Origin of the sequence: Euryhalocaulis caribicus (assembly GCF_000412185.1) — a bacterium.
GTDB classification, from domain to species: domain Bacteria; phylum Pseudomonadota; class Alphaproteobacteria; order Caulobacterales; family Maricaulaceae; genus Euryhalocaulis; species Euryhalocaulis caribicus.
The window spans coordinates 170,426-225,469 of record NZ_ASJA01000002.1; the positions used below are offsets into that span (position 1 = coordinate 170,426).

Annotated in this window: 57 protein-coding genes and 1 pseudogene (2 of these 58 only partly in view); 26 read left to right on the forward strand and 32 right to left on the reverse strand. The window is 63.8% G+C overall.

All coding sequences use genetic code 11. From position 1 onward, the window contains the following. Positions 1-145, reverse strand: the 5' end (the start) of a protein-coding gene (locus tag L338_RS02540; RefSeq protein WP_022696790.1) for a caspase family protein. It extends 1,544 nt beyond the left edge of the window; the window shows 145 of its 1,689 coding nt (coding positions 1-145); its start codon is at positions 143-145; the stop codon falls past the left edge of the window. A gap of 273 nt (positions 146-418) precedes the next feature. On the opposite strand from L338_RS02540, the gene L338_RS02545 reads away from it, so the two are divergent. From L338_RS02545 to L338_RS02575, 7 genes are all read left to right on the forward strand, one after another. After that, positions 419-1,675: a GTPase-associated system all-helical protein GASH gene (locus tag L338_RS02545; RefSeq protein ID WP_022696791.1), complete on the forward strand. Its 1,257-nt coding sequence runs from the start codon at positions 419-421 to the stop codon at positions 1,673-1,675. Between the two features lie 165 nt (positions 1,676-1,840). Beyond that, entirely contained in the window at positions 1,841-2,635 is a 795-nt protein-coding gene (locus tag L338_RS02550; protein ID WP_022696792.1) for a TRAFAC clade GTPase domain-containing protein, read from the forward strand. Beyond that, entirely contained in the window at positions 2,632-3,453 is an 822-nt protein-coding gene (locus tag L338_RS02555; RefSeq protein ID WP_022696793.1) for a TRAFAC clade GTPase domain-containing protein, read from the forward strand. Before L338_RS02550 ends, L338_RS02555 begins: the two co-directional genes overlap by 4 nt. Continuing rightward, entirely contained in the window at positions 3,450-5,882 is a 2,433-nt protein-coding gene (locus L338_RS02560; protein WP_022696794.1) for a GAP1-N1 domain-containing protein, read from the forward strand. Before L338_RS02555 ends, L338_RS02560 begins: the two co-directional genes overlap by 4 nt. After that, positions 5,879-6,931 (forward strand): caspase family protein, encoded by a 1,053-nt coding sequence (locus tag L338_RS02565; protein WP_022696795.1) that lies wholly within the window; start codon positions 5,879-5,881, stop codon positions 6,929-6,931. Before L338_RS02560 ends, L338_RS02565 begins: the two co-directional genes overlap by 4 nt. Positions 6,932-8,400: 1,469 nt before the next feature. Next, positions 8,401-8,766 carry a hypothetical protein gene (locus L338_RS18185; protein ID WP_422110942.1) on the forward strand — a complete coding sequence of 122 codons (366 nt, stop codon included), beginning with the start codon at positions 8,401-8,403 and terminating at the stop codon, positions 8,764-8,766. A 3-nt stretch (positions 8,767-8,769) separates the two neighbouring features. After that, entirely contained in the window at positions 8,770-9,255 is a 486-nt protein-coding gene (locus tag L338_RS02575; protein ID WP_033310335.1) for a Pycsar system effector family protein, read from the forward strand. Positions 9,256-9,298: 43 nt separating this feature from the next. Here the strand turns inward: L338_RS02575 and L338_RS02580 are convergent, their stop codons facing one another. Then, positions 9,299-10,867 (reverse strand): recombinase family protein, encoded by a 1,569-nt coding sequence (locus tag L338_RS02580; protein WP_022696798.1) that lies wholly within the window; start codon positions 10,865-10,867, stop codon positions 9,299-9,301. 326 nt (positions 10,868-11,193) lie between these two features. On the opposite strand from L338_RS02580, the gene L338_RS02585 reads away from it, so the two are divergent. The 3 genes from L338_RS02585 (at position 11,194) to L338_RS02595 (ending at position 13,653) form a co-directional block, all read left to right on the forward strand. Further along, positions 11,194-12,585 (forward strand): hypothetical protein, encoded by a 1,392-nt coding sequence (locus L338_RS02585; RefSeq protein ID WP_022696800.1) that lies wholly within the window; start codon positions 11,194-11,196, stop codon positions 12,583-12,585. A 235-nt stretch (positions 12,586-12,820) separates the two neighbouring features. Next, positions 12,821-13,156 (forward strand): helix-turn-helix domain-containing protein, encoded by a 336-nt coding sequence (locus L338_RS02590; RefSeq protein WP_161624591.1) that lies wholly within the window; start codon positions 12,821-12,823, stop codon positions 13,154-13,156. After that, positions 13,153-13,653: a RuvC family protein gene (locus L338_RS02595; RefSeq protein ID WP_022696802.1), complete on the forward strand. Its 501-nt coding sequence runs from the start codon at positions 13,153-13,155 to the stop codon at positions 13,651-13,653. The genes L338_RS02590 and L338_RS02595 overlap by 4 nt, the downstream gene beginning before the upstream one ends. 34 nt (positions 13,654-13,687) lie before the next feature. On the opposite strand, the gene L338_RS02600 is transcribed toward L338_RS02595, so the two are convergent. Then, entirely contained in the window at positions 13,688-15,391 is a 1,704-nt protein-coding gene (locus L338_RS02600) for a ParB/RepB/Spo0J family partition protein (RefSeq protein ID WP_022696803.1), read from the reverse strand. A 377-nt stretch (positions 15,392-15,768) separates the two neighbouring features. Here L338_RS02600 and L338_RS02605 point away from each other — a divergent pair, with 377 nt between their 5' ends. Next, positions 15,769-17,265 (forward strand): recombinase family protein, encoded by a 1,497-nt coding sequence (locus L338_RS02605; RefSeq protein ID WP_022696804.1) that lies wholly within the window; start codon positions 15,769-15,771, stop codon positions 17,263-17,265. Here L338_RS02605 and L338_RS02610 read toward each other — a convergent pair. The 3 genes and pseudogenes from L338_RS02610 to L338_RS02620 form a co-directional block, all read right to left on the reverse strand. Continuing rightward, a pseudogene (locus tag L338_RS02610) lies at positions 17,241-18,275 on the reverse strand (YifB family Mg chelatase-like AAA ATPase); the annotation flags it as partial. The gene L338_RS02605 and the pseudogene L338_RS02610 overlap by 25 nt on opposite strands. A 92-nt stretch (positions 18,276-18,367) precedes the next feature. Next, the gene (locus L338_RS02615; protein ID WP_022696806.1) at positions 18,368-18,793 is read right to left on the reverse strand and encodes a VOC family protein; all 426 of its coding nucleotides are present in this window, start codon (positions 18,791-18,793) and stop codon (positions 18,368-18,370) included. Next, complete coding sequence (locus tag L338_RS02620; RefSeq protein ID WP_022696807.1) at positions 18,786-19,985, reverse strand: arylamine N-acetyltransferase family protein; 1,200 nt, start codon at positions 19,983-19,985, stop codon at positions 18,786-18,788. Before L338_RS02620 ends, L338_RS02615 begins: the two co-directional genes overlap by 8 nt. Before the next feature lie 76 nt (positions 19,986-20,061). Here L338_RS02620 and soxR point away from each other — a divergent pair, with 76 nt between their 5' ends. Further along, positions 20,062-20,517 (forward strand): redox-sensitive transcriptional activator SoxR, encoded by a 456-nt coding sequence (gene soxR, locus L338_RS02625; RefSeq protein ID WP_022696808.1) that lies wholly within the window; start codon positions 20,062-20,064, stop codon positions 20,515-20,517. 676 nt (positions 20,518-21,193) lie between these two features. Here the strand turns inward: soxR and gshB are convergent. The 4 genes from gshB to rsmI are packed head-to-tail and all read right to left on the reverse strand — an operon-like array spanning position 21,194 to position 24,044. Next, positions 21,194-22,183 carry a glutathione synthase gene (gene gshB, locus L338_RS02630; RefSeq protein WP_022696809.1) on the reverse strand — a complete coding sequence of 330 codons (990 nt, stop codon included), beginning with the start codon at positions 22,181-22,183 and terminating at the stop codon, positions 21,194-21,196. After that, positions 22,184-22,726, reverse strand: a complete 543-nt coding sequence (locus tag L338_RS02635; protein ID WP_022696810.1) for a BON domain-containing protein — start codon at positions 22,724-22,726, stop codon at positions 22,184-22,186. 26 nt (positions 22,727-22,752) lie between these two features. Then, positions 22,753-23,145, reverse strand: a complete 393-nt coding sequence (locus tag L338_RS02640; RefSeq protein WP_022696811.1) for a YraN family protein — start codon at positions 23,143-23,145, stop codon at positions 22,753-22,755. Next, a complete protein-coding gene (gene rsmI, locus L338_RS02645; RefSeq protein ID WP_081639436.1) occupies positions 23,142-24,044 on the reverse strand; it encodes a 16S rRNA (cytidine(1402)-2'-O)-methyltransferase in 903 nt (300 codons plus the stop codon). Before rsmI ends, L338_RS02640 begins: the two co-directional genes overlap by 4 nt. Here rsmI and L338_RS02650 point away from each other — a divergent pair. Next, positions 24,043-25,332 (forward strand): penicillin-binding protein activator, encoded by a 1,290-nt coding sequence (locus tag L338_RS02650; RefSeq protein WP_161624592.1) that lies wholly within the window; start codon positions 24,043-24,045, stop codon positions 25,330-25,332. The genes rsmI and L338_RS02650 overlap by 2 nt on opposite strands. Here L338_RS02650 and hemW read toward each other — a convergent pair. From hemW to rdgB, 3 genes are read right to left on the reverse strand one after another with little or no spacing between them, the layout of a single operon-like run. Further along, positions 25,329-26,474, reverse strand: a complete 1,146-nt coding sequence (gene hemW / locus L338_RS02655) for a radical SAM family heme chaperone HemW (RefSeq protein ID WP_027068219.1) — start codon at positions 26,472-26,474, stop codon at positions 25,329-25,331. The two genes, L338_RS02650 and hemW, sit on opposite strands and share 4 nt — an antisense overlap. After that, positions 26,471-27,202: a subclass B1 metallo-beta-lactamase gene (bla, locus tag L338_RS02660; RefSeq protein ID WP_022696813.1), complete on the reverse strand. Its 732-nt coding sequence runs from the start codon at positions 27,200-27,202 to the stop codon at positions 26,471-26,473. The genes hemW and bla overlap by 4 nt, the downstream gene beginning before the upstream one ends. Next, positions 27,199-27,810 (reverse strand): RdgB/HAM1 family non-canonical purine NTP pyrophosphatase, encoded by a 612-nt coding sequence (gene rdgB, locus L338_RS02665; RefSeq protein WP_022696814.1) that lies wholly within the window; start codon positions 27,808-27,810, stop codon positions 27,199-27,201. Before rdgB ends, bla begins: the two co-directional genes overlap by 4 nt. 106 nt (positions 27,811-27,916) lie before the next feature. Between rdgB and L338_RS02670 the strand changes: the two genes are divergently transcribed. Both L338_RS02670 and L338_RS02675 read left to right on the forward strand, forming a co-directional pair. Then, a complete protein-coding gene (locus L338_RS02670; RefSeq protein ID WP_022696815.1) occupies positions 27,917-28,444 on the forward strand; it encodes a DUF2975 domain-containing protein in 528 nt (175 codons plus the stop codon). Positions 28,445-28,456: 12 nt separating this feature from the next. After that, the gene (locus tag L338_RS02675) at positions 28,457-28,717 is read left to right on the forward strand and encodes a helix-turn-helix domain-containing protein (RefSeq protein WP_022696816.1); all 261 of its coding nucleotides are present in this window, start codon (positions 28,457-28,459) and stop codon (positions 28,715-28,717) included. Between the two features lie 3 nt (positions 28,718-28,720). Here the strand turns inward: L338_RS02675 and rph are convergent, their stop codons facing one another. Further along, positions 28,721-29,434: a ribonuclease PH gene (gene rph, locus L338_RS02680; protein ID WP_022696817.1), complete on the reverse strand. Its 714-nt coding sequence runs from the start codon at positions 29,432-29,434 to the stop codon at positions 28,721-28,723. A gap of 125 nt (positions 29,435-29,559) precedes the next feature. Between rph and hrcA the strand changes: the two genes are divergently transcribed. After that, complete coding sequence (hrcA, locus tag L338_RS02685) at positions 29,560-30,624, forward strand: heat-inducible transcriptional repressor HrcA (protein WP_022696818.1); 1,065 nt, start codon at positions 29,560-29,562, stop codon at positions 30,622-30,624. Next, positions 30,617-31,273: a nucleotide exchange factor GrpE gene (gene grpE, locus L338_RS02690; protein WP_033310336.1), complete on the forward strand. Its 657-nt coding sequence runs from the start codon at positions 30,617-30,619 to the stop codon at positions 31,271-31,273. The genes hrcA and grpE overlap by 8 nt, the downstream gene beginning before the upstream one ends. Here the strand turns inward: grpE and L338_RS02695 are convergent. The 6 genes from L338_RS02695 to L338_RS02720 form a co-directional block, all read right to left on the reverse strand. Then, a complete protein-coding gene (locus L338_RS02695; RefSeq protein WP_206740778.1) occupies positions 31,270-31,506 on the reverse strand; it encodes a DUF2061 domain-containing protein in 237 nt (78 codons plus the stop codon). The two genes, grpE and L338_RS02695, sit on opposite strands and share 4 nt — an antisense overlap. A gap of 111 nt (positions 31,507-31,617) precedes the next feature. Further along, a complete protein-coding gene (locus L338_RS02700) occupies positions 31,618-31,968 on the reverse strand; it encodes a YMGG-like glycine zipper-containing protein (protein ID WP_022696819.1) in 351 nt (116 codons plus the stop codon). 147 nt (positions 31,969-32,115) lie between these two features. Beyond that, complete coding sequence (locus tag L338_RS02705; protein WP_022696820.1) at positions 32,116-32,736, reverse strand: alpha-ketoglutarate-dependent dioxygenase AlkB family protein; 621 nt, start codon at positions 32,734-32,736, stop codon at positions 32,116-32,118. A 9-nt stretch (positions 32,737-32,745) separates the two neighbouring features. Further along, positions 32,746-33,783, reverse strand: a complete 1,038-nt coding sequence (locus L338_RS02710; protein ID WP_022696821.1) for a hypothetical protein — start codon at positions 33,781-33,783, stop codon at positions 32,746-32,748. A 5-nt stretch (positions 33,784-33,788) separates the two neighbouring features. Continuing rightward, positions 33,789-34,835 (reverse strand): hypothetical protein, encoded by a 1,047-nt coding sequence (locus L338_RS02715; RefSeq protein WP_022696822.1) that lies wholly within the window; start codon positions 34,833-34,835, stop codon positions 33,789-33,791. An 11-nt stretch (positions 34,836-34,846) separates the two neighbouring features. Further along, positions 34,847-36,415 carry an MBOAT family O-acyltransferase gene (locus L338_RS02720; RefSeq protein WP_022696823.1) on the reverse strand — a complete coding sequence of 523 codons (1,569 nt, stop codon included), beginning with the start codon at positions 36,413-36,415 and terminating at the stop codon, positions 34,847-34,849. Between the two features lie 326 nt (positions 36,416-36,741). Between L338_RS02720 and dnaK the strand changes: the two genes are divergently transcribed. The 6 genes from dnaK to L338_RS02750 all read left to right on the forward strand — a co-directional run bounded on the left by dnaK (position 36,742) and on the right by L338_RS02750 (position 45,079). Then, the gene (gene dnaK / locus L338_RS02725) at positions 36,742-38,664 is read left to right on the forward strand and encodes a molecular chaperone DnaK (protein WP_022696824.1); all 1,923 of its coding nucleotides are present in this window, start codon (positions 36,742-36,744) and stop codon (positions 38,662-38,664) included. Positions 38,665-38,749: 85 nt separating this feature from the next. Next, a complete protein-coding gene (gene dnaJ, locus L338_RS02730; protein WP_022696825.1) occupies positions 38,750-39,925 on the forward strand; it encodes a molecular chaperone DnaJ in 1,176 nt (391 codons plus the stop codon). A 108-nt stretch (positions 39,926-40,033) separates the two neighbouring features. After that, complete coding sequence (locus L338_RS02735) at positions 40,034-42,793, forward strand: DUF2339 domain-containing protein (protein ID WP_022696826.1); 2,760 nt, start codon at positions 40,034-40,036, stop codon at positions 42,791-42,793. Positions 42,794-42,797: 4 nt separating this feature from the next. Beyond that, positions 42,798-43,835 (forward strand): hypothetical protein, encoded by a 1,038-nt coding sequence (locus L338_RS02740; RefSeq protein WP_022696827.1) that lies wholly within the window; start codon positions 42,798-42,800, stop codon positions 43,833-43,835. A 33-nt stretch (positions 43,836-43,868) separates the two neighbouring features. Continuing rightward, a complete protein-coding gene (dapB, locus tag L338_RS02745) occupies positions 43,869-44,672 on the forward strand; it encodes a 4-hydroxy-tetrahydrodipicolinate reductase (protein WP_022696828.1) in 804 nt (267 codons plus the stop codon). Continuing rightward, the gene (locus L338_RS02750; RefSeq protein ID WP_022696829.1) at positions 44,669-45,079 is read left to right on the forward strand and encodes a GFA family protein; all 411 of its coding nucleotides are present in this window, start codon (positions 44,669-44,671) and stop codon (positions 45,077-45,079) included. Before dapB ends, L338_RS02750 begins: the two co-directional genes overlap by 4 nt. A gap of 11 nt (positions 45,080-45,090) precedes the next feature. On the opposite strand, the gene L338_RS02755 is transcribed toward L338_RS02750, so the two are convergent. The 4 genes from L338_RS02755 to L338_RS02770 form a co-directional block, all read right to left on the reverse strand. Further along, positions 45,091-45,555 (reverse strand): VOC family protein, encoded by a 465-nt coding sequence (locus tag L338_RS02755; RefSeq protein ID WP_022696830.1) that lies wholly within the window; start codon positions 45,553-45,555, stop codon positions 45,091-45,093. A gap of 2 nt (positions 45,556-45,557) precedes the next feature. Further along, positions 45,558-46,049, reverse strand: a complete 492-nt coding sequence (locus L338_RS02760) for a hypothetical protein (protein ID WP_022696831.1) — start codon at positions 46,047-46,049, stop codon at positions 45,558-45,560. Then, a complete protein-coding gene (locus L338_RS02765) occupies positions 46,046-46,921 on the reverse strand; it encodes a methylated-DNA--[protein]-cysteine S-methyltransferase (protein WP_022696832.1) in 876 nt (291 codons plus the stop codon). Before L338_RS02765 ends, L338_RS02760 begins: the two co-directional genes overlap by 4 nt. A gap of 107 nt (positions 46,922-47,028) precedes the next feature. Continuing rightward, entirely contained in the window at positions 47,029-47,553 is a 525-nt protein-coding gene (locus tag L338_RS02770; RefSeq protein ID WP_033310338.1) for a DUF2244 domain-containing protein, read from the reverse strand. A 37-nt stretch (positions 47,554-47,590) separates the two neighbouring features. On the opposite strand from L338_RS02770, the gene nth reads away from it, so the two are divergent. Beyond that, entirely contained in the window at positions 47,591-48,253 is a 663-nt protein-coding gene (nth, locus tag L338_RS02775; protein ID WP_051122687.1) for an endonuclease III, read from the forward strand. A gap of 4 nt (positions 48,254-48,257) precedes the next feature. On the opposite strand, the gene L338_RS02780 is transcribed toward nth, so the two are convergent. Together L338_RS02780 and L338_RS02785 are read right to left on the reverse strand one after the other, a co-directional pair. Continuing rightward, positions 48,258-48,731 carry a DUF6438 domain-containing protein gene (locus L338_RS02780; protein WP_022696835.1) on the reverse strand — a complete coding sequence of 158 codons (474 nt, stop codon included), beginning with the start codon at positions 48,729-48,731 and terminating at the stop codon, positions 48,258-48,260. Between the two features lie 60 nt (positions 48,732-48,791). After that, positions 48,792-49,685 carry an ATP-grasp domain-containing protein gene (locus L338_RS02785; protein WP_022696836.1) on the reverse strand — a complete coding sequence of 298 codons (894 nt, stop codon included), beginning with the start codon at positions 49,683-49,685 and terminating at the stop codon, positions 48,792-48,794. A 126-nt stretch (positions 49,686-49,811) separates the two neighbouring features. Between L338_RS02785 and L338_RS02790 the strand changes: the two genes are divergently transcribed. Continuing rightward, positions 49,812-50,807, forward strand: coding sequence for an adenosine kinase (locus L338_RS02790; protein WP_022696837.1), 996 nt, complete (start codon positions 49,812-49,814; stop codon positions 50,805-50,807). On the opposite strand, the gene L338_RS02795 is transcribed toward L338_RS02790, so the two are convergent. From L338_RS02795 to L338_RS02805, 4 genes are read right to left on the reverse strand one after another with little or no spacing between them, the layout of a single operon-like run. Further along, positions 50,804-51,325 carry a Smr/MutS family protein gene (locus L338_RS02795; RefSeq protein WP_022696838.1) on the reverse strand — a complete coding sequence of 174 codons (522 nt, stop codon included), beginning with the start codon at positions 51,323-51,325 and terminating at the stop codon, positions 50,804-50,806. The two genes, L338_RS02790 and L338_RS02795, sit on opposite strands and share 4 nt — an antisense overlap. Beyond that, complete coding sequence (locus L338_RS16255; RefSeq protein WP_051122688.1) at positions 51,322-51,684, reverse strand: 3D domain-containing protein; 363 nt, start codon at positions 51,682-51,684, stop codon at positions 51,322-51,324. The genes L338_RS02795 and L338_RS16255 overlap by 4 nt, the downstream gene beginning before the upstream one ends. Continuing rightward, the gene (locus tag L338_RS02800; protein ID WP_051122689.1) at positions 51,653-52,561 is read right to left on the reverse strand and encodes an MltA domain-containing protein; all 909 of its coding nucleotides are present in this window, start codon (positions 52,559-52,561) and stop codon (positions 51,653-51,655) included. Before L338_RS02800 ends, L338_RS16255 begins: the two co-directional genes overlap by 32 nt. A gap of 47 nt (positions 52,562-52,608) precedes the next feature. Beyond that, positions 52,609-53,232 carry a Tim44/TimA family putative adaptor protein gene (locus L338_RS02805; RefSeq protein WP_022696839.1) on the reverse strand — a complete coding sequence of 208 codons (624 nt, stop codon included), beginning with the start codon at positions 53,230-53,232 and terminating at the stop codon, positions 52,609-52,611. A 196-nt stretch (positions 53,233-53,428) separates the two neighbouring features. On the opposite strand from L338_RS02805, the gene secB reads away from it, so the two are divergent. Then, the gene (gene secB / locus L338_RS02810) at positions 53,429-53,944 is read left to right on the forward strand and encodes a protein-export chaperone SecB (RefSeq protein ID WP_022696840.1); all 516 of its coding nucleotides are present in this window, start codon (positions 53,429-53,431) and stop codon (positions 53,942-53,944) included. Between the two features lie 13 nt (positions 53,945-53,957). On the opposite strand, the gene dnaQ is transcribed toward secB, so the two are convergent. Together dnaQ and coaE are read right to left on the reverse strand one after the other, a co-directional pair. Then, complete coding sequence (dnaQ, locus tag L338_RS02815) at positions 53,958-54,644, reverse strand: DNA polymerase III subunit epsilon (protein ID WP_022696841.1); 687 nt, start codon at positions 54,642-54,644, stop codon at positions 53,958-53,960. Between the two features lie 23 nt (positions 54,645-54,667). After that, on the reverse strand, positions 54,668-55,044 hold the 3' portion of the coding sequence (gene coaE, locus L338_RS02820) for a dephospho-CoA kinase (RefSeq protein ID WP_022696842.1). 217 nt of this gene lie beyond the right edge of the window; 377 of the gene's 594 nt are visible here — the last part of the coding sequence; its start codon lies off the right edge, out of view; it ends in the stop codon at positions 54,668-54,670.

Sequence of the window (55,044 nt, forward strand, 5' to 3'; positions counted from 1 at the left end):
AGGAATCTTCATCTGTGAATATCGACGTCTCATACGCATTTCGACTCAGCCAATCGGCCACCTCGCGCGCGCCACTTGCGGCACCAGCAAGACGGCTTAACCCACCGCCTACTCGATCAACACCAATGACTATCGCCGCCTGCATCGAAACCTTCCCTCACAAGAAACAATTGAGAAAATATCATGTCGAAGCCAGCTCGTCGTCAACTGCTCGGAGGTGATGACGAAAACCATCAGTTAAATCTCGGCCAAGTCGCTGTGTTCTGCAAAAATGAGAGATAACGAAATCGTTTATTACCCGGCCTCCTCAAGCCCATCATCTGCAAGAATACGGTCCTAACGACGTGTTTGACTTGCGATCCGGCGTCGACACATCAATATGGCTCCACCATAAAAAGGGGAGGGGGACGAGCGACCCATGGACATCCTGCAAAAAGTTTTCAGCGCCGAACTGATCAAAACAGCGACATCTGACGAGGAGTTTGAAAAGATTGAAGCATCAGTTTCGGTCGTCGCGAAACTCCTTGCGAGCCGTCCGACGGAATATGTAGGCGCTCTCTATCTCGCAGCGGGAGCAGGCCAGGGCGAAAGCCCGTTGCTGAGCGAAGTGTTCGAACTTGTGAAAAAGAAATGGCGCACGGTCGTTATGCGCTATCCGAGCTTCCCCACGCAAATGTTGCGGGCGATACTACTTTGCGCGATCGTCAAACTGGCGTCAGAGAAGGACGAATTCGCGGCGGCGATCGGACTGATCCTTCCAAACCTCCAGCGATATGTCACCGGCAAGGAAGATGTCATCGCATTGTGGCAGTATATCGCGGACGAATTCCAGAGAAAGTACGAAGAGAGCTCCGAGAGGCAATGGAGCGTGCCTGCATCAGTGAAGCTGCCGACCCTTGAGCTGTCCGACGAAGCTAGCCGTGAGTTTGAAATGAAACGGAAGGGGTTGAATAGTTCGAGGCTCGCGAGTGCGATTCTCCCAGCCCTCACCGATACGGACAGCGAATCCGGGGAGGAGGTAGAAAACGGAAATCCTCACCAGCCTCAGTCCGGCGGACCTTGGGCGCGCCATGCGGCCAACGAGATCGCGGCCGTGCTGTCAGGCCCCGTCGCCCAGGGACTCGCGAGCGAGATTTCCGCGCCCGACACCCAGGCCCTCGCGAACGAACTGGGAGATCATCTGGAGATCGTGGTGTCTCGTCTCCTATCCGCAGTCGTGGGACAGGACATGCGCACCCGCCTCCTCTGGTGGAAGGAGAGTGGTTATTCCCCTTCGGCGAGATCTCCATATCGCAACATGCAACCGGTCGAAACCGTCCTGCACGCGGTGGCCGACCTCGCCACATGGCTACCGAACTATGCGCCACCGAGCGCCTTCCGCTTCGTCCACGATGCGCTCCCATTCCATGATGGTGCGAAGGTTCAGATCGATGATCTTCTCGTGAGCGATGCAAGTCGGGTCGTCTCCTCGCTTCATGGGACAATTACGAACCAATGGAGCACTCGCACCTTGCTTGAGGTCGTAGACCCGGCGACGTCCGACAGCCCTGAAAATTTCTTGCTGACGGATTTGGTGACGCAGGATCCCAAGGCGCTCGTCGAACATCTCCTACGGGAAGTCTTGGCTCTTCGCGTCCTCTCGGGCGTCAAACCAGTGACGAAGCCGCGGAGCTGACGGATGACGTGCTCACGCAAAGGCTGCTACCCTCTTGAAACCGGTTGCGATGCTGGCAACCCGGATCTCACCAAATGCCCGCATTACACGCAAGTCCGGAAAAAGGGCGAGGAGAAAGAGACGGAGCCGACCGACATCGTTCGGATGCCTTGGACAGGACGAGCTATGGGCGGCAAGGACATCGGATTCCTCGCAGCCTGCACTCGACCCGCCATCGTTTCGTTTGTCGGGCCGCACGATGCCGGAAAGACTACCCTGCTCGCTGCTATGTTCCTTGCAGTCTTTGATTCGGGGGATGCGCCCGGAAATCTAGGGTTTGCGGGATCCTACTCGCTATCTGCGTGGCACGATGTCTCAGCTTTTATGACACTCGACGCGGAGGGTGCGTCCAGCTTCCCACCGCACACACCGGACAGTGATGCGCGGGTTCCTGGCCTCCTTCATCTCGCCTTTCAGGACGGCGCATGCCGACGCGACCTGCTTTTCGCCGATGCGCCGGGTGAGTGGTACTCACGATGGGCACGCGAACCCTCTGCCGCGGGCTCGAAGGGGGCCGCATGGGTGACGACTACCGCGCGCAGGAACCTGCTGGTAGCTGACAGCGCTGCACTCTCAGGTGATGAGCGGTTCTCCGCTCGAGAACAGTTCGATCGACTGGTCGGACGCCTCGCGGACGCAACTGGCCGATCCAACACCGCACTCGTCTGGACCAAGTCCGACCTCGAGGTCTCGGACACCATGAGAAACCACGTCGAGAGCAACTTCGCGCGCCATTTCGGTGACGCACCCGTGTTCAGGACTCAGATACCCGTCGAGGGCGGTGAGATAGTCGAAGCGCAGCCCGCAGCGCTGATGCAGGTCCTCGAATGGACTCTGCAGAAGCCAGACAGCAGAACTTTTTCGGTGGTACATAATTCACCCGCCGACGACCCCTTCCTGGCATATGGAGCGGCAAGATGAGTTCGCGGCGCATCCTCCTGCTTGGCGAAAGCAAAACCGGCAAGACACATCTGGCAGGCCAGATCTACGGGCGAATCCGAGCTGGACAGAGTGCCTTCGGCTTCCGGTCACAGCCAGCCTCGCTCAAGCTTCTTGAGGAGGTGTTGGACAGCCTCACGAACGGGAAGAGCGCAGGGCACACTCCTTCCGGTCAATACGGCGAGATTGAATTCGACCTAACGGATCCGGGCGGCGACAAACTGGAACTTGTCTGGCCTGACTATGCCGGAGAACAAATCTCCGACATGGTGGCCCGCCGATCAATCATGCCTGACTGGGCCGCTAGAATCGAGTCTGCTGACCGGTTCATGCTGCTTGTCCGTTCCTCCGACGCGGTTGCGCGCAAGTCAGCCCTTTTCTCTGAACCCAGCCGCGAACGAGATTTAGGCTCCAGAAGACGAACCGACCGTATGCCGGTTCAAATGCGCATGGTTGAGCTGCTGCAGATGTTGGAGCGTGCCCGCACAGTGGCCGCTCTCGATCTTCCGGAACTCGACGTACTGCTGACGTGCGCCGATGAGATGGAAACGATCAACGATCCGAAGGAGGCGCTAGCCAGGCACATGCCCATGCTCGCCTCTTTCATAGGCACGCGATGGACCGGACCAAGAGTACGTTATTGGGCGATATCCGCCTTGGGACGTCAATTGCGCGACGACCTTGCCAACGAGGAGTTTGCGGAGACTGGCCCAGTCGAACAGGGGTGGATTATTGGTCAGGATGGACAGAAGCTAAAAGACCTGACCCTTCCATTTGCAATTACTTCCTCAATCCCATGAACCAGAAGATCGAGGGTTGGCTGCTAGCTGGAGACAAGGATGGTCAACACGCCGTTCTGGACACAAACCTGCATCAAGATCTTGCAGCCGAGGTGGCCCGACGGACCGACCTTCCAGGAAGCCTGCCGAGCGAGTTCCGGAAGAGCGACCTGTCTGCCTTCGGCTGTTTCAGTCACGGCGAACGCTTCGTATTCTACGAGATCGCTAGGGATCCTTCGGCGACGCGCGGCGGGATGGCCAGGTCGGCCGCGGTCGTGCTGGAGGGGGACGCAGCGGCGTCACTCGACGACCCAGTAGAACTACTGGAGGTCGTACGTTCGATTCGACTGGAAGGCGTACCCAACCGTGCAACGAGCGCCAGTTTCGGACCGGTCCCGAAGTGCGTTCCGCTCCTTTCCCGGCTCGAGGACGGGCCGGCGATGGTCTCCTCCGAACTGGAGACGGGGAACATCATCCGATCAGTATGGACAAGCCTGCCGCGAGCCCTGCGTCTCAGGCTCGGCGCACGTCTCTGCTTTTCCGAAGAGGATCTTCCCGATTGCACCCAAATCGCTCTTGGCTTCATGCCAGACGGCCTGCGGTGGGAATGCTCTGACGGGGTGTGGGTGGCGGATCCCTGCGTCGGCAAGGGTCTCGGAATAACGACCGGCTCTCTAGGCGAAATGCTCGCCGACGGAGGAGCCAAGACACTGGAGGCCTTAGCGAACGCGAACGGCCTTAGGTTGAACTCATTTCAGGACCTTCGCTTCCTAGAGAGGGTCCAAGGGGCGATGAACGGTGATTCAAATCCGGAGGAGATCCTCAGAGCGCTCCGCTATGCACTATCCCTCTCCATGGAATCACGGAAGTCCGAACTCATCAACAACTTGGAGCATCGAATCGCATCCCGGTACCATAAATGGTCGGCCGAAGACGTCGCAACCTTCCGGAACCTTGAGTTGCGCAGGAAGTCGACCCTCTCAACGGCGGTCTCGCGCTGGACCGACGCGCAGCTTTCGAGCAACGGAGCAATGCTAATCCCCCTCACGTCCGAGGTCTGGGACTCTGAAGTGCAGGAATGGTGGTCGGACGCAGTCGAGAGAGCCTTCCGTCGTCACCGCGGTCACTATCCGCGATCATTGCTGGCTTCTTTTTTGGACAAGGTCGCGAACGACGATGCCGTACCTTCTGGCTTTGCCGGCGCGATCGCAGGAGGTGAGTCCACGGACGCGGACCTCGCGAACATCGTAGCCGGGCATGCGAAAAGAAGCGCTTCGATCATCGCGAACAGGCTGGAGCGGAAGATGTTCCCGCATACAGTACTCGTTGGGCTTTTGACCGCAGGAGCTAAAATCGCTGACGTGGTCGACGCCGGGAGAACGATAAAATCGGAGAGCGCCCGGTCGGTTTACTTCGACGCACTGGTGGAGCACGCGCCCGCCGATATCATCCCGGGATTGGTGGTTCTTGACGTGGACGATGATATGACGGACCGACTGCTCTCGCGTTCGGTAGACAAGCCGACAGAGTTTGATGAACTCGACCTGAGCGACGCTAGATCGCAGAGGTTTTTGGCCAAGGCCGTCGAACAGGGCACCCTAACGCAAAAGGCGCTTTCCGGACAATTGAAGCGCCTTACGGTTGTTCTCGCCGAAGGGGGTACCTTGGAGTCCGATCTTGCTAGAGTTATCGTCACCGCGGAGGAGCTGGTCCTTCCCCACTCTGCGGCTCGAGAACGGGTCTGGGACGTATTGCCCGAAGATGTGGGGAACGTCATGATGCGACGTGCGGCGATCGAATGGCTCTCCGCTCTCGCTAGAGGCGAAGAGTTAGAGATTGAGGACGCGGTCAAGGAGCTGCTGCGCTCGCGTGAATTGGCTGGTGAACGAGCGGATGTGCTGCGTGATGCCGACCTGTCAACGTGGACGGTGCTCGCCGGATTAGAGGCGTCTCCGGGATACGAGTATCGGCAGAGATTGCTGGAAATCTTGGAAAGCAAGACTGACCAGCCCCTGCCTGACGTCGTTGCGATGGCCGAGATCGTCACCCAAAAGAATCCTGGTTCCGTCGCGTCGATGATCGTCGTCCGTCATCGTAAAAGGCGGGATCTAATCCCCGTATGGTCCATCCTGAGACCGGCACTCTCGTGGTTCGACACCTTGCTGCTACCCGACACGAGGATCGAGAGTGAAAACTGGGATCGGGCATTCACGGAGGAGTTAAGCAAACTCTATCCTGAAGGACCGATGGAGGACGCCATTTGGGAGCGCGCGGGCGGGCGCGCCGCGGACGTGACCAAGGCGCCTACAGGCGCGGAAGGTTGGAGGCGCGCCATCGGTCGCGTCGGTGGCGGTGCAAGCGTTGGCCGGCTGGATCTCCTCCGAGAGGCACTCAAGGACTATCCGAACAATGAGCGCCTTGGTATCCTCAGAGACCACCACCCTTCGTGACGGATGCCCGGTTCGAAGGCCACGCGATCATTGCTAGCTTTGCTGACGACCTAGCTTCGCAGGTTCGCGCCGACGGCGACGCAGTTGCTGCTATCCTAACGGATCCGCAGCGTTGCGCCTACCCACCGAGCAACGTTGTGCGACTCTCGGGTATGGAGGCGACACCGCGGAATCTCGTCGACGCGATCGATGCGCTGTCCGAATTACCGCAAGACAAACCCGTTCTCCTCTACTTTTCGGGACACGGCTACCAGGATGCAGCAAGGGCAGAGACCGGACTGTTGCTCGCCGATCCAGACAACCCGACCTCCTCGCTGCCTTGGTCGAGCAAAGTATTTGGACAAGTGTGGTCGAGTCTGCCTGCGCGGCGGAAGCTGGTAATGGTCGACAGCTGCAATTCTGGAGGCACGCCGGCAGTAAAAGAGAAGGGCCGTGCCACCGTCGTGCCGGTTAGGACTTCGCCAAATCCCGCTGCGCTCGGTGGGGGTAACGGGAGCGCGGTAATTGCATCGTCGGCATCCGATCAAGCCTCAGTCATCCTGCCCGGAGACCATCTAAGCCTATTCACTAAGTTCCTCGTCGCGGGGCTGCGCGGGGGCGCCGGACACGACGCGAAGGGCTATGTAACGCTGTTCGACCTCTTCAACTTCGTTCGAGCAAATGTCGTAAGTGTTCACCCAGGCCAGACGCCCGTTCTCTCCACTAACCGGATCGACGACGACTTCCGCCTGGCATACTGCCCCGACGAGTCGGCGCGCCGCCCGGAGTGGCGGCTCACAGACGATAACGCTCAAACAGTATCCGGCCTACGAGACGTGTTATCGGCGTTGTATCCACTCGGGCCTCGGCAAGATAGCATTTGGGAGAGAAGCGGCGGAGAACTCTCGCAGATCGATCTAGTGGGCACGGGATCATCGCAATGGTGGGCGGCGCTACGCAAACTCGAACGCGGCGGGGGCGGAAAATCCATATCGTTCGAACGGTTGTTGGATGAGATCATGGTGGACTACCCGCGCAACCGGGACATTCTCTCGCTTCGGCATGAATAGGCAGGATCTTAGCACAATCAATACTAACAAAGCGCGAAGGGGGACGTATCCACAAGTCTCACAAACGGACAGCACCTTATGGCACATGTTCGCCGCCCTATTTTCCAACGCAGAGTTTGATTGTTTACAGCAAACCGATTCCAATGGCTGTCGACCCTAGGGGCGCAAGAGTAGGCCCGACAAACCACTTCAAATGTACCTGTTCAAGCCTACACAATTGAACATCAGCGGCCTTGCCTTGTGTCATCTCCTGAGAACTGGTTTCTAAATTGGAGCTTGATGTTGCCTTGGTCGGTAATGCTACCAAAACCGGAAAGTCCGCTTTCGGCCCGAAGCAGAATGTCCGCTATCGGCTGAAACCACCCGCCTTTAAACAAACTCCCACCTAACCCTCCGGTACACTGACCCTCACGCAGCTTCATACATCTGATTGTCGCTGCTCCCCTCTGAATGATTATCATTATACGCTGACTTCTCGTCCTGCTCCTGTTTCACTGTCCAGTAAAGAAGGCGCGCCAAGGTTCGATGTTTGTCCCGAGAATGGCAGCTAGTTTGCCAAATTGGCAAAAACCCACGCCTTCCGACATTCAAACACTGTGATACCGGGGATAACCGCTTAGATCCGCGGTTTTGGCGCTATCCTGACGGTATGCAACTACCCGATCCAGAGCACCCACGCTTGGAGTTCGTACGCGAGCTCATGTCAGATAAGGAGTACTCCGAAAGGAGTATCGGGAGGCTGAGTGGCGCATGTGGCGAGTCGTCCAAATCACCCGAGGTATCTATCTCGATAGCCAACGAAAACACGCAGACGGCCGAAAGGAAGACCAGGCTGCCGACATTCCCTCCGAGCACGACCTCACCTGGGACGAACGGGACGATCGCTGGGTCCTCACCTACACCCGAGAGAACCTATTCATTGGTGCATTCACCACCAAACGCGCCGCCCTCAAGGACGGCGCCCTTCTCGAGAAGATTGGGGGACCAGGCAGGGTACGGGTCTTTGGGAAGAAGGGACGGTGTCGGGTGCGGGAGGTTGTCAGTTAGTTATGTCGGTAGTTAAATCAAATTGCGGTACCGCTATTCCAACTCTATGTCTCAGGCGTAAAACTAAGGTTTAATGACGTTGTGGCCACAAAAGATGAAATAGAAGATAAGGTTAATGCGTATCTCAATTCAAAATACGAGATTTCTACCGGATATGCGATCCCCGAAAAATCTAGTATTGCCTTTGGTCCCAAGGCGAAAAAATAAAACATGCGATAGTTTTATACGCTGATCTAAGGGGCTCACGTGGTTTATTATCTGACAACTCCGCCCTGGTCGCGGCTCGCGCACACAAAGCCTTTCTTTATGCGTGCTCAAAATGCATTCGCAAGCATGATGGGTATCTACGAAGTTTCAACGGGGACAGTGTCCTAGCTTTCTTCAGGGGAGAGAATGCCGCAAAACGAGCCGTAAAAGCGGCGATGCAGATAAAATACTCGGTTATAAAGATTATAAATCCGAAACTTAGAAATAAAGGATACAAAAATATCGATTTCGGCATCGGTGTTAGTCAAGGTGAATTACTCGTCGTAAAAAGCGGAGTGCCGGGCAACGAACTGCATCAGGACTTGGTGTGGATTGGCTGGCCCACCTATCATGCGTTTGAATACGGAGACAAAGCCAAGAGCCCTAAAAATATATGGATTTCAAAAAACGTCTTTAAAGCAATTAAAAATGACGATAGCATGCGGTATTCTGGCGATAAAAACATGTGGGTTTATAGTGACGAGGCTTTTTCTTTTGGATCAGTGAAGGTATATAAAACAAGCTATTATTGGAATCTCTAATCTATGGATAAATTATATACACTTGCCGACAAATTGAACAGAACCAGTTTCTGGATTGGAAATGCCGACTCGAAGGCGGGTTATATTCTCGGTTTTAACGCTTCCATGTTTGGTTTTTTGGCATGGATATATCAGGCGCAGGATTTTCTCTCGTGCTTGCAGCTATTATTCGGTGTGATGTTTCTTATTTCTTTTTGCTATTCTACATACAAGGCATTCAGGGTATTAATGCCGGATCTTGATCGGAGAGGCGCTGCCCAGAGTAAATGGTTTTTTGCCGACATTGCTGAGCTGGGTTTCGATGAATATAAGGAGTGGATGAACACTGCCGAAGAAGCGGCTATTGAAAACGAGCTGTATGAACAGATTCATCGGACATCTAGAACTGCAAAGAACAAGTTTATATTTTTAAAGCGTAGTTGGGTTGGGCTTTTTTCCGCCATGATATTTGGTGTGCTGACTCTCATTCTAATTATATTTGGAATATAATTTCCACGTCTTCATTCCGGCCTACCATGCGGTATCATGACCCTCACGCAGCCTCATCCGCTTGGGTGTCGCTGCCTGCCTCAGGATGATTGTCATTGGCCGCAGTCTGTTCGTCCTGCTCCTGTTTCACTGTCCAGTAGATACGGCGCGCCAGGGTTCGAGGTTCGTCCCGAGAAAGGCAGCACTTTTGCAAATCAGGGGTTTTCTGCAGGCCGCAGAACGGCTCAAACAGCTCTATAGAGAGGTTTTTTCCCTCTAGAAGACGGTTCGAGGTCGTCGCTGTGATCAACTCCCGCTTTCGCACCCGATTTCCGCTTTCGTAGCTAACTTTAAGGCTTTCCAACAGTTCGAGGTATTTCTCGACCGTTTCCTGAATTTCGCCCCGATGCGCCTCAATCCCATTCAATTTTTGGCGGGCATTAATCAAAGCCCGCGTCAACGACGCTTGGTGCTGGGCATAAAGATCCGGAGAAATCACTCCGTCGAGCATGACGTTCGTAAGCCTGTCCAGGCGGCTCTGGCACTTCTCCATCCTGAGCTTCAATGATTTTGCCAAGACTTCATCTTGGATGGCCCACTCGGCATCGTTTCTCGGCAGGAAACTCCGAATTTCGGCAATTTCGCCTTTCGAGAACTCGATTCGTCCGAACGTCTCGTTGAAGGCCGCGTCAGCCATTTCCTCCCGAATGGTGGTGACCGGGCAGGAACGGTCTTGGCAGCGATAGTAGACGTGGCCTTTCTGCCGCTCGCCGATCAGAGTGCGTCCGCAGCCGCCGCACTTAAGCAACCGGCGGAAAAGGAAGTCATGGATCTGTTTTTGTGAATGAGCGCGTCCGGTAAGAACCAGCTTCACCTGATTGAAGGTCGTCATACTGATGAGCGGCTTGTGCGCGCCGGCAAACGTCTCGCTCATGGATGCGACACGAATTTGCCCCGCGTAGAATGGATTGTTGAGAATGCGTCCAAGCTGGCTCTTTGAGACCGCCCGGCCAGAGCGCGTTCTCAAGCCGCGCTGTCCGAGTTCCGCTTTCAACTGTGAGAGTGAAAATCGTCCGGACGCATAGAGTTCAAACGCCGCGCGTATCAGGTGCGCCCGTTCTGGATCGAATGTTTTGAGCCGGCCTGGACCCTGATCGAGATAACCAATCGGCGCGGCGAAAGGATAAAGGCCTTGCCTCAGGCGACCCATTATTCCTTTGCGTGTTTCATCCCTTAGATTGCGAATAAAATCCGCGGCGACCACGGCCTGAATATCTGCAGTCAGACGGCCGCCGCGCGTGTGCAGGTCGAGATTGTCGGTCGCGATACGAACATCGCGCCCCGCCTCAATCAGCTCGCCGATATCGGCCCAGTCCTTCAGATTGCGCGTTGACCGGTCGATCTTATGAATGATGAATCCGTGGGCGTCGCCATTGTTTAATTTCGACAGCATTTTGCTGAACGCCGGGCGACCGCGCTTGGCGGCGGTTACGCGCTCCTCGAACCATTCCACCACGTCCAAGGCTTCCCGGCGGGCGTAAGTTTCAATCGCGCTTTTCTGCTCCTGAAGGGAGACGCCCCGCTCGCCCTGCTTCTGCGTGGAAACCCGTATGTATCCGTAAAATCTTTTCATATATCAATCGGTTAGGGAGTCACATGATAGAATCGGAATTGGATTGAGTCGAATCGGGCTTTGCCCGCTTTTCTTGCTCAAGAAAGATGGAGCGGGTGATATTGATGACCCTCCACATTCGCCATTCCGCCTCGCGTAGTTCTTCCTCTGACAAGTGAGGGCATCGCCGTCGCACAAATTCCATTCTTGGCGCTTCTGGTTCAGGCAGTTCCATAGGCGATCAGCATATCGTTCGTATGTCAGAAGAATGAGGCTCGGGAATTTGCCAATCTGGCAAGTTTCCACGTCTGAGAATTCCGCGCCTCCCGTCTTAGACTGAATGGCGTATGAGCGGTTCAAACCAAAGCCAGACCGAAACGCCGGAGCGCAAATCCAAGCCTGTCGTATCCGCCTGCGTAGCAGGGCAAAAACTTGTCGAGCTGATCTATGACCCGGGAAAGGACGCCACCGCCTTCGCAGTGGGCGACAAGACGGGCTGGGAACTGACGCATTCGGTCGAGACTGGCGATGGCGGCCGCCTGACGCCGTACGCGCCTGACAACGACCTTATTCAGCATGGCGTGGTGAAGTTTCCCTCCGCGCCGGAAGAGTATGGCGACACGGCGCAGCTCCTTGAGGACATCCGGCGGTATCTGCACCGCTATATCGACGTCTCGGAAACGTTCGAGGCCCTGGCCGCCTATTACGCGCTTTTCAGTTGGGTCCATGACCGGTTCAACGAACTGCCTTATCTGCGTCTGAGAGGGGATTACGGAAGCGGGAAAACGCGCTTCCTGCTGGTGCTTGGCTCCATCTGCTACAAGCCGATCTTCGCGGGCGGCGCGTCGACCGTCTCGCCGCTCTTTCACATGCTCGACCGGTTTGGCGGCACGCTCCTTATCGACGAAGCCGATTTCCGGTTCAGCGACGAGAAGGCGCAGATCGCCAAAATCCTCAACAACGGCAATGTTCGCGGCTTCTCCGTGCTGCGCAGCGAAAGTCCGAACGGGCGGGAATTCCGCCCGCGCGCCTATCAGGTGTTCGGCCCCAAGATCATCGCCATGCGCGGGCGCTACGAGGACGCCGCGCTCGAGAGCCGCTTCCTCACCGAGGAGAGCGGCGCGCGCCGCCTGCGCTCCGACATTCCGATCAATCTTCCCGCCGCCCAAGAGACCGAAGCGCTGACGCTGCGCAACAAGCTGCTGCTCTACCGCTTTCGCAATCACGCCCGTCTTGGAGACTGCGCGCGCCATCTCGACCCGAAGCTTGAGCCGCGCATGAACCAGATCTTCGCGCCGCTGCGCTCCATCATCGAGGATGACAAGGCACGGACGGCGCTCGTCCGCTATGCGCGCGCCTATCAGAAAGCGGTCAAGGAGGACCGGGGAGACACGCTGGAGGCGGACGCGCTGGCCATTATCCGTCATTTGAGCGAGGACGCGGCGGCGGTCACGGTCGGCGACGTGGCGCAGGGATTGTCCGCACTGGGGGAAGGCGGATTTGTCTATTCCGGGCGCGCCGCCGGCGCGGTGATCCGCAACCGGCTCGGCCTCAAGACGCGCAAGAGCCATGGTGTTTTCGTGATCGCGCCCGAAGAGATGCGCAAACTGCCGACGCTTTATGAGCGCTACGGTGTGGGCGAGGACGAGGCCGAACAAGCCGCGTCTCGCATGACTAGAACGCAGAAACCGGCGCGGGTGGACTTCGGGGACGATCCCTCGCTCCCGGAAATCAAGTAGCAAACTGCTGCGCCGCCCTTTGGATGCGCGGCCGGGCGGACGGCCGGGGACCGCGCAAGCGCCCCCAAGTCCCCGAAGTCGCCCGCGCCGAGCCGCTGCGCGTCCGGACCGGTCAAACGCGGCGGCCCTGCGCCGCGTTTGCCAATTTGGCAAATTTCCGAGCCTAGGGAATCGGTCATCATCTGAGACAATGAAAAGGCGCAACGGACGCACCGTCCCGCGCGCCTTTTTCTTCATGAGTATCAGATGCAATACATTGGTGCTGCGCGGCTGCCGCCGACGCAGCGGCCTCACCCAGAACGAACTCGCCGAACTTTTCGGATCCCGCCGGTCTTCGCTGATTTCGCGCCTCGAGAACGGGGTGCGCCGTCCCGACATCACCGTGCTCATCGCCTATGAAGTCGTGTTCGGATCGCCGCCCCGCGATCTTCTGAACGACAGCTACCGCGAAGCGGAGCGCCGGGTCGCCATGCGCGCCCGCGCCCTGAAAGCCCGGATCGAAATCCGCGAGCCTAACGCCCGGCACAAGGTCGAATTTCTAGACGCGTTGATCCGCCAGAGCGCCCCATGACGCTTGCCTATGAGGGGCGCGTGCTGGCGCTTGCGCCCAATACGCGGGGAGTGGGGTTCGTGTTGTTCCAGGACGAGACCACACCGCTCGACTGGGGCGTAAAGGAGGTCCGGCACGATAAGAACGCGGAATGCCTGCGCAAGGCGAAGACGCTGATGCGCCGCTTCCGTCCGGACGTAATCGTTCTGGAGCATGGCACTGCGCCCGGCTCGCGGCGGTCCAAGCGGGTCCGCAAACTGCTGACCCTGATCGCGATCAGCGCGCGGCGGCAGGGGATTGAGGTCTGCCGTTATCCCCGGCTGCGCGTGCGAAAGCGCTTCTCGGTGTTTGGCGTCGGTTCGAAAGACGACATGGCGGCGGGGGTGGCGGCGATGCTGCCCGCCCTTGGCCCGCGCCTGCCGCGCCGCCGCAAGCCGTGGGAGAGCGAGCATTACGGCATGGCGATCTTTGAGGCCGCCGCGCTCGGGATCACACACTTCGCTGAACAGAGGCGATGACGGGCGACGCTAAGCGCCGCCCGTCTGGCTGCCCTTAGAAGGGTTTCACCGCTTCCAGCGCGGCCTTTGACGACGCCTCAAGCTGTCCGCCGCCGTCCGGCGTGTAGCTTTCGAACGGGAAGGCGAAGTAACGGGGCCGCCAGTCCTTGGCCTGTTTCCGCCTCTTTCCATTGAGGCAGTTTTTCATGATGGCTTTCTGGACCCGGATGGGCTCCGCCGCATTGGCCTGCGCCGTCTCCGCGCCTGCGAGGTCGCGAAGAACCGCGTTCACGAGCGCCCGCCCGCGCAACAGGTCGAAGAACGCCTCATCGGGCGCGGGAACCGTCGCCGGATCGATCTCCTGCAACAGGCCCGCCGCTTCGCTCGCCAATGATCCGGCTTCCAGCGTCTCGGCCATCAGGAAGGTCAGCACGCGGCTCACTTCCTCCCCGGACAAGGCCAGCACCCGAAGCACCCCCTCTCCGAAACGATGATAGAGCGCCCCGGTCAGCGCCTCATCGCTTTCCGGCAAGTCGAGCATGGCCCTTAAAGCGGCGCGCTCCGCCGCGAAGGCGGCTTGCGCGGGCGCGGCAGCGAGGCTGTCCGCCATCGCCTCGGACCGGCAGCGCTGCGGCTCCGGGTCCACGCGCCACAGCGCCGAACCCGATAGCAGATGCGCGGCGATCAGGCGCAAGGCGAGGTCGGGCGCTGACAACAGCGCATACCGCGCCACCGCGTGCCGGTGCAGCGCCAGATAGGCCTGCATCGTCTGGCTGATCTCGGCCTGCCGCGCGGGCGAGGCCCCGTTCTCCTTGCGGCGGCGCTTGCGGGCCTCCTGTTGCGTCAGCCAGCCTTCCCGGCAATCGACCTCGCCGTTTGCGAGGATGGTGATATAAACCTTGCCGCCCTCGGCCTTGTCGGCTGGCTCGTATTCCCACGAACAGAAGGGATGGCCGCGCTCGAGCACCACGGCGTCTGTCCAGCCCGCGTCGAGATAGGCTTGCCGCTTCTCTGCGATGGCTTCGATCTGCAGCGTCCAGAACGCCTCCGGGTCCGCAAAATAGCACCGCTCGCCGAACAGGTCGGAGACGATCCGGCCCTTATAGGCGTCGAGCGGAAACAGCGCGGCGGACGTCTCGATATCCTCTCCGCCCAACAGCCAGCGCTTCAAGGCGTTGCCTGTTGGCGCGGCGGCTTCCGGGTCGTGATGCAGTTTGAGCCACTCGCGCTGCTTGCGCTGACTCGCCATGGTCAGAAGCTGCACGCTGCGCACGTCCAGTTCCTCCTCCCGGAACAGGTTCCGCACGCCCGGCAGAAGCCCGCCCAGCGCCAGACGCTTGCGCACGCAGCGCTCCTCAAGGCCGAACAAGGCGGCGATATCCTCGACGCTCCGCCCTTCCCGGACGAGTTTCGAGAAGGTCTCGAACTGCGTCATCGGGTCGGGATCAAGCCGCGCCGCGTTCTCGATGAACGAGGCTTCCAGCGCCGCCGCATCGTCGCCCGGCTCCATCACCGCGCAGGGAAGCGGGGGAACAGTTCCGCTTTCCTTCTTCACGGCGCGTGACGCAAAATAGCGCCTCCGGCCCGCGACGATTTCGTAGCGGTCCTTCTTGCCGTTCTCGCGGACCAGAAGGGGCGTAAGCACGCCGCGCGCCCGAACGCTCGGGATAAGGTCGGTTACGTCCGGGGCCTTGGCGCCGTGGCGCATGTTCGCCTTCGACACGCAAAGGCGGTCGAGATCAATGTGTCTGAGTTCCATGTCAGTCTCCTTTTTCCTCATCACCCGCCCCGGGAGCGGGGCGGGCGGCGGAGACAGGCCTGACGCCCCGCCGATGGGGACGCGGCGCACCCTTTACGGGTCGGAACGAAGTGGAGAACTGCGGCGCAGCCGCGGTTGCGCTGCGGCCAGGCGGGGCGATAAAGGCCTCCGCCGTCCGGCCCGCGGAAAAGGGTGACCTTTTTTCTGTTTCTCCAGCCGCGCCGATGGCGGCGCGGCAACTTTCTTACGAGTGTATTTCCATAAAAGTGAGGGGAGACTGGAAGGCGCGCTCGGCCCAGCACGAGCGATAAACAGGCGCCAAGCTGCGCCTGTTGTGGTAAACTGGGCGGCCAAAATCTCCGCGGCGGGAGGCAGTGATGGCCCAGCTTGAGAAAAAATGCGTCGGCGTCTGGATCCGGGTTTCGACAGAGGATCAGGCCAACGGAGAAAGTCCGGCCAATCACCAACAGCGCGCCCGCTTCTATGCGGAAGCGAAAGGCTGGGAGGTTGTCGAGGTCTATGATCTCTCGGGCGTATCGGGAAAGTCGGTCTCCGACCATCCAGAGGCCAAGCGCATGATGGCGGATGTTACGAGTGGCGCGATCTCGGGCCTGATTTTCTCAAAACTGGCCCGGCTGGCGCGCAACACGCGCGAACTCCTGGATTTTGCGGAATTCTTCCGGGAGCATGGCGCGGACCTGATCTCGCTTCAGGAAGCGATCGACACGTCTTCGCCGGCCGGACGCCTGTTTTATACGATGATCGCGGCGATGGCGCAGTGGGAGCGCGAGGAAATCGCTGAACGGGTCGCCGCCGCGGTGCCGGTTCGCGCGAAACTTGGCAAGCCGATCGGCGGACAGCCCTGCTTCGGCTATCACTGGCTGGACGGGAAGCTCGTGCCCCATCCGGACGAAGCGCCCGTTCGCAAGCTCGTCTATGAGCTCTTCCTTGAACATAAGCGGAAGAAGACTGTCGCCCGCATCCTGAACGAGCGGGGCTACCGGACGCGCAAGGGAGCGAAGTTCTCTGACACGACCATCACGCGCCTTCTGCGCGATCCCACAGCAAAGGGCGTCCACCGCGCCAACTACACCAAGTCTAATGGCCGCGGAAAAGCGGCGAGCCTCAAACCGGAAGGGGAGTGGGTGCTGCGTCCGGTGGAGCCGATTGTCTCCGAAGACCTATGGAGCCAATGCAACACCATCATGGATCAGCAGCGCGCCGGCCGGCCGGCGCGCCGCAAGACGGCTGCGCTGTTTTCCGGCTACGCGATTTGCGAGTGCGGAAACAAGATGTATCCGCGCGCGCCCTCTCCGAAATACATTTGTGGTGAATGCCGAAACAAGATCCCGATCGACGATCTCGAAGCGCTGTTTCAGGAGCAACTCAAGAGCTTCTTCTTTTCCGACGACCAGCTGGAAGCGTTCCTGGCCGACAGCGATGAGGACATCGTCAAGAAGCAGGACGAACTGGACGCGCTCGGACGCGAGCACCGCAAGGTCGCGGCGGAACAGGAGAAGGTTTACCGCTCCTATATCGATGACGAGCTGACGACCAAGAAGTTCGGCGCGCTCTACAATCCGCTTGATGATCGCAAGGAAGCGATCGAGCAGCGCCAGGCGCAGCTTCAAGCCGAGATCGATGTTCTCAAAATCAATCGGCTATCGAGCGAAGAGATCATTTCAGGCGCCCGCGACCTCTATAGCCGTTGGTATGATCTTCCCTTTGAGGAAAAGCGCTCGATCGTGGATGCGATCACGGAAAACATCGTGATCGGCAAAGAGGAGATTGAAATCAATCTCCATCATGTTCCTTCGGAAAACGATGGAAAGAAGGCAACGCGTCCTCACGGGTTCATCGCAGCGATCAGCTGAAACCGCGCCGGGTAGCGGACGTGAGCGTTGGCGCGGGCGACGATTACCTCCCCCGTTTCCAGCGGCTGGCGCAGGGAATCGAGCACTTGCGGGGTGAATTCGGGCAGTTCGTCGAGGAACAGGACGCCGCGATGGGCGAGGCTGATCTCCCCCGGTTTCGCACGCATCCCGCCGCCGACCATGGCGGCCATGGAGGCGGAGTGATGAGGCGCGCGATAGGGGCGCGTGCGGGTGAGCTGTCCGCGCTCCAGCAGCCCGGCGACGGACTGGATCATGGAGACGTCCAGCAGCTCCCGCGCCGTCAGCGGCGGCAACAGGCCGGGCAGGCGGGCGGCGAGCATGGATTTGCCGGAGCCGGGCGGGCCGACCATCAGCAGGTTGTGGCCTCCGGCGGCGGCGATCTCCAGCGCGCGCTTGGCGGTTTCCTGTCCGCGCACGTCGCGCAGGTCCGGCGCGGCGGCCGGTTCGGCCAGCGGTCCGGCCTCCGGCGGGGTCAGGACCTGATTGCCCTTGAAGTGATTGACGATCTGGATGAGCGATTTTGGCGCCAGAAGGTCCATGTCGCCCGCCCAGGCGGCCTCCGGCCCGCAATCAGCGGGGCAGATGAGGCCGAGGCCGTGTTCGCTGGCCATCATCGCGGCGGGCAGCGCGCCGGAGACCGGCGCGATAGCGCCGTCCAGCGACAACTCGCCAATCGCAGCAAAGCCCGAAAGCGCGTCCTCGGGCACGACGCCGAGCGCGGCCATGACGGCGAGCGCGATGGGGAGGTCGTAATGGCTGCCCTCCTTGGGCAGATCGGCCGGGGCCAGATTGACCACCACGCGCTTGGGCGGCAGGGCGAGGCCGATGGCGGCGAAGGCGCCGCGCACCCGTTCGCGGGATTCGCTGACCGCCTTGTCGCCCAGCCCGACCACGGAAAAGACCGGCTGCTGCGCGCCGGTGATCTGCGCCTGAACGTCGACGCGCCGCGCCTCCGCGCCCTCGAACGCCGCCGTCATCACCCGCGCCATAACCCGCCCTCGCACCCGGTTGTCCGTTTCACGCGGATGCAACCAGACGCGTTAACCATCGTCAAGAACAAAATAGGAACGATTTAGCTTCTTCAGATCGGCCAGGCGGCGTTCTGCAGGACGATGCGGTTGCCGTCCGGGTCTTCGAACGTGAGGCCGGCGCGGTCCCAATAGGGGTTGGCGGAGGGCACCGCCGCGGCCCCGTAATTCCATAGCCGCTCCACCGCCGCCAGCCACACGCCGCGGTCCGGCAGGTAGAAGACCAGCAGGGCGTCGGGGTGCGGCGGCGCGACGGCCTGTCCGGCGGCTTCACGGGTGAATTCGAGGTGATAGGGCGCGCCGGGATGGCCCAGCATGACGCCGTCGAAGCCGTCATGGTCCTGAAACTGCGCCAGTTCCTGAAAGCCCAGAGCGTGGCGGTAGAAGCGTATCATCTCCCCCAGCCGGGCGGTGGGGCGGGCGATGCGCAGGCGGGCCTGGCCGAGCGCGAGCCGCGCCTGTTTGCGGGTATCAAGCATGGTCGGCCTCCTCCCGCGCGGTCGCGGCGGCGGCGCCTTCAAGGGCGGGCCGCCAGTCCGCCGCGACCGGCAGGCGGAAGACGTCTTTCAGGACCCGCGCAAGGCCGTCCGCGTCCAGCGCCGTCTTCTCCGTCCGGCCATCGGCGGCGCGGACGGTGTAGAGGGCGTTCTTCAGCGTGTGGCGCGCCTCCGGCGTGGTGCGCGCGACGCTGAGCTGGCTGCGGAAATGCGAGTCCGGGTGGGTGGAGGTGCGCCAGTTGCCGGTTTCGTAATCGGCCTGTTCGGGGGTCTGCGGCGCGACCTCGTACAGCGCGGTCCATTCGCCGTCCATGCAGAACTGGAGGAGCAGGGCCGGGCCGAAGGGGATAAGGCGGTAGGTTCCGTGCCGCGTTGTCTGGGGCGTGGTGATGTCCATACGCAAGGGCTCGGGCGGGGCGCTGCCGCCGAAGCCGACATCGGCGAGCCAGGGGGTGTTATCGAGCATCACCTGCACCGCCATATGGGTCAGCGAGGCCGGGGCGGCGCCGGGCGCCGCGCCCCAGCGGACCCGGGCGAGCCGGCCCTCCGCCGCGAACCCGATGGCCTGTAGCGCCCGCAGGAACAGGCCATTCTGCTCAAAGCAGTAACCGCCGCGCCCACCGGCGACCAGCTTCGCCTCGACGGCTTCGGGCGACACGTCGACGCCGCGATCCAGCAGCACGTCCATGGCCTCGAACGGGATGGCGTCGGGGTGCAATTCCTGCAGGCGCCGCAGGGTGGCGAGATCCGGCGAGGCGAGACCTTTGAAACCGATCCGCGCGAAATAGGCGGGCAGGTCCAGCGCCGGGTCCGCGCCGGAGAGGGCCGCGGCGATGTCCCGCGCGGCGCGGGGGGCGATGGTGTCGATGATGCGGATATCGGGCGACTGGCGCGTGAAGCCGCGCTTCAGGAAGGCGCGCATCGGGGCGGCCAAGCCCGCGCCCAGCGCGATCAGATCGAAATTCGCCGCGTCGAACGTGTCGACGGCGCGTTCGGGCTGGGCCGACCCGGCGGCCTCAAAGCCCAGCGCCTCGACTTCCGCAAGCACGGTTTCCAGCGCCAGCGGCGACTGGCCGACCAGCAGGACGCGCTTCCGGCCGGCGCCGGAGGCATCGGCCGGGGCCGGGGCGTGGGGGCGGGAAAGGCCCGATTCGGCCCTGAAATTCACTGACATGGCGGCATGCGCTCCGGTGTTGTCCCTGTTGGAGCGTGAAGGCATAGAACCTCAAGTTAAGTTGAGGTCAATAGCCATGGCGAAGATAAAACCCGACCAGCGCCACATCCCTTTGAGCGTCGGCGAACTGGCGCGGCGCAGCGGGGTCCCGGTCTCCACCCTGCACTTTTATGAGCGGGAAGGATTGCTGGCGAGCTGGCGCACCGAAGGCAATCAGCGGCGCTATCCGCGTGAGGCGCTGCGGCGCGTGGCGGTGGTGAAGACGGCGCAGCGTCTGGGCGTTTCGCTGGCCGAGATCCGCGAGGCGCTGGACGCGCTTCCCGCCGGCCGCACGCCGGACGCCGCGGACTGGGCCCGCATGTCGAAAGCCTGGCGGGCGAGCCTGGACGCGCGGATCGCGGCGCTGACCCGGTTGCGCGACAATCTGGACGGCTGCATCGGCTGCGGCTGCCTCTCCATCAAGGCCTGCCCCTTGCGCAATCCCGGCGACGTGCTGTCGGAAGACGGCCCGGGACCGCGCCTGCTGGAGTGAGGCGGCAGGGCCAGCACTTTGGGTGCTTCCTCCTCTTTTTTGCTCACGGAATCCGCGTCAGCGGATGTCCGGGATCCAGTTTTCGGCGGTCCCGCCATCTCTGGACCCCGGATAATCGCTTCGCGATTTCCGGGGACTCTCGGGAGAGGATGCGCCGAAAGCTCCGCAGGTCCTGTGACCTCGGAGGCATGAGCAAGTGAGGGAAGCGGCGCGCGTTTCGGACGCTGGCCGTATTTATTATTGGATTGCTTTGCGAACCGAAGCTGCGCGCCGCTGACGTTTGAACCTGCCTGAAGTTGGCCTTGCGACCGTTTTTCCTTCGCAGTCCCTTCCGACAGGCCGGAGCGGTCATCGGGCAAGGTCTCCTCCCGCGACACCTCCGGCGCCGTTCCCCGCCCCATGCGACCCGAGCTCATGGTCCCTCGCGGCAGCGAACAGGGAGGAGTATGGCTCAAGCGGAGACCCGGTCTGATATTTCCGTGTTTGTCCCTGCTTTCCGGCCCTTCGAGACGCCGCGCCTGAAGGCGCGGCTCCTCAGGGGAAGGGTGATAGAAGGGGGAGTTAGAACAATCGCTTCCAGCCCCAAACCTTAGCCTGAGGAGCCCGCAAGGGCGTCTCGAAGGCGGGGTCCGGAGAGCGCGAATTTCCTCCGGAAACCCGGCGCTATTTCCTTTTTCTACCGCGGCGTCGCTTCCGTATCCGGCCTTAGCGGCCAGTCTTTCATGGCGATGCGGCGTTCGACGGCGTCCCAGAAGGCGACGGCGGTGTCGATGCCGGAGAAGCGTTTGAGTTCCTGGATGCCGGTGGGGGAGGTGACGTTGATTTCGGTCATCTTTCCGCCGATGACGTCGATGCCGACCAGGATGAAGCCGCGTTTTTTCAGCATCGGGCCGATGGCCTGGCAGATGCGGCGGTCCTCTGCGTCCAGTTCATCCGGTTCGGCCTTGCCGCCGACATGCATGTTGGAGCGGGCCTCGCCCTTTTGCGGGACGCGGTTGATGGCGCCGATCGGTTCGCCGTCGATGATGATGACGCGCTTGTCGCCCTTCGAGACATCCGGGAGGAAGGCCTGGGCGATGACCGGTTCGCGGCTGATCTGGAAGAACATTTCCAGCAGGGAAGACAGGTTGGAATCGCCCTGTTTCAGCGCGAAGACGCCGGCGCCGCCATTGCCGTAGAGCGGCTTGACGATGATGTCGCCGAGCCGGTCGCGGAACTGGCGGATTTCGCGGACATCGCGGCTGATCAGGGTTTCCGGCATCAGGTCCGGATAATCCAGCGGCAGGATTTTTTCCGGCGAGGAGCGGACCCAGAACGGGTCGTTCACCACGAAAGTGTCCGGGTGCAGCATCTCCAGGATATGCGCCGCGGTGATGTAGGACATGTCGAAGGGCGGGTCCTGCCGCATCAGGACGATATCCGCGTCCTCCCGCAAATCCAGCGTTGTGTCCGCGCCGAAGGCGGCGTGATTGCCCTTTTCGCGCTTCACCTCGACCGGTCTTGCGCGGGCGCGGATTTCGCCCGCGCCCCAGGTCAGGGCCTCCGGGCCGTAGACGAATAGCTGGTGGCCGCGCTCCTGCGCTTCCATCATCAGGGCGAAGGTCGTGTCGGCCTCTATATCGACCGACTCGAGCGGGTCCATCTGGACGGCGACGCGCAAGCTCATCTACTGGCCCTCGATCCGGACATAGGTCACGACTCTTTCCACATCGGGCACCAGGCTCGCGATCTGGGAGGCGCGGTCCAGCTCGACCTGGCTGCGCGCCACGCCGAGCAGATAAACCACGCCCTGATGGGTCTCTACATTGTAGTTCACGCTGCGAACGCCAGAGTCGGCCAGCAGCCGGGCGCGCACCTGGTCGGTGATGAATTCGTCCCGGGCGCTGGCCTTGAAGGTGTCGCGGGCGCCGACATGGATCTCGTTCCCCACCTGATCGACATAATCGGAGGTCCAGGCGATGCGCTCCGCCTCGATCTTGTCTTCGGGGCGCGGCACCTCCCCGGTGAGAAGGGCGACGCCCTCCGTAATCTCCACATCGACGTCTTTCAGATAGAAGTCCTCGGTGCGGCTCATCCGCGTCTTGATCGCCATGGTGGCGTTGACGTCCTGCAGGGTCTGATTGCCGGTACGCTCGGCCGTGAACAGGCCGACCGTGGAGGTGCAGCCGGCAAGCGCCAGCGCGGCGAGCGGAAGTATCAAGCGAAGCATGGGCGGGCCTCCCCTTCCAGAATGGTTCAGTTCAGATGCGCCAGGTCGGGCGAATCAGGCCGCCACGCATCGGCATGATGCGCCGGCCAGCGCCACGGCGCCACAATCACCCAGTCATATCGCATATCCAATCGGGCCAGATCAGGGCGCTGGCCGCGAAAAACGCTGGCGGCGCGGGCGGTGCGCACCATCTGGCGCGGACGCACGGGATCGGCGCGTGCCGCGGCGCTGGCCAGGGTTTTCACCTCGACAAAGGCCAGAACCCCGCCGCGCCGGGCGATCAGGTCGATCTCGCCGAAACCGGTGCGGCGGCGGCGGGCGACGATCTGATAGCCTTTGAGCATCAGCAGGGCGGCGGCGGCGATTTCGCCCCAGGCGCCGCGGCGTTCGGCGCGGCGGCGCGCGGCGGCCCCGCTCATGCGCGGCTCTTGAGGGCGAGCGCGCGCTGGTAGAGGTCGCGCCGGGGCAGGCCGCTGGCTTTCGCGACGGCGGCGGCGGCGTCCTTCACCGAGTCGGCCTCCATCGCCTCTTTCAGGGCGGTGTCGATGCGGGCGTCGTCCCATTCGGCCTCGGCCTCCGAAGGCGGGCCGACCAGCACGACGATTTCCCCCTTGGGCGCGCCGGATTCGGCGTAGCGGGCGGCGAGGTCCGGCAGGTCGCCGCGCACGGTTTCCTCGAACCGCTTGGTCAGTTCGCGGGCGACGGCCGCCGGGCGCGGGCCGAAAACATCGGCCATGGCGGCGAGGCTGTCGGCCAGACGCGGGCCGGATTCATAGAAGATGAGCGTCGCCGGGACGCGGGCGAAGGTCTCGAAAAACGCCGCGCGCTTGCCGGATTTGGGCGGAGTGAAACCGGCGAACAGGAAGGCATCGGTCGGCAGGCCCGCGGCGGCGAGCCCGGCCAGCGCGGCGGATGCGCCCGGAATCGGGATGACGCCGATTCCGGCGTCTATGGCGTCGCGCGCCAGCTTGAAACCGGGGTCGGAGACCAGCGGCGTGCCGGCGTCGGAGACCTGCGCGATGCGCGCGCCGCCTTCCAGTTGCGCGATGATTTCGGGACGAATCTCCGCCGCATTATGGTCGTGATAGGCCCGCATGGTCGTGGTCACGCCATAGGTTTCCAGCAGGCGGCGGGTGATGCGGGTGTCCTCGGCCAGGATCAGGTCGGCGCCGGCCAGAACATCCAATGCGCGAAAGGTGATATCGCGGAGGTTTCCGATCGGCGTGGAGACGATATAAAGTCCCGGCGCCAGGGATGGGTCGGGCTTCGGCCAGCTTATGGCGTCTTGCCGCCGCGGATCAGGGATATCGGACCTCATGTCAGGACTTAAGGTTTCATCATTGAAGGCGTTTTGGAAGACGCTGGCGCTTTCCATGGCCGTTGTGGCCGGGCTGACGCTGGCCGGGTGCGGCAGCGCCCCGCCGCGGCCCGACCCGGTGGTGACTCCGCCGCCCCCGCCCCCGGCGCAGGAAGAACCCGATATCGTTCTGGAAGAACCGGACGAACCGGATCCGCGCGACGCCGAAGAGCCGGACAGCTATATCAAGCCGCCGCACATGGAAGACCGCACGGTCATCCGCGCGGCGCTGCTGCTGCCGTTTTCGGCCAGCAACGAGGCGGCGCGGAACGAGGCGGCCTCCATGCTGGACGCCGCGCAGCTGGCGCTGTTCGAGCGTGGCGGCGATTCGCTGCTGATCATTCCGAAAGACACGGGCGGCCGCGCGGCGGGCGCCCGCGCGGCGGCGCAATCGGCGCTGCGCGAGGGCGCGGACGTGATTCTGGGGCCGCTATTCGCCGAATCCGTGACCGCCGCGGCGGACGTGGCCTGGGCGCAGGGCGTGCCGGTAATCGCCTTTTCCACCGACCGCATGGTGGCGGGCGAAGGGGCGTATCTGCTGTCCTACCCGCCGGAGGAAGAGGTGGAGGCGCTGAGCCGATACGCGGCCAGCCAGGGCGCCGGCGCGGCGGCGCTGCTGGGGCCGACCAATGAATATACGCGGCGCTTCGACCAGCGCCTGCGCGAGAACGGCGCGATGCCGGGAGGCTTGAGCTTTGCGACCAGCGAAATCTATCCGCTGTTCAACGCCGACGCCTCCACCGCCGCCATCACGCGGCTGGACCAGAGCCGGGGGAGTTTCGGGGCGCTGTTCCTGACCGAGACCGGGGATTCGCTGGTCGAGCTGGCGCCGATCCTGTCGATCCATAATTTCGAAGGGCGGGATACGCTGCTGATGGGCTCCGCGCTGTGGCGGTCTCAAATTACGCTGCGGGGCGTGGCCTCGCTGCGCGGGGCGCTGATCGCCGGACCGGACGAGAACGCGCAGACGCGCTTCGAGAACGCCTATCGCGCCGCCTATGGATCCGGCCCGTCGCGGCTGGCGAGCCTGGCCTATGACGCGGTGGCGATCGCCGATCACCTGGCCGGGGCGCGCGGGCGTCAGGCGGAACTGAAACTGGCCAATCCCCAGGGCTTTCTGGGCGCGGGCGGTCTGTTCCGCTTCGATCAGGAGAATATCGCCGAGCGGGCGCTGGCCATCTATGAGCTGACGGCGGGCGGGTTCCAGCAGGTGCAGCCTGCGCCGACCCGCTTCCCGCCGGAATCCTAGGGACAGAGCGCCCCGGCCACATAGTCCAGCACGGGGCGGCCCTTTCGCGTGGCCTTGATGCGGGTTTCATCGCCCGCGACGAGGCCCTGACCGGTCAGGCGCGCAAGGGCGTCCGCATCGACATCCTGGCCGGTGGCGGCGCGCAGGCGCGCGCGGTCCAGACCGTCGGTGATGCGCAGACCCATCAGGATCATCTCGCGCGCCGCATCCAGCGGAGAGAGGGTTTCGTCCTCTTCCCAGAGTTCGCCCGCCGACACCGCCGCCTGATAGGCGTCCGGGCGGCGGGCCAGCGCGAAACCGCGGCGGGCGTCACCATCCGCCCACAAGCGGCCATGCCCGCCGGGGCCAATGGCGATCCAGTCCTGCGAGGTCCAGTAGAGGCGGTTATGGCGGCTCTGATGCGCCGGGCCGCTGGCGTGGTTCGAAACCTCATAGGCGGGCAGGCCGCGCGCGGCGCAGATCTGCTGCGTGATCTCATAAAATTGCGCGGCGCTGTCTTCTTCAGGCGTGTCCAGTTGCCCGCGCGCGGCGCGTTTTTCGAAGGCGGTGCCCGGTTCGATAGTCAGCTGATAGGCGGAGAGATGCTTCAGGCCGAAGCCGAGCGCTTCCTCCAGCTCCGCCTCCCACGCTTCGGCGGTCTGGTCCGGGCGGGCATAGATCAGGTCGATGGAGACGCGCGGGAAAATCTCCAGCGCCAGCGCAATGGCGCGCCGCGCCTGATCGGCGCTGTGCATGCGCCCCAAAGATTTCAGGGCGTCATCGTCCAGGGCCTGCACGCCGAGCGAGACGCGCTCCACCCCCGCATCGCGGAAGGCGCGCCAGCGTTCCGGGCCGGCGTCTTCGGGATTGGCTTCAAGGCCGATTTCGGCGTCCGGCGCAAAGCCGAACCGCGCATCGGCGGCCTTGATCACCGCCGCGATGGTCGCGGGCGGCGCCAGCGAAGGGGTGCCGCCGCCGAAATGCAGGCTTGCAAGCGGACGGGGCTGCATATGCTCCGCCCACAGGCCGACATGGCCGGTCAGGACGGCGGTCATGGCGTCCGTATCCGCGCCCTTGGCGCGATAGACGTTGAAATCGCAATAGGGGCAGATGCGGGCGCACCAGGGCCAGTGCGCATAGAGACCGAGGGCGGGCCGGGTCACTGATCCCGCGCGGCGCGCGCCAGCTCCGCGGTATGCGCCATCAGTTCGGGGCCGCCGGGTTCGCCGTGGCCGGGGACGATCACCTCTATCCCCGGGAAGCGCTCTGCCGGGGCTTCGGCGGCCTCGGCCCAGGTTTCGAGATTGCCGTCGGCGGTGTTGCCCATGGACGTGGCGTCCGCCGCGCGGATCAGGCAGCCGCCGAACAACAGGTTCGCGCGATGGACATAGACGACGATATTATCCTCCGCGTGACCGTGACCGGGATAGAAGACTTCCATCCCGTCATAGCCCTCATCAATGCCGAAGCTCTTGCCGACCGCGCCGATATCAAGCCCGCCCCGGCCCTCCGACATCATGATCTGCGCGGTCTTGTTGAGACCAATGCTGGCCGCGCCGGCGGCCTTGGTAACGGGGAGTCCGGCCGTGCGGTCCTCATGCGAATGGGTGATGACGACCAGCTTCACGGGCTTGCCGATCTCGCGCGCCACCCAGTCCATCAGCTTTTCGGTGGCCGGCTCGCCCCAGGCGGTGTCGATGAGAACCACGGAATCCGCGCGCTCCACGATCAGGCCGTTGGAGCCGACGCGGCCATATTCGGGCAGGTCGCGATAGGAGGTGTGCATCCACACCCCGGCGTCCAGCTCGCTCACGTCCAGCTGTTGCTCTACGGGAAGGTCGGCGGACTGTGCGGCGGCGAAGGCGAACAGGCCAAAGAGGGCGGCGATCATGCGCGCGGCTCCGCGCCGGATTTCAGCGCGGCGAGAAATTTGTCAAAGGCGCGGGCGCGGTGGCTCATGGCGTGTTTTTCCTGCGGTTCGATCTCGGCGAAGGTCTCTTTGCGGCCAGGGGGCTGGAAAATCGGGTCATAGCCAAATCCCTTGCCGCCGCGCGGCGGCCAGACGATTTCGCCCTCCACCTCTCCGCGCCAGGTATGGACGCCGCCGCCTGGCTCGGCCAGCGCCAGAACGCAGACGAATTTCGCGGCGCGGTCATCGCTTTCCGCCTCCGACATCGCGGTCCAGACCTTCTCCATCGCCCTGCCGAAATCGCGCGGTTCCCCCGCCCAGCGCGCTGAATAGATGCCGGGCGCGCCATCCAGCGCGGCGACGGCGAGGCCGGAATCATCGGAAAGCGCCGGCAGGCCGGACGCCTCCGCCGCGGCGCGGGCCTTCAGCGCGGCGTTGCCCTCGAACGTCGTTTCGGTCTCTTCCGGATCGTCCAGACCCAGCTCCCCGGCCGAGACGGTCTCTATGCCCAGCGGAACAAGGAGATCGCGGATTTCGCGCACCTTTCCCTCATTGTGGCTGGCGACGACGATCTTCGTGAATGAAAACATTGTAATGCCTTGATGCGATTGTGCTCTTGCGGATTTCATCGAAAGTCGATACGTGTTTATCGAATAACAACAAGTCTTGACGAAACCGGTTCGCCAAGGGAGAGAGATGAAAGCGCTCGGACACCGCTCTATCGCATCCATACTGCGCGTGGCGCTGAGAATCTTCAGTATCTTCCTGTGGATCGCGCTTTTCTTCGCGGGCGTTGCGGGACTTTCGCTGTTGCTGGTTTCCTTCGGCTTCGATCTGGGGCTGGAAGTGGAACGGCTGTCGCCGGCGCTGGCCGTGCTGGCCAATGCGATCATGTTCATCACGGTGGGCGCGGCGCTGATCATTGTCGGGCGGCTGCGGAAGATTTTCGCGACGCTGTCCCAGGGCGACCCGTTTGTCGAACAGAACGCGGTTCATCTGCGCGTGGTCTGGATCGCGCTGGCGGTCTGGGAGCTGTCGCGCTACCTGCTGGGCGGAACCGCGGCGGCGCTGATGTATTTCCTGCCGGAGGATTCCACGCCGGCGGAATATCTGAACGTGGAAGTCTCCCTCTCCGTCTGGTTCTCCGTGTTGACGCTGATGGTTATGGCGGAGGTGTTCCGCGAGGGCGCGCGCATGCGTGACGAACAGAAGCTGACCATCTAGATAAGGACGGCAATGGCGATTCAAGTGACCCTGGACCGAGTGCTTCTGGAGCGGCGTATGTCGCTGACCGAGCTGTGCGACCGTGTCGGGGTGACGCTGGCCAACCTGTCGATCCTGAAAACCGGCAAGGCCAAGGCCGTGCGCTTCACGACGCTGGAGGCGCTGTGCCGCGAGCTGGAGTGCCAGCCCGGCGACATCCTGCAATTTGTCGATGACGAAGAAGACGGGACAGCGGCGAACGACGCAAAGGCGTCAGAGAACGCCGCGGAGTAGGCCCTAGCCCAGCGCCGCTTTCTGCAACGCGAACAGATCCGTGCAGCCGGTTTTGGCCAGACGCATCAATTCCTGAAAATCCTCATCGCTGATGGCGCGGTCCTCGGCGGTGACCTGCGCCTCGATGATGCCGCCGGAAGCCGAGAGCACGAAATTGCCGTCGGCCTGGGCGCGGCTGTCTTCTTCATATTCCAGATCGAGCCGCGTCTGGTCGTCGACCACGCCGCAGGAAATGGCCGCCACCTGATCGAACACCGGGTCGGTCTTCATCACGCCTTCCTCTATCAGGAAATTACAGGCGCGTTTCAGGGCCACCCAGGCGCCGGTGATGGCCGCGGTGCGGGTGCCGCCATCGGCCTGAATGACGTCGCAGTCGAGGATAACCTGGCGCTCGCCCAGCGCCTGCAGGTCAACACAGGCGCGCAACGAACGGCCGATCAGGCGCTGGATTTCCTGCGTGCGGCCGGACTGTTTCCCGCGCGCCGCTTCGCGCTGGCCGCGCGTATGGGTGGCGCGGGGCAGCATGCCGTATTCCGCCGTCACCCAGCCGCGGCCCGAGCCGCGCATCCAGGGCGGGACCGAATTTTCCACGCTGGCCGCGCACAGCACATGCGTGCCGCCGAACCGGGCGAGGCAGGAGCCTTCCGCATAGATCGCCGCGCCGGGCTCCAGCGTCACATCTCGGAGGGCGTCGCGCGCACGGTCGTGAGGTCTCATATCGGCTCTTGTCCTTAGTCGGCGGGGTTTGAGGCGGCAGGTTGCGCGAAGCTGTAGCGCGGGGCGGCTTCCAGCCCAAGAGCCGATTGCGGAGGCGGCCCGCCTCGCCTAGCTATGGTGTTGAAATGGATGAGAAGAAACCAGAGAGCGGCGCCGTGGAGCTGGACAGCCGCGCGCGCACCATCTTCCGGGAGGTCGTGGAATCCTATCTCTCGACCGGCGAGCCGGTGGGGTCGCGGACGATTTCGCGCATCCAGAGCATCGGCCTGTCGCCCGCCTCCATCCGCAACACCATGTCGGACCTGGCGCAGATGGGGCTGCTGACCGCGCCGCACGCCAGCGCCGGGCGCCTGCCCACCCATGCCGGGCTGCGCATGTTCGTCGACGGCCTCTTGCAGATCGGCGACCTGACCGAGGATGAGCGCAGCCAGATCGATGTGCGCATCAAGGGCGCGGGCCAGTCCATGGATCAGGTGCTGGAATCGGTGGGCGAGATGGTTTCCGGGCTGGCGGGCGGAGCCGGGCTGGTCACCACGCCGGCGCGCGATGCCGGCCTGAAACATGTGGAGTTCGTCAGCCTGGGGAACGGCCAGACCATGACGGTGCTGGTGTTCGAGGACGGCAATGTCGAGAACCGCATCATGGCCACGCCCGAGGGCCTGACGCCGTCGGCGCTGGTCGAGGCCGGAAACTACCTGTCCGCGCGGCTGAAGGGACGCACGCTGGCGCAGGCGCAGGCGGATATCCGCGAGGAGCTGTCCGCCGGTCAGGCGGCGCTGGACGAGGCGGCGGAGCGGCTGGTCTCCACCGGGCTGGCGGAATGGAGCGGGGGCGAGGCGAAACGCATGCTGATCGTGCGGGGCCGGTCGCGCCTGCTGGAAGAGTTCGGCGCAGCGGAGGATCTGGAGCGGATTCGCCTGTTGTTCGACGATCTGGAGCGGAAAGAGGAGCTGATCTCCCTGCTGGACCAGACGCGCGAGGCGGAGGGCGTGCGCATCTTTATCGGCGCGGAAAATCCCTTATTCAGTCTTTCGGGTTCGAGCCTGGTCGTGGCTCCCTATATGAACCGGGAGAGAAAAGTTGTCGGCGCGCTGGGGGTTGTCGGTCCCACGCGCCTGAATTATGCGCGCGTGATCCCGATGATCGATTACACCGCGCGCCTTGTAGGACGGATGCTGGATAATGAGTGACGAAAACCGCGAAGACGAAGCCGGCCTGGCGCCGGACGACATCGAAGCGATGGAAGAGGCCGCGGAAGCGGCGGCGAGCGCCGGGGGCGATCTGGACGCTTCCAATGACCCGCTGGCCAAGCTGCAGGCGGAGAACGAGGATTTGCGCGACCGCGCGCTGCGGGCGCTGGCGGAGCTGGAAAACACGCGCAAGCGCGCCGAACGCGATGTGCAGGCGGCGCGCACCTACGCCATCGAACGGTTCGCCACGGACCTGATCTCGGTCGCCGACAATCTGACGCGGGCGCTGGAAAGCGTGCCGGAAGGGTCCGACGAAGGGCGGTCCGAGCTGGCGAAGAACCTGCTGTCCGGCGTGGAGATGACGCAGCGCGAGCTGATGCGCGCTTTCGAGCGTCATGGGGTTGAACAGGAAAATCCGAAGGGCGAAGCCTTTGATCCGAACCGCCATCAGGCGGTGACGCAGATGCCGTCCGATGTTCCCTCGGGCCGCGTCGCGGAGGTGATGCAGGTGGGTTACGTGCTGGGCGAGCGCCCGCTGCGCGCGGCGATGGTGGCGGTGTCCACCGGGCCGCAGGGCGGCGGACAGGGCGGCGGCCAGACCGCGCCCGGCGGCGAAAGCACCGGCGGAACCACGGACTTCAAGGTCTAGGCGGAGACCCGCGCCCCGGCGCGGGCCGCCCGGCGCCGCCACGCCCGCTCATGCACCGTATAGGCGATGGTCTGGACAAAAGGCTCCAGCAAACCAATGGCGAGGGCGGCGTGCAGATTGCGCGTCAGCGCAAACGCCACGGCCACCGCCACGACGAGATGCATCAGCGCATAGGTGCCGGTCTTGAGAAGGGCTGCATCGAACCTGAACATGGAGTTGAGAATAATTCTCAACTAGCCGTTCGCAAGCCTTTGCGGCATCGGAAATTTCTATTCCGCCCATAAGAAAAACGCGCGGCCCACAAGAGCCGCGCGTTTTCATGTGTGTGTGTGCGAGCGCTTCGACTAGCAGCCGCGATACTGGCCGTTCTGCCAATAGGTGCAGCCGTCGCGATCGACATAGAAATAGCGGCGGGCGCGCTCGTCATAATAGAGGTCGCCGCCATTGGGGCCCTGACGGCCCTGGACGCGCTGGTCTTCGCGATAGCCTTTATAGGCGCCGGCCGCGCCGCCAACCGCCGCGCCGATCGCCGCGCCGCGCTGGGCGTCGCCGTCGCCGACATTGTTGCCGATGGCCGCGCCGGCGATGCCGCCAAGGGCCGCGCCGCCGATGGCGTTGCGTTCAACATTGCCGGTGCTCGTGCATGCCGCAGCAAGAAGACCCGCGGCGGCAAGGAGTGAAATCTTGGCGTACATGACGTTTATTCCTTTCATCAACGCTCGTGACGGGGGCAAACGCGCGGGAGATAAGCCGGTTCCCGCACAGGCGCCGGTCCGCCGGATACGTTGCAACCCTGTCACGCCGGGCATGAACTCAGGCTGAAGCGCCGGCGCAGCTTCCGTTCAGTCCGGAAGCGTCACCCGGCGGAGCGTGAGATTGATGCGGCCGCCCTTGGGCAATAGCGCGCTGGTGCCCGGATAGATGCGGTCCACGCCATGATAGAAACGCCGCGATGCGCCGCCCAGAACCACGACGTCGCCCGATTTCAGACGCAGCGAACGCGTCTTGCCCTTGCGCTGCGGCCCGCCCAGACGGAACAGGGCGTCATCGCCGAGGCTGACCGAGACGACCGGGGCGTTGGCCGCTTCCTCGTCCCAGTCGACATGCAGACCCATCCGGGCGTCCGGATCATAGAAATTCACCAGACAGGCTTCCGGCGGCGCCGGATAGTCGGTGACCGCCCGCCACAGGTCCAGCATGACGGCGGGCATGGCGGGCCAGGGGCCGCCGGTAACCGGGTGGGCGGATTCATAGCGATAGCCGTCCTTCTGGTCCGTCACCCAGCCCAGCGAACCGAAATTGGTCATGCGGACGGAGAGCTTTTGCCCCGTACGCGGCATTGAGGGGCGGTAAAGCGGCGCGGCCTCGACCCCGGCGCGGACCGTTTTGACAAGGCTTTCCTGCGCCGCGCGGTCGAAATGGCCGGGCAGATATTTGAAGCCGTCGCCGCCATCCAGAGTCATGATATCCGCTCAGCCGCCGCTTTTTCCGTCGCAGAGATAGGCGTGGCCGGCGTAATTGGCCGCCACGATGCCGGTCAGACGATCATAATGGGGACGCGACCAGACGCCGACCATGGGGCCGTCGCGATTTTGCAGCGCCTGATGCAGGAGCGCCGTGGTGGGGCCGGGCCGGAAATGGGTCTGGTCCCAGTAATTCAGCCCGTCCAGCGTGAAATCGTGAAACCCGCCGAGAAAGACCAGTTCCGGGGCGGCCGGCGCGACGTCCGCCAGCCAGCCGGTATAGGTTTCAACATCCATGCGGGTGAGGATCGTGGCGCTGAGCGGCTCCACCACGAAAACCGCGTCCACGCCGGCGGCGTTCGCCGCGTCGCGGATGCGGGCGATGGCGCGTTTCTGGCCGGCGTAACGTTTGGGCCGGTATTTGCGCACGCCGCGCAACGCACACTGATCCACGCCGGCAAACGGCTCCCCCGCCGCGCGGCGGGCCTCGATCGCAGGATATTGCCAGTGGCCCGTTTCGGGGTCGTAGAGGAATTGCCCTTCGCTGGCGGCGTTGGTGAGCAGGGCCGACATGGGCGCGCGGAGAAAATCGGCGCGGACAAGCCAGTCCGCCCGCCCGGAAATCGCCGCCGGCTCCATCCGGGCGTAGGATTCGTCAAAGAAGCCGTAGCGGAAGCCCATCGGACTCATGGACACGACCAGCCGGGCCGGGCCGCAATGTTCGATCAGCCATAACGCCCGCAGCTCTATGCCGCGCCAGGTGTCGGCGGGAATGTTCAGGCTGTAGAAGCGGCCGCCATAGATCTCCTCCAGGGCGGCGGTTTCATAGGCTGTTGCGCGGGAGTTTCCGAGGACAAAGGAATCCGCCCCCGCGCACCCGGCCTGCAGCCGGTCCTGCTTCACGATGCGCAGATTGACCTGTTTGTGGGTGGGCGCGCCGACAGTGCGGAAAACCCCGTATGGATCAGCGATATATCGCGGGGCGACGGTGGCGGCGGCCGCGGCGGGGATCAGCAGGAGGCAGAGTATGAACCGCAGCCGGTTCATCGGGATCAGCTCCCTTTGGTCTTTTTCGCGCAACGGGCGCGGTGCGCGGCATAGTTGGCCGTCAGCGCGGCGGCAAAATCCTCCGCCGCGCCCTGCGTCCAGACGCCGTTCAGCGCCGTATCGCGATGCTTCAGGCTTTCCCGGATGAAGGGGCCGGCGGCGGTATAGCGGAAGTGACTATACTCCCAATAGGCCGTGCCGTCCGTGGTGAAGGGATTGTAGCCCGCCAGGAACAGGAACTCTTCCGTGACGCCCAGCATCTGCAGCGCCCAGCCGCGATAGAATTCGATGTCGAACCGGTTCTGGTAGGTGGAGCTGAGCGGCGTGACGGCCCAGAGGAGATCGGTTCCGGTCTGGCGGGCGGTGTCCTTGATGGCCTCCATCGATTCGATCTGCGGGCGGAAGCGCGGCGCCTTGTCCCCGCGCAGCCGCCGGGCGCCGCATCGCCCTTTCTCATCCAGCCCGCGCCCCGCCGCCCGCGCATGTTCGGAGGCGGGAATGCTCCAGTGGCCGGTATCGGCGTCATACTGGAAACGGTCATCGCGGCTGGATTCCAGCCGCAGGATGCTGCTCATCGGGGTGCGGAGATAGTCGAGGCGGTAAAGCAGCGGGTTACGGCCCGTCATTTCCGGCGGGTCGAGGCGCAGATAATCGTCGGTATAGGATTCGACGCGGAATGTGAGCGGATCCAGCGTCAGAACCACCAGGCCGGGATCGCAATGCTCCATCAGCCACCGGGCGCGGAACTCCATGCCCGCCCAGTTCTCCGTCGGCACCGTGTAGTTGAAGAAGGGGAAGCCGTAGATCTCCTCCAGCGTCTCGACGTCATAGCCGGTGGCGCGCGAGGTGCCGAGGACATAGCCCTCGCCCGCGCGGCAGGACTGCGACAGCTTGAGATGCTTGATGAAGCGCAGGTTCGGGCGGTTGCCGCTGATCACGCCTTCGGGCGGATTGAACACGCCATACGGGTCGGCCACATAGCGCGGCGCGGCCACCGCCAGCGCCGCGGCGGGGATGATCAGGAGACAGAGAAGGAAACGCCAGAAGGTCAAATTTTCCGTCCCTAGAACTGGAAATAGAGGAATTCGATCTTGGCCCCCGCATTGATCAGCCGGCTGGCGGCGGCGAACACGAACAGGGCGAAGGCCGAGACAAAGACCGCGCTGCGCAGGGGCGATGCGAGGCTGAGACCGTTGCGCCCCGCGCCGTCGCTGCGATAGCCGCACCAGCGGGCAAATTGCTGGGTGTTGGGCGCGAACCACGCAATGACGAGCGCCAGAAAGATCCATAATACCGGCGGCACGGTCAGCAGGTTGAAATCAACCGGGGCGGCCAGCCATTCCAGCGGCTTGGGCCAGCCGCCGTCAAAAGCATAGAGCGCCTTGCCCGAGTCCTCGCCCGCAAGTCCGAACATGGCGCGCCACGCGGCGGTGGAAAAAGCGATGCTTTCGGCCCGGAACGGCACCCAGGCGATGACGACAATTGCGAAGGTCAGCAGCCGGCCGGCCCAGTAACCGGCGGCGTTATCGGTGACCGCTTTCCGGCCGAGCCCCTTGAGAAGGGTGTTCCAGCCGTGATTGAGGGCCAGGAACAGGCCGTGCAGGCCGCCCCAGAAAACAAAGGTCCAGCCCGCGCCGTGCCACAGCCCGCCCAGCAGCATGGTGATGAAGAGATTGATATAGCGGCGCGACCGGCCGCGCCGGTTCCCGCCCAGCGGGATATAGAGGTAGTCGCGCAGAAAGCGCGACAGGGTGATGTGCCAGCGCCGCCAGAAATCAATGATGGAATCGGCCTTGTAGGGCGAGGCGAAATTGATCGGCAGGCGCACGCCGAACATCAGGGCCAGCCCGATCGCCATGTCGGAATAGCCCGAGAAATCGAAATAGAGCTGTAGCGAGTAGGCCAGCGCACCGAGCCATGCATCGGCCGTGCTGACCGCGGTCTCGCCCAGATCCAGATTGAAGAAACGGTTGGCGTAAACGGCGATGCCGTCCGCGATCACCACCTTTTTGAAGAGGCCCGCGGCGAAAAAGAACATGCCCTCCGTCACCTTGGTCAGGTCGACGGAATAATTCTCCCGCCGCAGCTGGGGCATCATCTCCGTGTGGTGGACGATGGGGCCGGCGATCAGTTGCGGGAAGAAGGAGACGAACAGGCCGTAGCGCCGCAGCGGCGGCAGCCTGGCGATCCCGGCATGGACGTCCGCCAGAAAAGCAATCTGCTGGAACGTATAGAAAGAGATGCCGATGGGCAGGATCAGTTCCGGCAGGCTGTAGGGCGGACCGGCGGCGGCGATATTGAAGGCACCGCCGACAAAACCGGCGGTTTCACCGATCAGCGGCAAATATTTGAAAAGCCCGATCAGCGCCAGATTGAAGGCGACGCCCAGTATCAGCCAGTTTCGCCGCGCTTTCCCGTCTGAACGGATGATCAGCCGCGCCGCGCCGTAATTGAACGCGATGGAGGCGATCAGCAGAACCAGATAGGCCGGCTTCCACCAAGCATAGAAGAGCAGGGAAAAGGCCAGCAGCGATATGAGCGCGCCGCCGAACGTGTAGCGGCGCAGCACATGAAAGACGAGAAGACAGGCCGGAAGGAAGGCCAGCAGGAACGCCGGCTCGTGAAACAGCATGGGCTCTTACGCGGCTCCCCTCCAGCGCCGCGGCCGCGGCCCTTGGCTGCGCAGTGATACCGGCGCGCGGACGCCTTCTCAAGCCCGGCTCGCCGCGGAGTCCGGAATGGTCCGGTTTCGTTGCGGCCCGGCGCCTTGCAAGGGCAGAGACTCTCCCCATATCGCCTTTCCGAAAGGTCATGGCCTTGAAGCAAGGGCATGATTAAACGAGCTAAAGTCGACGCACGAAGAACGTGAAGGAGGTTGCTCGCTGGGACAGGGCGCCAAGTTGGGCCTGTATGTTTGTTCCGTAAGCGCGCGGCCGGCCGCAAAGAGGAAAACGACACATGAGCAAAGTGATTGGCATTGACCTTGGCACGACCAACTCCGTGGTCGCTGTCATGGAAGGCGGAAAGCCGAAGGTTCTCGAGAATTCCGAAGGCGCGCGGACGACCCCGTCCGTTGTCGCGTTCAACGAGGACGGCGAACGCCTGATCGGCCAGCCCGCCCGCCGGCAGGCCGTCACCAACCCGGACCACACCTATTACGCCATCAAGCGCCTGATCGGCCGCCGGATGAGCGACCCGACGGTGAAAAAGGACAAGGACCTTGTTCCTTACGAGATCACCGAAGGGCAGAATGGCGACGCCTGGGTGCAGGGCCGCGAAAAGAAATATTCCCCGTCCGAAATTTCCGCCTTCATCCTGCAGAAGATGAAGGAAACCGCCGAGAGCTATCTGGGCGAAACCGTCGAGAAGGCGGTGATTACCGTCCCGGCCTATTTCGACGACTCCCAGCGCCAGGCCACCAAGGACGCCGGCAAGATCGCCGGCCTGGAAGTGCTGCGCATCATCAACGAGCCGACAGCGGCCGCGCTGGCCTATGGCCTGGACAAGAACGAAGGCAAGACCATCGCGGTCTATGACCTTGGCGGCGGCACTTTCGACATCTCCGTGCTGGAAATCGGCGACGGCGTGTTCGAGGTGAAGGCCACCAATGGCGATACGTTCCTTGGCGGCGAAGACTTCGACATGCGGATTGTCGATTACCTGGCCGACGAGTTCAAAAAAGAGCAGGGCATCGACCTGCGCAAGGACAAGCTGGCCCTTCAGCGCCTGAAGGAAGAATCCGAAAAGGCCAAGAAGGAACTCAGCTCCGCCTCCTCCTATGAGGTGAACCTGCCCTTCATCACCGCCGACTCTTCCGGCCCGAAACACCTGAACATCAAGCTGTCCCGCTCCAAGCTGGAGAGCCTGGTCGAGGACCTGATCAAGCGCACGATCGGCCCGATGGAGTCCGCGCTGAAAGACGCCGGCATCAAGCAGAGCGATATCGACGACGTTGTCCTGGTCGGCGGCATGACCCGCATGCCCAAGGTGCAGGAGACGGTGAAGAATTTCTTTGGCATGGACCCGCACAAGGGCGTGAACCCGGACGAGGTTGTCGCCATGGGCGCGGCCATCCAGGCCGGCGTCCTGCAGGGCGACGTGAAAGACGTGCTGCTGCTGGACGTGACGCCGCTGAGCCTCGGCATCGAGACGCTGGGCGGGGTGTTCACGCGCCTGATCGACCGCAACACTACGATCCCGACCAAGAAGTCGCAGACCTTCTCCACCGCCGAGGACAACCAGACCGCGGTGACGATCCGCGTCTTCCAGGGCGAGCGCGAGATGGCGGCCGACAACAAGATGCTGGGCCAGTTTGACCTGGTCGGCATCCCGGGTGCCCCGCGCGGGGTTCCGCAGATCGAGGTGACGTTCGACATCGACGCCAACGGCATCGTCAACGTCTCCGCCAAGGACAAGGCCACCGGCAAGGAGCAGCAGATCCGCATCCAGGCCTCTGGCGGTCTGTCCGACGACGAGATCGAGAACATGGTGAGCGATGCGGAATCGCACGCCGAGGAAGACAAGAAGCGCCGCGAGCTGGTGGAAGCCAAGAACCAGTCCGAGTCGCTGATCCATCAGAGCGAGAAGCAGCTCGAAGAACACGGCGACAAGGTGCCGGCCGAGGCGAAGTCGGCCGTCGAGTCCGCCGTGGCCGAGCTAAAGACCGCCGCCGAGGGCGACGATCTTGAAGCCATCCAGGCCAAGATGCAGACCCTGGCGCAGGCCTCCATGAAGATCGGCGAGGCCGTCTATGGCGACGGCGCGCAAGGCGCTGACGCCGAAGGCGGCGAGCAGGCTTCCAGCGAGGCCGGCGGCGACGAGGATGTCGTGGACGCCGAGTTCGAGGAAGTCGACGAGAACGACGACAAGAAAAGCGCGTAACAAGCGCTGAGCATTGACCTGAGCGCCCGTCCCGGACCGACCCCGGGGCGGGCGTTTCACCGGGGGAAAAGGAAGGGCGCGGGCTATGAGCGCACGCCGCGACTATTACGAAATTCTGGGCTGTGACCGGGGCGCCGACCAGGCGGCCCTGAAATCGTCCTACCGCAAGCTGGCGATGAAATATCATCCCGACCAGAATGGCGGTTGTCCGGACGCCGAGACCAAGTTCAAGGAAGTGAACGAGGCCTATGCGGTTCTCTCGGATCCGCAGAAGCGCGCCGCCTATGACCGGTTCGGCCATGACGGCGTGAACGGCAATGGCGGGTTTGGCGGCGGCGGACAGGCCGGCGCGGCGGATTTCGCCGATATTTTCGAACAGGTCTTTGGCGCCGACATCTTCGGCCGCGGCGGACGCCGGGGCGGACATGCCGGCCGCAGCGGCCCGGCGCGGGGCGCGGACATTCGCGCCGATGTTGAAATCACGCTGGAAGACGCCTTCAAGGGCAAGGAAGCGCAAGTGGCTGTCGCCTCCGCCGTGCAATGCGGCGGCTGTGACGGGACGGGCGCGGAAGCGGGCACGGAGCCCGAAACCTGCCCGACCTGCGCGGGCGCGGGCCGCGTGCGCGCCACGCAAGGCTTTTTCACGATGGAGCGCGCCTGCCCCACCTGCGGCGGCCAGGGCCGCTATGTGAAAAATCCGTGCGTCGATTGCGACGGCATCGGGCTGGTCCGCGAAAAACGCCATCTGATGGTGAATATTCCGGCCGGCGTGGAAGACGGCACGCGAATCCGCCTGTCCGGCGAGGGCGACGCCGGCGCGCGCGGCGGCCCGCAGGGCGATCTTTATTTGTTCGTCTCCGTGCGGCCGCATGATCTTTTCGAGCGCGACGGGCCGAATCTTTATTGCCGCGCCTGCGTGCCGATGGCGACCGCGGCGCTGGGCGGGGAAATCGAGGCCCCGACCATTGATGGCGGCCGCAAACGGGTGAAGATTCCCGAGGGCTCCCAGACCGGCAAGCAAATGCGCCTTCGCGGCGAAGGCATGAGCCAGCTGCGCAGCGCGCAACGCGGCGACATGATGGTGGAGTTGTTCGTGGAAACGCCGCGCCGCCTGAACCCGGAGCAGCGCGCGCTGCTGGAGGAATTCCGGGAAGTGAGCTGCAATGACGGCGACTGCCACCCGGAAAGCCACGGCTTCATGGGCAAGGTAAAACGCTTCTTCGAGGACGTGACCTCCCCCGACGGCCGCCCCGACGCATAAACCCTTCCGACCTTCATAAAAATTTCCGGACCGGGGTCGCGCCTGCGCCCGGTCCGTATATGCTCTGCCCTCAAAACAGGCGTTACGCTTTGAGGGGAGACAGGGCGGTTGGTCGGACTTCTTATTTCGCTGTTTCTGGCGACCGGCGCGATCGCGTGGGCCGCATTCGTCATGCTGCTTTCGGCCATGAAGCGGATTGCCCTCATCGAAAAGGAGCTGGGCCTTTCTTCCGGTCAGCAAGCACCGGATATTTCCGCCAATCCGCCCGGATTCCAGCCGGCGGGCCAGCCTTTTCCGCCGGCCGAAGAGTCAACGGAGGAGGCGGCCGGAACCGGGGACGAAACATCCGCGCCCCAAGATGAAGCCCCCGAACCAGCCGAGACCGGGGCCGGCGCCCGGTGGGCCGCAGAAACCGGGCGGGCACCGGATCGCGATGACTGGCAACCCGTCGAAGGGCCGTCTTTCTTTGCGAGAATCGAATCGAGCCTGGCGGGCAACTGGCTGGTCTGGTTGGCCGGGGCCGCGCTGGCGCTGGGCGGGCTGTTCATCGCGAAATACGCCTTTGATCAGGGGCTTCTGGGGCCGTGGGCGCGCATTATGGTGGCTGCCGCTGCGGGCGCAGCGATGCTGGCGGGCAGCGAGTATCTGCGCCGCAAGCCCGATATCGCAGGCGTGGCGCGCAGTCTTGCTCCGCCGGTGCTGGCGGGCGCGGGCCTGATCACGCTTTACGGCGATGTTTATGCCGCCCATGCCGCCTTCGCGCTGATCCCCGGCCCGGTTGCCTTCGGCCTGCTGGCGGTGATCGCAGCGCTGGCGCTTTTTCTGGCATGGCTGCACGGGCCGGTGATTGCCGGCTTCGGCATTGCGGGCGGGTTTGCCGCGCCGCTGCTGATCGGCGCGGAGTCGCCCAATGCGGCGGGTCTATTCCTGTATGTCTTCGTGGTGACAGCCGGCAGTCTGGCCGTGGCGGGCTATGCACGCTGGTGCTGGACAGTGTGGCTGTCGCTGGCCGGCGGCGCGGGGTGGCCGCTGCTATGGCTGCTGGGCGCGTTCGACGCCTCCCAGGCGCTGGCGTTGGCGATCTATCTACCGGCTTTGGCTCTGACAGCGATTGCCTTTGCGTGGCGGGAGGCCGATGGCGGAGAGGCCGTTGAAGACCCGGGCATGTCAGGCGTGTGGCTGGACATGTCCCCGGTTTCGGTGCTGGCGGCCCATGCCTGTCTGATCGCGGCCTGTCTGTTGAGCCTGATGTTGATCCTGTCATGGGAATTCGCCGCCCCGGCGGTTGTTGCGCTTGGCGTGATCTGCGCGGCGGGAATGGGCGCGGCGTGGCGGCGGGAGAGGTTTGCCCTGTTCCCGCTGATCACCGTGGTGACGGCGGGGGCGGCGCTGTATCTGTGGCCGGACTGGCTGGCGGCGGCGAGCGTGGCCGAGGGCGAGGCCCTGAGCGAGACGACCGATAGCGCGAAACGAAGCTTCACGCCGTTCCTGACAGCGGCAATCTGCTTCATGGCGCTGTTCGGCGCGGGCGGGTACCTGGCGTTGGCGCGGCTGCGCCGCGCGGGGCCGATGGCGATTGCCGGCGCCGCAGCGCCGGTGGGAATCCTGATCCTGATGGCGGTCAAACTGGACGGCCTGTCGCCCGTCTGGATGTGGAGCGTGCTGCTGTTCGCCGTGGCGTCAGTGGAATGCGCCATCACGGAAATCTTTGTCAAGCGGGGCGACGCGGAAGAGCGACCCGCCGCGGCGGCGGCCTATGCCCTTGGCGCATCAGCGGCGGCGCTGGCCGGGCTGGCGCTGATTCTCAGCGATGCGTGGCTGGCGGCCGCCATCGCGGCGGAAGCGGCGGCCGCGGCGTGGCTATGGCGGCGCTGGGCCATGCCGGCCCTGATCTGGGCGGTCATTGTCATGACGCTGTTGACGGTGCTGCAGCTGACGGTCGGCGGGGACCATCTGGTCAAGTGGAGCGGCGGCTGGGTCGCCGCGGGCGGGCTGGTCCTGTCCTATGTGGCGGCGCTGGGCGCGCTGGAAGGCGCGGCGCGGCTGTTGCGCGGCGGCGGCATGGCGCGCGAGAGCGCCGTAGTGCGGACACTGGAAGGCGCGGTGGTAACGCTGCTTGTGGTGACGGGGGCGATCGTCATCCGGCTGGCGCTGAACGAGGGATCGCTGACCGCCGGTTATTCGCTGACGGAGGCCGGGATACAGGCCAGTTTGTGGCTGGCGCTCCCGCTGGCGCTGAGGCTACGGATCAAGGGAGGTTTGACGCTGGTGCAGCGTGCGGCGGAAGGCGCGCTGATCGGTCTGGCGGGCATACATGTGGTTCTGATTCAGTTGCTGATGCTCAATCCATGGCTGGGCGCGAACGGGTCAGAGATTTACGGGCCGCTTGTCTTTAATGCGCTGACGGTCGGGTATGGCCTGCCGGCGCTGCTGGCGGCGGCGCTGACCGTGATCTGGCGCCGGCGGGGATTTGCGGCAGGCGATCCGGCAGCCTTCCTGACGACGGTATTATTCTTTGCCTGGATCACGCTGGAAACCCGGCGCGCTTTCCATGCGCCCGATCTTTCGTCCGGCAGCGTCAGCGATGCGGAAGGGTGGGCCTATTCCGCCGTGTGGCTGGCCGGAGCGGCGCTGGCCATGGCGGCGGGCGTGGTCCGCCGAACGCCGGTGCTGCGCTATGCGGCACTGGGCGTATTCACGCTGGTGACCTTCAAGGTGTTCCTGCTGGACATGGCCGGGCTGCAAGGGATGTGGCGGGGCCTGTCCTTCCTAGGACTGGGGGCGGTTTTGATGGCGATTGCGGTAACCTATCAGCGCGTCATCCTGCCCGCCGAACGGGCAATGGCCGGGCGCGACGGCGAGGCGTGAAACGATGAGCAAACACAAGACGAAGCGGGTGCGGCGGCCCGCCGAGACATGGCTGTTCGAGACGATGCGGCTGGGCCCGGCGCGAGGTTTCGCCGTGATGGTGGCGGTGATCTATGGCCTGTTTATCACCGCGACGCTGGTGGCAGACGGGCTTTCCATTCTGGACGCGGGCTCTCCCTATCTGTTGAGCGTTCCGGCGTGGTCGGGCCTTGTGCTTTCGCTGGTGATTTCGGCAGGGGCGGCGCTTCTCTATTACGGCCGGCTGGCCCCGCACGAGGAACATGACGCCCTGATCGAGGCGCTGGGCGAAGGCGAGGCTCTGGACCGGGTCATGGAGGACGCCGATACGGCGCACTGGAGCGAGACGGCGGCGTTCTGGGCCGGCGTCGTGGCCGGACTGGGCCTGGCCTGGGTGATGCTGGAGGCGGACGGCGAGGATCTGGCCGCGCTGCTGACCGCGTCCCGGATATGGTTCACCATATTCATCCCGCTTTCCATTGGCCTGCTGTTCCGCGCCTTTGTCAGTTCACAGCTGTCCGACGGGGTGATGCGCCGCGCCGCGCGCGAGGGCTATCGCCACGATACGCTGCGCCCCGAGCGGAGTTTCGTGTTCGGGCGGTTGGCGCTGCGCGGGGCGCTGACCTGGTTCCTGATGGCGGCGATCATCATGCTGTTCTTCGTGCACGGCGTGGGCAGCATCGGGGCCGTACTGACTGCTGTCGTCGCAATTGGCGGGGCGCTGTCCTCTCTGATCGGGCCGCTGACGGCGGTGCGGGGTGAAATCCGCAAGGCCAAGGAGACGGAGCTGGACCGGCTGCACGCGGCAATGCGGGAGGCGCGAAGCGGGGCGCTGAACGGCGATGCGGGCGCGGCGCAGCGCCTGGGCGGGCTGGCGGCCTATGAACAGGCCGTCCGGGCATCGCCGGACTGGCCGGTTTCCGCGCCGGTCACCACGCGCTTTTTCCTCTATATCCTGATCCCGATTGTCCCGTGGTTCGGGTCTGCGATGGCCGAACGCATCGTGATGGAAATGGCCCGCTAGGCAGCGGCGGATCAGACGATTACAGTCCGCGCCATGAGCTTGAAGATCGCAATCAATGGCGCGGGCGGGCGCATGGGCCGGGAAGTCATCCGCGCCGCCCATGCCATGAAGAATATAACGCTGATCGGCGGGTCCGTGCGCCCGGGATCGGAAAGCGAAGGCGAGGATCTGGGCCGGATCGGCGGGCTGGACCGGCTGGGCATCGCCACGGTCAGCGATGAATCGGCGTTCACAGACGCGCAGGCAGTGATCGATTTCTCCGCGCCTGACGCGGCGATCAAGATGCTGGGCGTCCTGCCGGAAGGCTGCGCCTTCATCACCGGTACGACCGGGTATGACCGCGAGCAGAGCAAGACAATGGAAGCCGCCGCGCAGGACCGGGCCATCGTGGCGGCCGGGAATTTTTCTCTGGGCGTGAACCTGCTGACGGCGCTGGCGGAGACCGCGGCGAAGGCGCTGGGCGAGGACTGGGACATCGAGATTTCGGAGACCCATCACCGGCGCAAGGCCGATGCACCCTCAGGCACCGCGCTGATGCTGGGCCGGGCGGCGGCCCGCGGCCGGAACGCCAGCCTGGACGCGCTGGCCGAGTATGCGCGCTATGGTCAGACCGGCCCGCGCAAGGAAGGCAAGATCGGATTCCAGGTCAGCCGCGCGGGCGGCATAGTTGGTGAACATGAAATCACATTCACGTCTGAGACCGAGCGGGTATTACTGGGTCATACCGCCCTGGACCGGTCCATTTTCGCCGAAGGCGCGCTGAAAGCGGCGCTTTGGGCGGCCGGACAGAAACCCGGGCTTTACGACATGCAGGACGTATTGGGATTGAAACAATGAGCGAGATGCACCGGGGGCAGTGCCTGTGCGGCGCGGTGAAGTTCGATATCGCGGGGCCGCTGAAAGATGTCAGCGCCTGCCATTGCGGTCAGTGCCGGCAATGGTCCGGACATTATTGGGCAAGCGTGAATTCCGCGCTGGACGATCTCGAGATACTGGACGCCGAGGATTCGCTTCGATGGTACCGGGCGTCCGACTTCGCGCGGCGCGGCTTCTGCAGCGTCTGCGGGTCGTCACTGTTCTGGCATGCGGACGGGCTGGATGAACACAAGGACCGCATCGCCATCGCAGCCGGCGCGCTGGAACGGCCCACGGGGTTAAAAACCGGCGAGCATATCTTCCTGGAGTCACAGGGCGATTATTACGAATTGCCCGAGGACGGCGCGACGCAGTTCGATACCGATTAGGATTCGCCGCGTTACCAGCTTCCGGTATTTTCCATCGAGGACCAGGGCTCTTTCGGCGGCAGCTTTTCGCCGCGCTGGAGCAGTTCGACCGATATGCCGTCCGGCGAGCGGACGAAAGCCATATAGCCGTCGCGCGGCGGCCGGTTGATCGCGTAGCCCATGGACTGAAGATGGCCGCAGAGGGCGTAGACATCCGCCACGCGATAGGCGACGTGGCCGAAATTGCGACCGCCCTCATAGTCCTCCGGATCCCAGTTATGGGTCATCTCGATCATCGGCAGACCTTCGGGCAGCGGATATTCGTCGCCCTTCAGGCCCGAGGCGGCGATATCGTCCGGATGGGCAAGGAAGATCAGGGTGAAGCGCCCGGCCTCGCTGTCCGACCGCCGCACCTCTTTCAGGCCGAGGCCTTCGCAATAGAAGCGCAGCGACTCGTCCACGTCGCGGATACGGACCATGGTGTGCAGAAAGCCCATCCTCAAGCGTCCCGGGTCTTGCGGTCAGCGGCCTCGCGGATGATTTCCTCGTCAATCGAGCCGCGGGGCTTGCGGTGGTAGAAGCGCGCGGCGAGCGCAACGATGACCGCCCACAGGCCGATCATCCCGAAGAACATGTAGAACTGCCACATCAGCACCCCCGGCGCGTAGAAAGCCGGGGTTTCCGCGCGCAGCCAGAAAAAGCGCCAGATCGCGTCCAGAAGCGCCATGACGGCGGGGGTTAGCACCAGAACCCCGGCCAGGCCCGCCGCCATGAAGATCTGCCCGCGCGGGCCGTGGGCGCGCATGAAGGCGGCGCGGAATCCGTCCCGGTCCAGCCCGCGGAGGGAAGCGGGGGAATCCTCGCATCTTTTGTCATAGACCTCGTCCGCGTCGCGCAGGGCGCCGCGCCGCATGAACCAAGTCACGACAGTCAGGCCCAGCACGAAAATCGCGAAAAGAACGAAAAAGGCCGGAAGGAAATAGGATATCACGCGGCGTGAAGCTCCCTGAAGCTTTCGAAGGCCAGCATGGCCCGCTTGCGGTCGACGCCCCAGTGATAGCCGGTCAGGCGGGCGTCTGACGAGAGGGCGCGGTGACACGGAATCAGCCAGGAGACCGGGTTGCGCCCCACCGCCGCGCCGACCGCCCGCGCCGCCGAGGGCTTGCCGATGGCCGCGGCGATGTCGCCATAGGCCACCGCCTTGCCCGGGGGGATAGCCAGAAGCGCGCGCCAGACCTGACGCTGGAAATCCGAGCCATAGAGGGCGAGCGGGGTGCGCTCGCCGGCAAAAATCCGTGCGGCGTATTCTCCGGCGGCGGCGTCATCGCGCACAAATTCGGCGGCGGGATAGCGGGAGGTCAGGTCCGTTTCCGCCGCTTCCTCCGCGCCCTCATCGGCAAAGGCCAGCGCGGAAAGCCCGCGCGGCGCGATCAGGAAAACGCCGATCCCGAACGGAGTGTCGGCGCGGCCGAGACGGAATGTCAGGCCCTGGCCCCGGCGTTTCGCGTCGCCCGGCGTCACGGCCTCCTGCGCGATATAGAGATCATGCAGGCGGGAGGGACCGGAGAGCCCCGACTCCAGAGCCGCCTCCAGAATGGAGGCGCCGTCCGCGAGCAGGGAGCGGGAGAAGGCGTGGGTCAGCGCGTCTGAAAACCGCTTGGGACTGGTGCCTGTCCAGCGGGCGAAGGTGCGGTGGAAATGATGCGGGCTGACCCCGGCCTGACGCGCCGCGTCCTCGAAAGAGGGCCGGTCGCGCCAGTTTTCCTCAAGATATTTCAGCGCCGTGGTCACGCGCTCATAGTCACGGCGGGCCTGATCCAGATCGTTGGCGGCGGAGGGTTGCGTCATGGTGGTCGTGGTCATGGCTTTATCATCTTGCTTGTAGCGCCCGTCCCGGTAGGGCGGGAAGGGCCGTCGCGGATGAAGTTACGGGCGCCAATGATGCGCGGCGACCCGAACCTTGCGCCGTTTCAGGCGCGTTCCGCCCGGGCGTCCGCAAAGGCGCGGCCCAGCGCGTCGCCAAAAGCCTCGCGTTCCTCGGGGGAAAGAAAGGCGCCGAGGACCAGCGTCTTGCCCGAGATCGTGACGCAGACCTGACCTTCATGCTTCATCGGCCTGTCCACCTGCACCCGGGCGAGCTGGGGCGCCACGCGCCAGTGGCGGGCATATCCGTTGGGCGCGATGCGGGCGAATTGCGCGCCCTCCGCGGTGACCTGCACCAGTTCCCGCAATCTTCCCTGCCGGTAGGAGAGACGAAACGCGCCCCAGACCAGCAGCACGTCCAGCCCGAAAAACCCGATGACCGGCCAGGCGCCCATGGACACGAAAGCGATCCCGGCGAAAAAACTGGCCGCGACCAGCGTGCCCATCAGCGCCACGAAACCGATATTGGGCAGGGAGCGATTGGGCGCGAGGGTGGCGTCCATATAGGTCCGTCCCGAGAGGCGGGAAGGCAGGCCCGGCGCCGCGGGCAGGGTTTCCATCCGTGCGGCCATTGCAGAGAGGCATATAGGCGGGCTATCGGCTTTCGTCATGGGACAAAGACGCAGATTGACGCAGGACGAGGCGGCCGAGCTTTACGAGAAGCTGGGCGAGGCGCTGCCGGAGCCGAAGACGGAGCTGGTCTATAGCGATCCGTTCACCCTTCTGGTGGCGGTGGTGCTGTCCGCGCAGGCCACCGATGTGGGCGTGAACAAGGCCACGCCCGGCCTGTTCGCGCTGGCCGGCACGCCGGATGAGATGGCGAGGCTGACGCCGGAACAGGTGGAGGAGAAGATCAAGACGATCGGCCTCTACCGGAACAAGGCAAAGAACGTGGTCGCCCTGTCGAAACAGCTGATCGAGGAACATGACGGAGCGGTGCCGCAGACCCGCGCGGCGCTGGAAGCCCTGCCGGGCGTTGGCCGGAAGACCGCGAACGTGGTGCTGGCCGAGGCGTTCGGTGAAGGAACGATCGCTGTGGACACCCATGTTTTCCGGGTTTCCAACCGCACCGGCCTGGCCCCCGGCAAGACCGTCGACAAGGTCGAGGAAAAGCTGATGAAGATCACGCCGGAGAAATATCTCCACGGCGCGCATCACTGGCTGATCCTGCATGGCCGTTATGTCTGCAAGGCGCGCAAGCCCGAATGCTGGCGCTGTCACGTGGCCGATATCTGTCTTTACAGAGACAAGACGCCGAAGCCGGAGAAATAGACCCCTATTCGCGCGGCTTGGCGATCAGCGTGTCGTAATCGAAAGCCGCGCGAAGTTCTTCCAGCGCCTTGCGCATCTTCGGGGCGTTGCAGCCCTGATAATAGGCGACGCGCTTTTTCCCGGCCCGTTTCGACCAGGTGATGATGGCCGTCTGGGCGTCCGTATGGGGATTCCGGCAGGCGGCCGGATTGCCCATGGTGATGTCCGGGTCGCGGGCGTCGAATCCGGCTTCTTCCAGCGCCGCGGCCGCGCGGTCATAGGCGGCCGGCGAAAGCTGGCCGCGATGCAGGCCGGTCTGGCGGGTGTTGCGCCCGCCTTCAAGCACATAGGCGCCGTCGCTGTGCAGGGTCATCGTGTAGACCGGACAGAAGCCGAAACACGGGGTTTCTTCGAGCGTGATCGCGGCGTCCGCGCCGGTTTCCGGCGCGGTTGCGCAAGCGGCGAGACCGAGGAACAGGCAGACAATCGGGCGCTTCATGGCGTTTCCCTGCAGCCGGAAATGGGAGGCGAGAATTCTACGCCCGGCGCGGCGCGCGATCTAGAGCAGCCGCGCTTCCAGCGCTTTGGTGAAGCGATCCGCAGCGGCGTCCGCGCCGTCTTCGGCGAAGGGCAGATAGAGATAGGGCTCGATCAGCTCCAGCTCCATCACCAGCCACTGACCGCCCGGACCGCGCACCAGGTCAACACGCGCATAGAGGAGTTCCTCGCCCCATGCCTCCAGCGCGTTCTGCGCGGCCTCGATCTGCGAGAAATTGGGACGCAGCGAGACTTCGGTGGCGCCGAACAGGCTCTGGGTGCGGTAATCGCCGTCTTTGGGACGCTTCAGCAGGCCGTGGCTGAGCTGGCCATTATAGAAAATCAGCGTGACTTCGCCTTCTTCGGCGACCGCGCTCATATAGGGCTGGATCAGGCACTGGTCCAGCGGCAGGTCATCGGCGCCGGGCAGGCTTTCGCCCTGTTTGATGCGGGCCTGACGCCATGAACAGGCGCCGACCACCGGTTTGACGACCACTTCGTCTGTATCCAGATCCTCGAAAGCGGCGTTTATGCTGGTGGCGTCCGCGCTGTCCGCGCGCACGGTCGGCAGGCAGGGAACGCCCTTGTCCGCCAGATCCATCAGATAGGTTTTCTGCATGTTCCGGCGCAGCGTATCGACCGGGTTGAGAAGCCGGGTTTCCTTCGCGATGCCTTCCATTTCAGGCAGGAAAGTTTCGGGTTTTTTCGTGTAATCCCAGACGGCGCGCACTACGGCGGCGTCATAGGAGGCCCAGTCCGTCGGCTCGTCCCAGACTTCGGGGAACAGGGTCAGGCCAGCGCGGCGGGCGGATTGGCTGAGGGCCGAAAGTTCGGATTCGACTTCCCAGGCGTCCTCGCGGCGGTTCTCACGGCCCGGGGCGACGTCGGCGGAGAGCAGGTAGGCGATGCGTTTCATGGGTCCGGTCGCTACCGGAATATGCAGCGCACGCCAAGCCCGCCTTGCAATTGGCCGCGCAGGATGGCTTGTTCGGCGCGATTATTCGCACTTTCTGAATTCGCAATCTTTCTGGAGTTTGCTCCCATGAGCACCCCCCGTTTCGACGTGATTGGCGTCGGCAACGCTATTGTCGACGTCCTGTCCCCGGTCGAGGACGCCTTTCTGGCCAAGCACGATATCGCCAAGGCCGGCATGACCCTGATCGAACAGGACCGCGCCGAAGAGCTGTATGACGCGTTCGGCGAAAAGACCGAACAATCCGGCGGCTCCGCCGCCAACACCATCGCCGGCATCGCCTCCCTCGGGCTGGATGCGGCCTATATCGGCAAGACGGCCGATGACGGGCTGGGCGAGTCCTTCGGCGACGGCCTGCGCAAGCTGGGCGTCCATTACGAGACGCGGCCGCTCTCGGGCGGGCCGTCTACGGCGCGCTGCCTGATCGCGGTGACGCCGGACGGCGAGCGTTCGATGAGCACGTTCCTGGGCGCGTCCGTCGAGTTTTCCGAGGTCGACGTGGATTCCGCGCTGATCAAGGATTCCAAGATCGTCTTCATGGAAGGCTATCTGTTCGACAAGGACGCCGCCAAGCACGCCTTCGTGCGCGCCGCCGAAGCCGCGGAAGCGGCCAACCGCAATGTCGCGCTGACGCTGTCCGACACGTTCTGCGTGGAGCGCCACCGGGCCTCCTTCCTTCACCTGGTGAAGAACCATGTCGATATCCTGTTCGCGAACGAGGCGGAGATCGCCGCGCTCTACGAGACCGATTTCGACAGCGCCGCGGAAATGGCGCGGAAGGACTGCAAGCTTGTTGCGCTGACGCGGTCGGAGAAGGGCTCGATGATCGTCTCCGGCGAGGAGACCCATCACGTGAAGGCGCGGCCCATCGAGAAGCTGGTGGATGCGACCGGCGCGGGCGACCTTTACGCCGCCGGATTCCTGGCCGGCTATGCGCGCGGGCTGGATCTGGCCGATTGCGGAACGCTCGGCTCCATCGCCGCGGCCGAAGTGATCAGCCATTACGGCGCCCGGCCGGAAGTTCCGCTGGATCGTCTGGCGGCGGAAGCCGGGATCCGGCTCTAGGCCTCTTTCCGTCTCACCCGGACATAGAACGCGCCCCCGCCGCCATGCCGGACATGGGCGGGGGCGTATCCGGAGACATGGGCGGAGAAATCCGGGCTGGCGAGCCAGTCCGGGAAGCGGCGGCGTATGACGCCCTCGCCGCTCTTGCCTTTGCCCGTGATAATCAGAAGCGTGCGCTTTTCCTGCGCCCTTGCGCGGACGATGAAGTCCAGAAGGTCTGCACGGGCCTGATCCTGATTGAGACCGTGGAGGTCGATCCGTCCTTCCACCTCTATCCGTCCGCGGCGGACGCGTTTTTCGCCCGAGACGTCCGCCGGCCCGGGCGGGCGCGGGGGCGCAGCCTTGGGCGCCGGCGCGGCGGCGGGCCTTTGCGGCTTCGGCTTTGAGGCCGGAGCGCCTGCAGATTTAGAAACAGGTTCGGGGTCGGGAAGTTTGCGGCCCTCGCGCGGGCTGACGGTCCTCGCCACGCGGCGCCACACGGCGCGGTCTTCCGGGGTCAGATCCCGGCGGCGGGTCATGTCGCCGGTTCGGCCAGCTTCAGGGCCAGGGGCGAAGGCAGAAGCACGGTCCATCGGGCCGGGTGCTTCATCACGCCCGCCAGATCGCCGGCCAGATCGCCGGTTCCGAAGAAGAGGTCGCCCCGCATCGGACCTTCGATGGCCCCGCCCGTATCCTGGGCGATAACCAGCAGGCTGCGGGCCTCGGCCTCCGCGTCGCCCGCTTGGCGCGGGATGCGGGTATTTATGAGAACGGGCGCGCCATAGGCGTGGAAATCGGGGTCCACGGCCATGCTGGCCATCGGGGTGAGCGGCGCGCCCTGCGCCCCGCGCGGGCCGCGGGCGGGATCATCCACCGACTCCGCGCCAAAAAAAGACATAGCGCGGATTCTCGTTCATCAGGGCTTTGGCGGCGGCATAACCCGCCTCGTCCATCCAGCGCTCGATCCCGGCCTTCGAGGCCTGCGACAGCGTCAGCTCGCCCCGGTCGATCAGAACACGGCCGATGGATCGGTAGGGCAGGCCGTTATGGGCGGCAAAGACCGCGCGTTGACGGCCGCCGCCGTCAAACCGGATACGGCCCGAACCCTGTACCTGCAGGAAGAACACGTCCGCCGGACGGCCCCAGGCCAGCACCGGCGCGCGATCTGTGGAGATTTCCGCGCGCGGGTCATAGGGAATAAGCTTGCCGGTCTCCACCTGACCGACAACGCGATGACCGGCCAGTTCCGGATCGAACAGGCCGAGATCGGCAGTGACGAGATCTTCCGGACGGCCAAGAATGGGTTCGGAAAACTCAGAGGTGCGCGCGCGGCTGACCACCAGTTCGGGTTCATAATAGCCGGTGAGAAGGCCGGTATCACTCTCCGGCCCGGTCACGCTCACCGGCAGGAAATGAGTTTGGAAAAATGCGCGGGCGGCGGCGGCCTCCACCGGCGTGGCGGCGGCCGCCTCGCAGGCTGCGCGCCAGTCGGCCGCGATCCCGGCCCAGTCGCGCTTCGGGTTCATCGGCGCCTCATCCGGACGCGCGGCGATCTGGGCGCAGGAACGCTGGAATGCAGTCAGCGCGGCGGCGGCGTCCGCCTCCGCCCAGCCGTCCAGCGCCTCGAAATCGGTGAGGCGCAGCGAGATGTCGGGAATTTCCTGCTCGACCGCGGGGGGTTCGGGTTCGTCCGGTTGCTCTGGTTCGGGCGCGTCGTCGCGGCCGCAGGCGGCCATCAGGAAACATAGCGAGGCGAGAAGGCTGCGGCGGATCATGCGGTCTTTCGCTCCTTCAGCGCCCGCGGGTCGAGATATCGTTTGCGTCAGGCGCGGCGGACCCGGCCCAGGACCCAGTTTGGATCGCGGGCGCCGGTATTGCGCTCAAACGTCCAGATTTCCTGCGCGGTGCGGATGCGGGAGGGATCGCCCTCGATAATTTCGCCATCCGCATCGCGAATGATCGTGGTGAGGTCGGCCTCGAACCGCACGGAAACGCGGGCGGTCTTGCCGTCCAGCTCCGCATCCTCGATTTCCGCCTTGGCGAGGCGGACAATGTCGGTGGTCTGGCTCTGATTGTTTTCTTCGCGTTCGGCGATGGCCGCGTCATACCGGTCATAGACCGGGCCGGCGGTGAAGCGTTTCAGCGTGCCGCGGTCGCCTTCGGCAAAGGCCTGCACGATCATCTCGTAAGCGCCGCGCGCGCCTTCAACAAATTCGTCCGGATCGAAGCCGGAATCGGCCCGGCGGATCGCCTCCATCCCGGCGGCGCCCGGGCCGGTGAAGGCCGGACGCGGCCCCTCGCTGCGGACATTGGCGTCGCGCAGCGTGGGTTCTTTCGCTTCCTTGCCCGGAACGGGCTCATGCCCGGTGCGGCGGCCCAGAACGGAGTATAGCCGGTAGATGAAGAAACCGGCGATGGCGGCGAATATGATGATCTGAAACAGCATCAAGAGCCTTCGATTCAAACGCGTTGCGAACAGCTGGACACTATATAAGGGCTATGGCGGCAACGTCAGCCCGTCTGTTGCTGGAAACGCAGAGCCATGCTACCCGGCGCGCTTTCGCGAAATCATCCGCGCCACCCGGAAATTGACGCCCTTTTCGCGTCAGCCGGACGCGCGACAAGACGTGGTGAAACCAGACATGTCCCAGACCGACCAGCAGCCGGAAGCGGCGCAAGACGAGCCCCAGGTCCAGATCCTGGCGCAATATATCAAGGATGCCTCCTTCGAAAATCCGCTGGCCCCGCGCTCTCTGCGCTCCGGCCAGAACCAGCCGCAGATCAGCCTGAACGTCGATGTCGGCGTGCGCAATATCGAGGAAGACCTGAACGAGGTCGCCCTGCGCATCGAGGGCAAGGCCGAGCGCGAAGGCGAAGTCGCCTTTATCTGTGAGCTTGTCTATGCGGGTCTGTTCCGTTTCGTCGGCGTGCCGCAAGACCAGCTTCAGCCCTTCCTGCTGATCGAAGCGCCGCGCATGCTGTTCCCGTTCGCGCGCAATATCGTGGCGCAGCTGGTGCGTGATGGCGGCTTCCCGCCGCTGATGCTGGAGCCGATCGATTTTGCCGCGCTGTACCGTCAGCGGCTGGCGCAACAGGGCGCCGCGGAAAATGGCGATGGAACCGGCGGCGCCGAACAGGCCAATGGCGAAGAAAGCTAGAGACCTTTAGCTTTCAGGCATTATAGAGCGACCAGAGCGCGTTTTCGCCCATTTCCTCGATAAAGGCGGAATGGGCGGCGCGCTCGCGCTCGGTAACAAGGCTCGGAAGAGCCTCGGGCCGCGGCGGGGCCTTGGCGACCAGTCCGGAATCGCCGCCGCCGGTCTTCTCGAAAATATCCAGCCGGCGCTCGCGCCCGCCATTCAGTTCCAGATAGACCTTCGCGAGCAGGCGGGCGTCGACCAGCGCGCCATGAACGTCGCGCGTTTCCAGCGAGATGCGGAACCGGTCGCAGAGCGAATCCAGCGAATTGCGGACACCCGGGAATTTCTTCCGCGCCATGACCAGTGTGCAGTGGAACCGCTCATGCGGGAGGACAGAGCGGCCATGGCGGTCCAGCTCCGCATTCACGAAGCCCTTATCGAACTCCGCATTGTGCGCGACCATGCGGGCGTCGCCCACGAATTCCATGAAATCCTCGACCACGTCCGCGAAGAGCGGCTTGTCGGCCAGAAATTCATCGGTCAGCCCGGTAATCTCTGTGACCTTGGGCGGCAGGGAGCGCTGCGGATTGACGTAGCAGTGATATTCGCGGCCCGTGGGAACGAAATCGATCACCTCGACACAGCCGATCTCGGTAATCCGGTCGCCGTCCGCCGGGCTGAGCCCGGTTGTTTCGGTATCGAAAACGATTTCCCGCATGGTGCTCGCGCGCCCCTTCCCCGCTAGTGTCCGCCTCTCAGCGCAGCCAGAACCTCGTGAACCTGACGCCGCGCCGCTTCGAGACCCGCCCCGGTCTCTATGACGAAATCCGCCCGTTTCCGCTTTTCCGAATCAGGCGTCTGACGCGACAGTATGGCGGTGAATTTTTCTTCGGTCATGCCGGGCCGCTGCAAGACGCGCTCTCTTTGCACCGCCGCCGGCGCGCTGACCACGATCACCGCGTCCAGCTGTTCCTCGCCGCCTGTCTCGTAAAGAAGCGGGATGTCGAGGATGACGATATCAGCGCCGGAATCTTTTGAACTTTCCAGAAATTGCGCGCGCGCGGCCTGTACCAGCGGATGCACGATCTCTTCGAGCCGCTCGAAATCTTGCGGGTTTT

Bases quoted from the DNA above. Each gene is read 5' to 3' on its own strand.
- L338_RS02770 (WP_033310338.1), bottom strand. From the start codon at position 47,553: ATGGCCGCACGGATGGAAACCCTGCCCGCGGCGCCGGGCCTGCCTTCC.
- L338_RS02805 (WP_022696839.1), bottom strand. From the start codon at position 53,232: ATGCTGTTTCAGATCATCATATTCGCCGCCATCGCCGGTTTCTTCATC.
- L338_RS02675 (WP_022696816.1), top strand. From the start codon at position 28,457: ATGGCGATTCAAGTGACCCTGGACCGAGTGCTTCTGGAGCGGCGTATG.
- L338_RS02590 (WP_161624591.1), top strand. From the start codon at position 12,821: ATGAGTATCAGATGCAATACATTGGTGCTGCGCGGCTGCCGCCGACGC.
- L338_RS02785 (WP_022696836.1), bottom strand. From the start codon at position 49,685: ATGAAACGCATCGCCTACCTGCTCTCCGCCGACGTCGCCCCGGGCCGT.
- dnaQ (WP_022696841.1), bottom strand. From the start codon at position 54,644: ATGCGGGAAATCGTTTTCGATACCGAAACAACCGGGCTCAGCCCGGCG.
- L338_RS02620 (WP_022696807.1), bottom strand. From the start codon at position 19,985: ATGTCAGTGAATTTCAGGGCCGAATCGGGCCTTTCCCGCCCCCACGCC.
- L338_RS02720 (WP_022696823.1), bottom strand. From the start codon at position 36,415: ATGCTGTTTCACGAGCCGGCGTTCCTGCTGGCCTTCCTTCCGGCCTGT.
- L338_RS02600 (WP_022696803.1), bottom strand. From the start codon at position 15,391: ATGGAACTCAGACACATTGATCTCGACCGCCTTTGCGTGTCGAAGGCG.
- dapB (WP_022696828.1), top strand. From the start codon at position 43,869: ATGAGCTTGAAGATCGCAATCAATGGCGCGGGCGGGCGCATGGGCCGG.
- L338_RS02755 (WP_022696830.1), bottom strand. From the start codon at position 45,555: ATGGGCTTTCTGCACACCATGGTCCGTATCCGCGACGTGGACGAGTCG.
- L338_RS02605 (WP_022696804.1), top strand. From the start codon at position 15,769: ATGGCCCAGCTTGAGAAAAAATGCGTCGGCGTCTGGATCCGGGTTTCG.
- L338_RS02765 (WP_022696832.1), bottom strand. From the start codon at position 46,921: ATGACCACGACCACCATGACGCAACCCTCCGCCGCCAACGATCTGGAT.
- L338_RS02595 (WP_022696802.1), top strand. From the start codon at position 13,153: ATGACGCTTGCCTATGAGGGGCGCGTGCTGGCGCTTGCGCCCAATACG.
- dnaJ (WP_022696825.1), top strand. From the start codon at position 38,750: ATGAGCGCACGCCGCGACTATTACGAAATTCTGGGCTGTGACCGGGGC.
- L338_RS02705 (WP_022696820.1), bottom strand. From the start codon at position 32,736: ATGACTCTGGATGGCGGCGACGGCTTCAAATATCTGCCCGGCCATTTC.
- L338_RS16255 (WP_051122688.1), bottom strand. From the start codon at position 51,684: ATGTCTTTTTTTGGCGCGGAGTCGGTGGATGATCCCGCCCGCGGCCCG.
- L338_RS02580 (WP_022696798.1), bottom strand. From the start codon at position 10,867: ATGAAAAGATTTTACGGATACATACGGGTTTCCACGCAGAAGCAGGGC.
- bla (WP_022696813.1), bottom strand. From the start codon at position 27,202: ATGATCGCCGCCCTCTTTGGCCTGTTCGCCTTCGCCGCCGCACAGTCC.
- rph (WP_022696817.1), bottom strand. From the start codon at position 29,434: ATGAGACCTCACGACCGTGCGCGCGACGCCCTCCGAGATGTGACGCTG.
- L338_RS02740 (WP_022696827.1), top strand. From the start codon at position 42,798: ATGAGCAAACACAAGACGAAGCGGGTGCGGCGGCCCGCCGAGACATGG.
- L338_RS02555 (WP_022696793.1), top strand. From the start codon at position 2,632: ATGAGTTCGCGGCGCATCCTCCTGCTTGGCGAAAGCAAAACCGGCAAG.
- hrcA (WP_022696818.1), top strand. From the start codon at position 29,560: ATGGATGAGAAGAAACCAGAGAGCGGCGCCGTGGAGCTGGACAGCCGC.
- L338_RS02710 (WP_022696821.1), bottom strand. From the start codon at position 33,783: ATGAACCGGCTGCGGTTCATACTCTGCCTCCTGCTGATCCCCGCCGCG.
- L338_RS02750 (WP_022696829.1), top strand. From the start codon at position 44,669: ATGAGCGAGATGCACCGGGGGCAGTGCCTGTGCGGCGCGGTGAAGTTC.
- gshB (WP_022696809.1), bottom strand. From the start codon at position 22,183: ATGAGCTTGCGCGTCGCCGTCCAGATGGACCCGCTCGAGTCGGTCGAT.
- L338_RS02560 (WP_022696794.1), top strand. From the start codon at position 3,450: ATGAACCAGAAGATCGAGGGTTGGCTGCTAGCTGGAGACAAGGATGGT.
- secB (WP_022696840.1), top strand. From the start codon at position 53,429: ATGTCCCAGACCGACCAGCAGCCGGAAGCGGCGCAAGACGAGCCCCAG.
- L338_RS02575 (WP_033310335.1), top strand. From the start codon at position 8,770: ATGGATAAATTATATACACTTGCCGACAAATTGAACAGAACCAGTTTC.
- L338_RS02650 (WP_161624592.1), top strand. From the start codon at position 24,043: ATGTCAGGACTTAAGGTTTCATCATTGAAGGCGTTTTGGAAGACGCTG.
- L338_RS02700 (WP_022696819.1), bottom strand. From the start codon at position 31,968: ATGTACGCCAAGATTTCACTCCTTGCCGCCGCGGGTCTTCTTGCTGCG.
- L338_RS02550 (WP_022696792.1), top strand. From the start codon at position 1,841: ATGGGCGGCAAGGACATCGGATTCCTCGCAGCCTGCACTCGACCCGCC.
- L338_RS02585 (WP_022696800.1), top strand. From the start codon at position 11,194: ATGAGCGGTTCAAACCAAAGCCAGACCGAAACGCCGGAGCGCAAATCC.
- L338_RS02670 (WP_022696815.1), top strand. From the start codon at position 27,917: ATGAAAGCGCTCGGACACCGCTCTATCGCATCCATACTGCGCGTGGCG.
- L338_RS02615 (WP_022696806.1), bottom strand. From the start codon at position 18,793: ATGCTTGATACCCGCAAACAGGCGCGGCTCGCGCTCGGCCAGGCCCGC.
- L338_RS02545 (WP_022696791.1), top strand. From the start codon at position 419: ATGGACATCCTGCAAAAAGTTTTCAGCGCCGAACTGATCAAAACAGCG.
- L338_RS18185 (WP_422110942.1), top strand. From the start codon at position 8,401: ATGCAGATAAAATACTCGGTTATAAAGATTATAAATCCGAAACTTAGA.
- rdgB (WP_022696814.1), bottom strand. From the start codon at position 27,810: ATGTTTTCATTCACGAAGATCGTCGTCGCCAGCCACAATGAGGGAAAG.
- rsmI (WP_081639436.1), bottom strand. From the start codon at position 24,044: ATGAGGTCCGATATCCCTGATCCGCGGCGGCAAGACGCCATAAGCTGG.
- soxR (WP_022696808.1), top strand. From the start codon at position 20,062: ATGGCGAAGATAAAACCCGACCAGCGCCACATCCCTTTGAGCGTCGGC.
- nth (WP_051122687.1), top strand. From the start codon at position 47,591: ATGGGACAAAGACGCAGATTGACGCAGGACGAGGCGGCCGAGCTTTAC.
- dnaK (WP_022696824.1), top strand. From the start codon at position 36,742: ATGAGCAAAGTGATTGGCATTGACCTTGGCACGACCAACTCCGTGGTC.
- L338_RS02800 (WP_051122689.1), bottom strand. From the start codon at position 52,561: ATGATCCGCCGCAGCCTTCTCGCCTCGCTATGTTTCCTGATGGCCGCC.
- L338_RS02795 (WP_022696838.1), bottom strand. From the start codon at position 51,325: ATGACCCGCCGCCGGGATCTGACCCCGGAAGACCGCGCCGTGTGGCGC.
- L338_RS02780 (WP_022696835.1), bottom strand. From the start codon at position 48,731: ATGAAGCGCCCGATTGTCTGCCTGTTCCTCGGTCTCGCCGCTTGCGCA.
- L338_RS02790 (WP_022696837.1), top strand. From the start codon at position 49,812: ATGAGCACCCCCCGTTTCGACGTGATTGGCGTCGGCAACGCTATTGTC.
- grpE (WP_033310336.1), top strand. From the start codon at position 30,617: ATGAGTGACGAAAACCGCGAAGACGAAGCCGGCCTGGCGCCGGACGAC.
- L338_RS02640 (WP_022696811.1), bottom strand. From the start codon at position 23,145: ATGAGCGGGGCCGCCGCGCGCCGCCGCGCCGAACGCCGCGGCGCCTGG.
- L338_RS02635 (WP_022696810.1), bottom strand. From the start codon at position 22,726: ATGCTTCGCTTGATACTTCCGCTCGCCGCGCTGGCGCTTGCCGGCTGC.